The sequence below is a fragment of the Aquabacterium humicola genome, from assembly GCF_030167915.1.
Classification (GTDB): Bacteria; Pseudomonadota; Gammaproteobacteria; order Burkholderiales; family Burkholderiaceae_C; genus Pseudaquabacterium; species Pseudaquabacterium humicola.
Genome location: NZ_JARGNB010000010.1, coordinates 1 through 56651, shown reverse-complemented (window position 1 = coordinate 56651; position 56651 = coordinate 1). Strand labels below are relative to the sequence as shown.

Genomic DNA, 56651 nt, shown 5'->3' with positions numbered 1-56651 from the left:
GTCGCCACCGACGACAGGCCGGAGCCATTGAACGACAGGCCGGCGCCATCGAACGACACGCCGGAGCCTCCGCGGGCCTCCCCGGCCCGCCCTCGTCGGCTTCACCCGGCCTGGACGTCGATGTGGTACAGGCCCCAGGGGCACAGCCCGAAGCGCTGCTTCAGCGGCTTGTCCTTGAACGGCGACACGGTGTCGGCCTCGTAGACGGCCCACTGCGGCCCGAAGCCGCCCAGCGCCATCGGCCGGCCGTCGATGTGCGTCGCGACGATCATCCGGTAGCGCGTCGCGTCGGCCAGGCTCAGGCCCACGTTGTAGCCGTCGACCGCGCGCAGCCCCAGCTTCACCGGCGTGCCGCTGCCCACTCCGGCGGCGGCCAGCACGGTGGCCAGCAGCGGGCCGCGCAGCTCGTGCACCTTGGCGTCGTACTCCAGGGTCGGCTTGATGGTCACGGCCGGCAGCTGCGCCAGCGCCGCGGCATCGAAGGCGAACGCCTTGTCGAACTGGATGCCGTGCTTGCCCATCATCTGGTCGATCACCGGATCGAAGGCGCCGCGGTTGCTCTTGCCGACCGCGCCGCTGACGGTCAGCAGCGCCGGTTGCGCGGGCAGCGGCGGCGCTGCGGCGTAGGCCCGCGGCGCCAGCAGCGGCAGCAGGCCGGCGGCGCCCGTGGCGCCGGTCACGGCGAGGAAACGACGCTTGTCGGAAACGGTCACGGCAGGCTCCTGTGCGAAGGAGCCGGCATGCTAGCGCGGCAGCGTAGCGGCCGCGGCGAACGCGGCGTCAGGAGACCAGCACGTCGTCGACGGTCGCCGGATCGGCCGGCCGGTCGAGCACGAAGCCCTGCGCGCGGTCCAGCCCCAGCGACTGCAGCAGGCGCAGCGTCGCGAGGTCCTCGACCGCGGGGGCGATCACCGCCAGGTTCATCGCGTGCGCCAGCTCGGTCATCGTGCGCACCAGCGTCGTGCCGAAGGGGTCGTGCGCCAGTGTCTGCACCAGGCCCGCGTCGAGCTTGACCGCCGAGATCGGCAGCCCGCGCAGCCGGTCCAGCGGCGCGAACCCCCGGCCGAACTCGTCGAGCACGAAGCGCACGCCCAGCGCCGCCAGCGCGTGCATCGTCGGCAGCAGGCGGGTCAGCTGCGGCGCGAGATCGGACTCCTTCAGCTCGAGGTAGAGGCTGCCGGGCGCGAAGGCGCCGTGGCGCGCCAGCATCTCGAGCTTCGACACATAGCCCACGTCCAGCAGCGACGCGGCCGCCACGTTGACGTGGTAGCGGCCCCGCGCGCCGGCACCGGCCGCGATCAGCTGCGCGCCGATTCTTTCGAGCACCCAGGCATCGAGCGCCGGCAGCAGGTTGAAGCGCTCGGCATGGGCGAGGAAGGCCTTGGGCTGCAGCCGCGTGCCGAGGTCATCCAGCCGCAGGAAGACTTCCTGGCCGTGGCGCGCCGCCCGCGCGGCCCGCCGCAGCCCGGCCTCGGCGCCGGCATCGCCGCCGGTCAGCACCTCGCTCGGCAGTCCCGGCAGGTCGACGATGGCCTGGTACTGCAGCACGAAACCGTCGGAATCGAGCGCGCTGCGCAGCCGCTGCGACCAGGACTGGTGCAGCTCGGCCACGGCGCCGGTGTCCGAGCTCAGGTCGAAACGGTGGATGCGGTTGCGGCCCTGCTGCTTGGCGAGCCGGCAGGCGGCGTCGGCGCAGCTCATCGCATAGGCCGGCGATGCGGTGTGGCGATCCAGGTGGATCGCGCCGACGCTGCCGGAGACCTCGAACTCCCGCCCCGCGTGCACGAAGCGGCCGTCGTCGAGGATCGCGCGGAAGGTCTCCGCCAGCGCCAGCAGGCCGTGGTCGTCGACATTGCGCAGCAGTACCGCGAACTCGTCGCCCGACAGCCGCGCGACGGCATCGGATTCACGCGCCCGCGCGTGCAGCTTGCGGCCGATCGAGGCCAGCAGCGCATCGCCGGCGGCATGGCCGGCGCTGTCGTTGATGTGCTTGAAGCGGTCGAGGTCGATGAACAGCAGCGCCGACTGCTCGGTGCTGCGGCGCAGCCGGATCACCTCCTGCTCCAGCAGGTGCTCGAAGTGGCGGCGGTTGAACAGCCGCGTCAGGTGGTCGTGCTGCAGCTGCCACTGCAGCTCGGCCTCGAAGCGCTTGCGTTCGGTGATGTCGCGGAAGGCGACGACCACGCCGGTGCACTGGCCGGCCTGGTACTGCGGGCGCAGGTTGCATTCGACCGCCAGCGGTTCGCCGTCGGCGCGCCAGAACACCGTCTGCCAGTCGCTCAGCGAATCGCCCAGCTCATAGGCATGCTGAAGGAAGCAGGCGTCCGGCCCGACCGGCCGCCCCTGCTCGTCGGCCGGATGGATGCGCTCGTGGGCCAGCTGGCCGACCAGCGCGGCTTCGTCGGCATGGCCGAGCAGCCGCAGCGCGGCGCGGTTCGCGAAACGCACATGGCCGGCGCGGTCGACGCCGTACAGGCCGTCGCCGACCGAGTCGAGGATCAGCGCGAGGCGCTCGCGCTCCTCGTGCAGGCGCTGTTCGCGCTCGCGCAGCCGCGCCATGCCCTGCACCCGGGCGACGAACAGCGCGTTCGACTCGTCCTTGAACATGCACTCGGTGGCGCCGGACTGCAGCGCGTCGCGGATCACGTCGTCGGCGTAGGCCGCCGTCAGGATCGCCAGCGGCAGGTCGGCCGTGGCCGGCAGCGCGCGCAGCGTGCGGCACAGCGCGGCGCCGGTCATGCCGGGCATGAAGTAGTCGATGATGCCGAGGTCGAAGGCCTCGCCGCCGGCCTGCACGCGCTCGAGCGCCTGCTGCGGGTCGTCGCAGGCCGTCACCAGGTAGCCGCGTGACTGCAGCAGCCGCCGGTACTTGGTGCGGCTGGTCTTCGAATCGTCGACCAGCAGCACCTTCAGCGCCGCGCGCGGGGGCGCCGGCGGCGGCCTGCCGGCCAGCGTCAGCACGCTGCGCACGAAGCCGGGCACCTGCTCCGGGAAGATCAGCCGCTCCACGCGGGTGTGAGGGCGCGCCGCCAGCGCCGCGGGCAGCGCGTCGGGGCGCGCACTCAGCACCAGCAGCGCCAGCGCCTGCGCGTCAGGCTGCTGCAGCCGGTCGGCCAGCGCCGCCTGCACGTCCGGCGAAACGCCCTCCCAGCCGACCAGCACCGCCGATGCGCCGAGCGCCAGTTCCTCGTCCAATGCCGCCACCGCCGCGTCGTCGGCATCCACCGAACGCACGACGTAACCGCGCTCGAGCAGCAGGCGCTCGATGGCGCGGCGCAGCGTCGGCGACGGTTCGATCGACAACAGTCGGTGCATGCCTGCCTATCGGACGGGTGGGAAGAATGTTGAGTGTGCTAAAGGTTGCTACAGCGGCATACTGCCGGCCCGTCGTTTGCTGGTGATCTCAGAGGAGCCAGGAATGAAAGGAACGGTTACCAACGGCGGACCACCGGCCATGCACGGCACCGGCGTGCCGGGACTCGACGACGTGCTCGCCGGGGGCCTCACCGCCGGCTGCCTGTACCTCGTCGAAGGGCAGCCCGGGTCCGGCAAGACGACGCTCGCGCTGCAGTTCCTGATGGAAGGCGCGGCGCGCGGCGAGCCGGTGCTGTACATCACGCTGTCAGAGACGCTCGACGAACTGCTCGGCGTCGCGCAGTCGCACGGCTGGGACCTGACCAACGTGCAGGTCCGGGAAATGCTCCCGACGGCGAATGCGCTCGAGCCGGACGAGCAGTACACGATGTTCCATCCGTCGGAGGTGGAACTGGGCCAGGCGACGATGAAGATGCTGGCCGACGTGGAGCAGGTGCGGCCGTCACGCGTGGTCTTCGACTCGCTGTCCGAGATGCGGCTGCTCGCCGGCAACTCGTTGCGCTATCGACGGCAGATCCTGGCGCTGAAGCAGTTCTTCGCCGGCCGCCAGTGCACGGTGCTGCTGCTCGACGACATGACCGCGGGCGAGCGCGACCTGCAGGTGCGCAGCATCGCGCACGCGGTGATCCGGCTCGAGCAGTTGAACTCCGACTTCGGTGCCACCCGGCGCCGCCTGCTGGTCAGCAAGTTCCGCGGCCGCCAGTTCCGCGACGGCTTCCATGACTACAAGATCACGCACGGCGGCCTGCAGGTGTATCCGCGACTGGTTGCCGCCGAGCACGCGCCGCCTCGGACGCAGCAGCGCATCGCCAGCGGCATCACGGCGCTGGACGATCTGCTCGGCGGGGGCATCGAACAAGGCACCAGCACGCTGCTGGTCGGCGCACCGGGCACCGGCAAGTCCACGGTGGCGGTGCAGTTCGCGCTCGCCGCGGCCCGGCGCGGCGAGCACGCCGCGCTGTACCTGTTCGACGAGAGCATCGCGACGCTGCTGACCCGCTGCCAGGGCATGGGCATGGACCTGCGGCCGCATGTCGACGCCGGCCGGATCTCGCTGCGGCAGGTCGACCCGGCCGAGCTGTCGCCGGGCGAGCTGGTGCACGCGATCCGCGACGCGGTGACGCGCCGGCACGCCGCCGTCGTCGTCATCGACAGCCTGAACGGCTACCTCAACGCGATGCCCGACGAACGATTCCTGATCATCCAGCTGCACGAGCTGCTGACCTTCCTCGGCCAGGCCGGCGTCGCGACCATGCTCGTCGGCGCCCAGCACGGCCTGATCGGCATGCAGATGTCGACGCCGGTCGAAGCGAGCTACCTTGCCGACGCGGTGCTGATGCTGCGCTACTACGAGCTCGAGGGCGAGGTGCGCCAGGCGATCTCGATCATCAAGAAGCGCGGCGGCGCGCACGAGCGCACGATCCGGGCGTTCACGATGAGCAACACCGGCATCCACGTCGGTGAACCGCTGCGTCACTTCCGCGGCATCCTGAGCGGCTTGCCGGTGCCGATCGGCGCGGAGAGATCCGGCTGAACGCGCGGACCGGGGCGCTGCCCGTGAACCTCGAACGGCGCGTGCTGCTTCGCGTGGCGACCGGCAGGGACGCCGCGATGGCCGACGCCGTGCTGGCGCAGTCCGGCATCGCGGTGCAGGCCTTCGCCGCGATGACCGATCTGGCCGCCGAGCTGCCGCGTGGCGCCGGCGCGCTGCTGGTCGCCGAAGAGGTGCTGACGCCCCCGGCGCGGGCCCAGCTGACGACAGCACTGGCCGCGCAGCCGCCCTGGTCCGACATCCCCGTGCTGATCCTCGCGCGCCCGGGGGCCGACTCGCCGCTGATCGCCGACGTGATGGCCCAGCTGCCGAACGTGACGGTGATCGAGCGGCCGGTGCGCGTGGCGGCGCTGGTCAGCGCGCTGCGCACCGCGCTGCGCGCGCGCACGCGCCAGTACGAGCTGCGCGCCCTGCTCGACGGCCTGCACCAGGCCGACCGGCGCAAGACCGAGTTCCTGGCCACGCTGGCGCACGAGCTGCGCAACCCGCTGGCGCCGATCAGCACCGCGCTGTCGCTGCTCGCGCATCCGCTGGCCACGGCGGACGACAGCCAGCGCCAGCACGAGGTCATGCGCCGGCAGGTCGACCACATGGTGCGGCTGGTCGACGACCTGCTCGAGGTGTCGCGCATCACCCGCGGCAAGGTCGACCTGCAGCGGCTGCCGGTGCCGCTGGACGCGGCCATCCGCGATGCGGTGGAGCTGAGCCGGCCGCTGATCGATGCCGCGAAGCACACGCTGCAGGTGACGATGCCGGACGATGCGCTGATCGTCGACGGCGACCTCGTGCGCCTGACGCAGGTCTTCTCGAACCTGCTGAACAACGCCGCGAAGTACACGCCCGCCGGCGGCCGGGTGGCGATCGACGCGCGCCCCGACGGTGCCGACGCGCTGGTCGAGGTCGTCGACAGCGGTGTCGGCCTCGACGAGGACATGCTGGAACCGATCTTCGACATGTTCGTGCAGGTGGGGGGCGCGGCGCGCGCGGCGCAGGGCGGCCTCGGCATCGGGCTGACGCTGGTGAAGAGCCTCGTCGAGCTGCATGGCGGCCAGGTCAGCGCGCGCAGCGAGGGCCGCAATCGCGGCTCGACCTTCAGCGTACGGCTGCCGTTGTCGCGCCAGGCCGGACAGGTCGCCGCGGCCGAGCACGCGCCCGCCTGGGAGGCGGCCAGCGTCCCGCACAGCATCCTCGTCGTCGACGACAACCGCGACGCCGCCGACAGCCTGGCCGAGCTGCTGCGCGCCCTGGGCGCCACGGCGTTCGCGGCCTACAGCGGCGCCCAGGCCCTGCAGTTGGCCGCCGAGCGGCGCCTGGACGCCGCGGTGCTCGACATCGGCATGCCGGGCATGGACGGCTGCGATCTCGCACGCCGCCTGCGCGGCTCGCCGGCGCATTCGGCGATGCTGCTGATCGCGCTGACCGGCTGGGGCCAGGAAGCCGACAAGCAGCGCATCAACGAGGCCGGTTTCGACCACCACATGCTCAAGCCCGCCGATGCGGCCGCGCTGATCGGCGTGCTGCAGGCGCACCCGCGCAACGGCGGATAGCGGGCGCCGGACGGCGCCGGCTTCGAGGCGGCGTCAGCTCGCCAGGTCGTCCAGCAGCCGCCGCACCAGGCCGTTGAGCTCGTCGACCGAGCCGCCCTTGGAGACCACCCGGCGCACGCCGAGCTTCTCGGCGTCGGCGCGCACGCGGTCGGAGACATAGCCGGACAGGATCACCACCGGCAGGTCGGCGCGGATGCGTACCAGGTCGGCGGCCAGGTCCAGCCCGTTGCGCGCGGGCATGTTGAAGTCGGTGATCACCAGGTCGAAGCCGCCGGGCGCGGCCCGCACCGCATCGAGCGCGGCGTCCGGGTCGCGGTGGCCGGTGGCGCGCAGGCCCTGGCGCTCGAGCAGCGCGAGCATCAGCGTCATCACCGTCTCGTCATCGTCGACGTAGAGCACGTGGCGCGGCGTGCGGCCGGCCTCGGTGGTGCATCGCTCCGGCGCGGCCTGGACGCTCACCTTGTCCGTCAGCGGCAGCAGCAGGTGCACCGTCGTGCCCTGCCCCGGCAGGCTCTCCACCTGCACCAGCCCGCCGTGCGCCGAGACGATGCCGTGCACCGCCGACAGCCCCAGGCCGCTGCCGCGGCCGGCCTGACGCGTCGTGAAGAACGGTTCGAAGATGCGCTGCAGCGTCGCGCCGTCCATGCCGCGGCCGCTGTCGCGCAGCCACAGGCGCGCATACGGCCCTTCGGGCAGCGCGTCGGCGAACGCATCGAGCTTCGTGCGGCGGTCCCAGCGTTCCAGGCCCAGCTCCAGCCGGCCCGGCTCGCCGTCGAAGGCTTGCACCGCATTGCGCCACAGCTGGTCGAGCACGTGGTGCAGCTGCGCGGCATCGGCCAGTGCGGCGAAGGGTTCGTCGGCCAGCACCAGCTGCAGTCCGACGCCGGCCGGCAGCGTCGCCGACAGCCGCTCGAGCGCCTGCTCCACCAGCCCGCGCAGCGCCAGCGGCCGCAGCTCCGGCGCGAAGTTCTTGCCGAAGGCCAGCACCTGGCGCACCAGCTCGCCGGCGCGGTGCCCGGCCTGGTTGATCTGCTGCAGCCGCGCGGCCGCCGGATGGCCGGGGCCGAGGTCGTCGAGCGCCAGCGCGGCGTTGCCGAGCACGGTGGCGAGGATGTTGCTGAAGTCGTGCGCGATGCCGGCGGCCAGCGTGCCCAGCGCTTCGAGCTTCTGCGATTCGCGAAGACGTTCGGTCAGCTGGCGCTGGTGATCCTGCAGCTCGCGCTGCTGGGCCTCGGCGGCCTTCTGCGCGGTGATGTCGCGCACCACCGCGTAGATCTTCTGCTCGGCGATCACCGGGAACGCGTTCCACGACACCCAGCGCCAGCCGCCGTCCTTGCACTGCAGCCGGTTCTCGAACTGCACCGCGGCCTGGCCGGCGAACAGGCGCTTGCCGGCCTCGCGCGTCGCGCGCAGGTCATCGGGATGAACAAGCTCACGCCAGGTCACCTTCAGCAGCTCGGCCTCGCTCCAGCCGAAGGTGCGCATCCACGCCGGGTTCACCTGGTCGAAGGTGCCGGAGAAGTTCGCGACGACCAGCATGTCCACCGACAGGGCGAACAGCTTGTCGCGGTCGATCTGCTTGAGGGTGGGATCGTCGCTCACCGGGGACGGCTTCAGGTGGTGGACGGGCCATGCGGCGGACGCCGCACGCAGCGAAGGGGCAATGATCGCTCAGGCCGGGTAGCCCTTGCCGACGACGATGTAGCCGGGCTTGCCGTCGTGCGCAAGCTCGTCATTGGCGATGAAGCTCGCTGCGCCGCCGAGGTCGCTCGGCGTGTACGCCGGATCTTCCTGGAAGCGCGTGCTCCAGCCGGTGAACGCGTACTCGCCGGGCGACGTGGCAGACCAGTGCGCCGGGTTGCGCCAGCGGTCCATCATGAACTGCAGGCCGCTGCGGTCGAGGCCGAGCCATTCGCAGAACTTGTCGACATGCTGCAGCGGCTGCTGCTCATGCCGCTTGACCAGCGCGATCGCCTGCTCGCGCGTGAGGCGGCCGTGGCGGATCTCGCGGCAGGCGTGGTCGGTGACCTTCGAATAGCCGTGCTTGTAGAGCTTCAGCTGGTCGTGCAGGTCCATGAAGTTCCAGCAGTCGACGTGGTCGTAGGTATCGAAGGTGCGGGCGAAGCGGGCCGAGCGGTAGTCGAACCGCTCGACCATCTGCTCGTGCTGCGCCTTCGGGTCCCAGCGCACGAAGTTGCCGAGGTAGATGCCGCGCACGCCGATGCCGTTCAGCGCCGCGTCGTCGGGATAGCGGTACTGCCAGATGTCCTCTTCCTTCAGCGTGTCGAAGGTGGTCAGCAGGTCATCGGCCTCGTAGCCCATCAGGTCGTGGTCCTTGCGGTAGCGCCGGGTCATCTCGACCTCGTGCTCGTGCGAGAACATGCCCACCTGCTCCAGCCCCTGGTGCGCGCCCCAGATGATCAGCGGCACCTGGTAGCGCACCGCCGTCTGCACGGGAAACACGGTCTGCCCGGCCAGGCAGTGCCAATAGAGGCTGCCGAATTCGCGCAAGGTCGTGCGCACGATCTTCTTCACCGAACGCGGGTTGACGTTCTGGTAGAAGATGTCGCAGTCGAACTTGATCCGAAGATTCGCGAGGTTGCGGATGCCCAGGCTGGTATTGAAGTACTTGTTGTAGGTGACCAGCAGCGGGTTCAAGCCCAGCTTGTGCTTGACCAGGTGCACGATCCAGTACGAATCGTTGGCGCCCGACACCGGCACGATGCAGTCGTAGTTCTTCGCACCGGCGCTGCGGTACGGCGCGACCAGCTTTTCCAGCTTGTCCCAGCGCGCCGCCCAGTCGAGCGTGTCCTTCTCCTCGTGGATGCGGCAGCCCGAGCAGATGCCCTCGGCATCCAGCGTCAGCCCGAGCGCGTGGTCCGGCGTGTAGAGGCAGCGTTTGCAGCCCAGGCGCGCGTAGGTCATGGTCTCAGGCCCACGCGGGTTGCGCGTACGTCGGCGGCCGCAGCGGCAGGCCGAGCAGCTGCTGCTTGAACTGCTGCACCGCGTGCTCGCGATAGCTCAGGAAGTTGCCGACGCCGGCAGCGACGACGTTGCGGCGCTCCAGCACCGCGCGCAGCTGGTCGGCATCGCTCAGGCCGCCGAAGGCGATCAGCGGCATGCCGGCGATCGGAAAGCGGTCGAGCAGGCGGGTGTCGAAACCTTCGCGCTGGCCTTCGTGCTTCCAGTCGATCACCAGGGCTTCCGAGATCGCGCCGGCCTTCAGCACGGCGGCGGTCTCGGCGCCGATGTCGGTCGAACGGCCGACGCGGTGGTCCAGCCAGGCGATCTTGCCGTCGTTCAGCGCCAGCGGCAGCACCGCGATCAGCGCCTGCGCGCCCAGCGGCCCGGCCAGCGCGGCCGCGGTCTTCGGATCGTCGCGCAGCAGCGTATCGACACCGATGCGCTCGGCCCCGGCCTGCACCGCGGCGACACCTTCTTCGACCGTGCGGATGCCGCCGACATAGATCAGCGGCGTCGACAGGCCCTTGCGGCTGATGCGCTCCAGCAGCTTCAGATCCGGACCGAGGTCGCCGCGCGTGCGGTCGATGCACTGCACGAGGATCTCGTCGGCACCCCAGCGGTCGAGGTTCTCGATGACGACCTCGGGCTTGCCCATCGGCAGGTGGCGCTGGAAGCCCATCGACTGCACGGCCCAGCCGTCCTTGACGGTCACCACGCCCACCAATCGCTTCTTGATCACTGCACCAGTCCTTCGATGACGTTCTTGAGCAGCTCGCGCCCGGCGATCTGGCTCTTTTCCGGGTGGAACTGCAACCCGACGATGTTGCCGCGGCGCACGGCCACGGTGAAAGGAGACTCCAGTCGCGAGACGCAGACGCGGTACTCCGCGGGCGCCTCGAAGACATAGGAGTGGTTGAAGTACAGCGACTTCGCGTCGCTGGGCTTCAGCAACGGCTCGTCGCCGAGCACCTCGATGGTGTTCCAGCCGATGTGCCAGCGCGCGTCGCCGAGCGGCACCACCTGGCCGGGGATCAGGCCGAGGCCGGAGGTCAGCCGGTGTTCGCTCGACGTCTCCGCCAGCAGCTGCATGCCGAGGCAGATGCCGATCATCGGCTGGCCGCGGCGCGCCTGGTTCTGGATGAAGTCGACGAGACGGTGCTGGTGCAGCGCGGCCATCGCGGCGGGGAAGGCGCCGACACCGGGCAGGATCATCACGTCGGCCGCCGCCAGCGTTTCCATGTCGCGCGTGATGCGGCAGCGGTAGCCGAGGCCGGTGAGCGCGCGCGAGACCGACGCGATGTTGCCCGCGCCGTAGTCGACGAGGCCGGCGGTGATGCGCTTCATGCCGCCATCTCCAGCACCGGCATGCCGACGCCGACCGTGAACTTGCGCGTGATGCGGCCGTCGGGGTGGATGTCGAAGAGGCGCCGGTTGGTCGCCGCATGCACCTGCGCCCAGAAGGCGGCCACGGTGATGCCGAGGTAGTCGCAGTACTTCGCGATGTACTCGGGCGCGCAGGCATCGTCGAACTGCTCGACGAGCTTGATGCCTTCGTCGCGCGACAGCCGGCCGAGGCGGATCTCCTCGTTCACGTAGTCCGTCGTGCGGCCGAAGCCGAACTTGTAGTACTTGATCATCTGGTTGATCGGCGTGAAGTCCTCGTCCAGCGCGGTCACGCCGTAGAGGTCGCCGGTCTTGCCGACGCGGTCCGCGCGGATCTCCAGGCCGTCGCCGCAGGAGTACATCGCGTTGTTCACCAGCGACCAGTCGCCGAGGAACCAGCCCAGGTAGATGATCTGCAGCCCGGAAGCGAGGAACTCCTCGCTCTGCGGGTAGTTGTAGGGCAGCAGTTGCTGCGGCGTGTAGCCGCCGTCGAGCATCCACTGCGTGCCCGACGACAGCGTGTTCATGTGGCGCAGGTTGTTGCCGTCGTAGCCGGTCTTGCCCAACGTCTTCAGGTCGCCCAACTGCAGCGCGGGGTTCTCGCCCCACAGGATCAGGTCGATGCCGTAGCGCAGCGCGATCTGCGGCACCGCGGAAAAGAGCGCCAGCTCGGTGGAGCGGAAGGAGTTCGTGAACTTCGCGAAGCCGTCGCGCTTCAGGTCCTTCCAGGTCTTCGGCGCGGGCGCGGAGACGACCACGTCGAAGCCCAGCTCGATCAGGTTGGACAGGTTGGCCATGCCGCGCTCGGTGGCCTGCTCCGGCGGGTAGCTCAGGCAGACCAGCAGCGGGTTGATGCCGAACTTGTCGCGCACCCACATCGCCTGGCGGGTCGAGTCCTTGCCGCCGGAGACGCCGATGATGCAGTCGTGAAAGACGCCGGGCTTGCGCTTGCGGGATCCGAAGAGGTCGCCCAGGATGTCGATGCGCTCCTGCCAGTCGACATGCCGGATCGCCTCGACGTAGTCGCAGGCCGGGCAGATGCCGGCGGCGGAGAAGACTGTGTTCGGGCGCGTGTCGGGCTGGACGCAGCGGCAGCAGTATTTCATCGCGGCCCCTTCAACCCTTCAGCAGGGCCCAGTCCAGCGGCGTGCCGCGCGCAATCGACTTCACCGCGCGCATGCCCAGCACCGTGTCGAAGTACTTGGGCGCCAGGCCCATGCCGGGCCGGATCGCGCGCACGTTGTCGGCGCTGAAGGCTTCGCCCGGCTGCATGTCCTTGACGACGTACAACGAGCGCCGGTAGGCCAGCGACTTCTCTTCGGCCGCGGTGCCGCCGAAGACCACGCCGCCCATCGCCTGCCAGGCGCGTTCGCTCTCGATCCGCAGCAGCTTCAGCTCCTGCGGTTCCAGCGAGAAGGTGGAGTCGACGCCGCCGTCGGCGCGCGCCAGGGTGAAGTGCTTCTCGATCACCGTGGCGCCCAGCGCGACCGCGGCGATGGCCGCGCCGCAGCCCATCGTGTGGTCCGACAGGCCCACTTCGCAGCCGAAGGTCTGGCGCAACACGGGAATCGTGTTGAGGTTGGTGTTCTCGGGGGTCGCCGGGTAGGTGCTGGTGCACTTGAGCAGCACGATGTCCTTCGCGCCGGCAGCGCGCGCGGTTCGCAGCGTCTCGTCGATCTCGGCGACCGAGGCCATGCCGGTCGAGATGATCATCGGCTTGCCCGTGGCCGCCACCTTGCGGATCAACGGCAGGTCGGTGCACTCGAAGGACGCGATCTTGTACGCGGGCACGCCCAGCGTTTCGAGGAAGTCGACCGCCGTCTCGTCGAAGGGGGTCGAGAACGCATGCAGGCCGCGCGCCGCGGCGCGCTCGAAGATCGCCGGATGCCAGGCCCACCGCGTGTGGGCCTCGTGGTACAGATCGAACAGCTGGCGGCCGGCCCACAGGCTCTTCGGATCGTCGATCACGAAGCCGGGCGCGGTGGAGTCCAGCGTCATCGTCTCGGCGGTGTAGGTCTGCAGCTTGATCGCGTCGGCGCCGGCATCGGCCGCCGCGTCGACGATCGCCAGCGCCCGGTCGAGCGACTGGTTGTGGTTGCCCGACATCTCGGCGATCACGTAGGGGCGGTGCTCGCGGCCGATGCCGCGGTGGGCGATCTTCATGCGCGGGCTCCGGTGACGATCGGGAAACGGACGAGCTGGGCCATGGCCGAGGGGACTCCTGGGAGGTTCGCCCATCATCGGCCAGCGCGGACGCCGGCATGCGCGGAAAAAAGGGGGATTCGGGCGCCGGTTCCGGGCGCTGCGGCCGCTGCCGGGGACCGGCCCGCGCCCCGGTCAGGCGGCGCGCGGCTGGGCCGGCGCCGGCGTCTGGCCGCGGCCGCTGTGCTGCACGTCGGCCAGCATCGCCTCGGCCAGCGCCTGCTCGCCGAGGAAGACGCGGGTATTCGGTATCGCCGCCAGCAGCCGCCCTTCGGCCTCGTCGTGGCAGCGCAGCACGATGCGGATGCCCGGGTTCAGCGTGCGCGCGGTCTCGATCATCGCGGCGGCGCCGACGGTGTCGGGCGTCGCAATCACCAGCACGCGGGCTTCGGCGACGTGGGCCTGGATCAGCACCGCCGGATCGGCGGCGTCGCCGGCCACCGCGGCGAGGCCCTGCGCGCGCAGCCCCTCGACGCGCTCGCGGTTCTGCTCGGCGATGACGAAGGGCGTGCCGGCGCGCAGCAGCGCTTCGGCGATGTGGCGGCCGACCCGGCCATGGCCGACGATCACCACCTGGCGCTTCAGGAAGGCCTCGCCGGTTTCCAACGGCAGCTCGGCCAGCGGGTCGTCGCGGGCCTCGAGCCGGCGCGCCAGCGCCGAGCGGTCGCGGACCCAGCGCTGCACCGGCTCGATCAGCGTGAACACCAGCGGGTTCAGCGTGATCGAGATCAGCGCGCCGGCCAGGATCAGGCTCTGGCCCTCGACCGGCAGCAGCTTCAGCTGCACGCCCAAAGCGGCGAGGATGAACGAGAACTCGCCGATCTGCGCCAGGCTGGCCGACACGGTCAGCGCGGTGTTCAGCGGATAACGGAACAGCAGCACCAGCACGCCGGCGGCGATCGACTTGCCCAGCACGATGATCGCCACCACCGCCAGCACCTGCAGCGGCCGCTCGACCAGCACGCGCGGATCGAACAGCATGCCCACCGAGACGAAGAACAGCACCGAGAACGCATCGCGCAGCGGCAGCGACTCTTCGGCCGCGCGCTGGCTGAAGGGCGATTCGCGCAGCACCATGCCGGCGAAGAAGGCACCGAGCGCGAACGACACGCCGAAGAGCTCGGCCGAGCCGTAGGCGATGCCGACCGCCGCGGCGACCACGCACAGCGTGAAGAGCTCGCGCGAGCCAGTCTTCGCCACCAGCCACAAGAGCCACGGGAACAGGCGCCGGCCGACGATCAGCATCAGCGCGACGAAGGCGCCAACCTCGAGCAGCGTGCGGCCGAGGGCCTGCCAGAGCGGCGTGGCGGCGCCCTGCCCCGCAGCACCACCGAGCGGACCGGCCAGCGCCGGCAGCAGCACCAGGACCAGCACCATCGCGAGGTCCTCGACCACCAGCCAGCCGATCGCGATGCGCCCGTTCATCGTCTCGAGCGCACCGCGCCCCTCGAGCGCCTTCAACAGCACCACCGTGCTGGCCACCGACAGCGCCAGCCCGAACACCAGCCCGGCACCCAGGCTCCAGCCCCAGGCGGCACTGACGCCGATGCCCAGCGCCGTCGCGACGCCCATCTGCACCACCGCGCCGGGCAGCGCGATCTTGCGCACCGCCATGAGGTCGGCCAGCGAGAAGTGCAGGCCGACACCGAACATCAGCAGCATCACGCCGATCTCGGACAGCTGGCTGGCGATGCCGACGTCGGCGACGTAACCCGGCGTCGCCGGGCCGAGGACGATGCCGGCCAGCAGGTAGCCGACGAGCACCGGCAGCTTCAATCGCGCGGCGACGAAGCCCAGCACCAGCGCGAGACCGAGCGCGGCGGCGAGCGTGGTGATCAGCGGGAGGTCGTGGTGCACCTCGCGTTTATAGACGAGCGGTGAGGCCGGATCGCACGAGGCCCCACGGCCGGGGCCGCGGCGCGCCCATGCCCGTCACTTCACGGCGCCGCGAGCTGGCCCGGCTCGGGCCGCTTCATCACCCGGCGCAGCCGCGCCGCATCCGGGTCCAGCAGGTGGTTGGCGGCGAAGCTGTTCTGGCTGTCCGGCTCGAGTGCCGCGGCGATCAGCCCGGCCAGCGGCTGGTCGAGCGGCACATAGACCAGGCCGGCGTCCACCGCTTCGTCGGCGGCTTCGGTGCGCACGCGCAGCAGGCGCAGCGGCGGGCCGTCGCCATCGTCGATCGCGCCGCGCGCATCCTGGCGCTGGCCGCCGGCTTCGGCGGACACGACATACCGTTCGACCGACCAGCGGCCGGCCGCCGCGCTGCGCTGCCAATGCGCACCGAGCAGGCGCAGGCGTTCCAGCGCCGCCGGTGCCGCCGCCGCATCGAAGAGGTAGCCGCAGGGCCGCGGCCGTGCACGCTCGACCTGCAGCGGATCGGCGGCGCGCCACTCGACCTCCACCGGCACGTCGGCACCGGTGCGCACGTCGACGAGCACGAGCTGCCGGCGCGCGGGTGAATGGCGCGCGGCGATCACCAGCTCGCCGCCGCAGGCGCGCGTGGCCGTGTCGCGGCCGGCCTGCTCGATGAGCGCGAGCAGCCGCGGCCCCAGCGCCGCGGCGGTGTCGATCACGCTGCTCGCGGCCACCACGTGCGCATGCACCCGCCGCGCCAGGTGCGCGCGCCCCAGGCCGACGCCGCGCACCTCGACCAGCAGGCTCACCGCCGGCCGCAGTCCCGCGACGTTGCGGCCGGTGTCGGGCTGCACGCCGCCCATCGACACCACGCGGTCCTGCGGATCGGACGAGCCGGTCTGGTAGTCGTCGTGGCCGAGGCCGTGCGACGTCCACGCGGCCTGCACACGTTCGGCGAACTCGCGCCGCGTCGCCGCCGCGAGGCCGGGGTCGAGGTTGCCGACGGTGGCCGGCTGCAGTTGCGCGTCGACCCGCTGCAGCCCGCCGAACTTCGCGATCCAGCGCCCGGCGACAGTGAACTCGTGCAGGTCCAGCACCACCTGCGGCCGGTACTGCGCGATCACCTCGGCCACCGCGCGGCCTTCCGGCGTGCGCAGCAGCAGGTGGTCGCGGTTGACGTCGATGCCGTTGGCCGTCGCGCGCTCGAAGGCTTCGGCGCCATCGGGGTTGGCGCGCGGCATCAGCAGCAGGTTCACCCGGTCGAGCAGCGCGGCGCGCGGGCCGGCGAACAGCTGCGCCAGCGCCAGCACCGCCTCGCCGCCGGCCGGTTCGTTGCCGTGCTGCTGGCCGATCACCAGCACCGTCGGCAACGCCGGGTCGATGCGGCCCTGGCCGGTCAGCACGAGCAGCGGCACCGGCCGGCCCCGCTGCGAGACGCCGGCCTGCGTCAGCTGCAGATGCCTCGACCCGGCCGCGAGGCGATCGGCGAAGGCCAGCGCCTCGGCCAGCGACGTGAAATCGGTGCGGTCCTCGAGGAAGGCCGGCGTGTCGTAGCGCAGCGGCGGATCGGGATATCGCGCGGCGACGGCCGGGGCCTCGCGCACCACCTTCGCCGGGTCGAACTGCGCGACGGCGCCGGTGGCCGCCAGCAGCGCGGCCAGGAACGCCAGCACGCCAAGGGCGCGGCCCACGATCAATCCTCGATCTTCAGATTGCGCTCGCGCACCAGCTTGGCCCAGCGATGCTGGTCCTGCTGGATGAACTGCGCGAGCTTGGCCGACGAGGTCGGCGCCGGCTCGTTGCCCTGCTCGACCAGCAGGCGCTGCACCTCGGCGTCGGCGAGCGCGCGCTGCAGGTCGTCGCTGAGGCGGTCGACGATGGCCTGCGGCGTCTTCGCCGGCGCGAACAGGCCGTACCAGATCGTGTATTCGAAACCCGGCACGGCGGCCTCGGCGATCGTCGGCAGATCCGGCAGCGAGCGGGCGCGCTGGCTGCTGGCCACCGCCAGCGCGACCAGCTTGTTCGCCCGCACATGGGTCAGCACGCTGGGGATCGCATTGATGCCGATCTGCACCTGGCCGCCGACCAGCTCGATCACCGAGGGCGCCCCGCCCTTGTAGGGCACGTGGACCATGTCGGTGCCGGTCATCGCCTGGAACATCTCCATCGCCAGCTGGTTCGGGCTGCCGATGCCGCTGGAGCTGAAGTTCAGCTCGCCGGGCCGCTTCTTCGCCAGCGCGATCAGGTCCTTGACCGACTTCACCCCGAGCGAAGGATGCGCCAGCAGCACCGGCGGGTTGGTGACCAGGCGCCCGACCGGCACGAGGTCGCGCTGCGGGTGGTACGGCAGCTTGCTGCGCAGCAGCGGGCCGGTGACGATCTGCGACCCGGCCGCCAGCAGCAGGTGGTGGCCGTCGGCGGGCGCGGCGGCGCCGGCCTTGATCGCGTGCACGCCGGCGCTGTTCTCGACCAGCACCTGCTGCTTCCAGGTCTCGCCGAGCTTCTTCGCGACCACGCGCATCGCAGCGTCGGCCGCGCCGCCGGCCGGGAACGGCACGATCACCCGCACCGGTCGCTCCGGAAAGTCGCTGGCACGCGCGGCGCCGCCAGCGGCCATCAACGCGGCGGCGAGCATGAGGAGGTGGCGCTTGTTCATCATGATGATCCCCGCAGTGTGAACCGGCCTCGCGAGGGCGTCAGAAGACATGCTTGATGCCCGCGCCGATCGCCCGCACCCGCACGTCGGACTTCGTCGAGTCGATGCCGTCGCTGTCGGCGAAGGCCTGCAGTTCGGTGCGCTTCGACAGCGCATAGAGCCAGGCCGCCTGCCAGCGCTTGCGCTCGCCGCTGCGGTTGGCCTGCACGTCGCGCTGCAGCAGGTTCAGCACCACGCTGTGCTGGCCCCGCTTGGCGAGCGCACCGACGATCGCGAACTTCACGTCGCGCCGCGTGCTGGCGGTGGCGCGGTAGCGGTCGACGCCGAACAGCACATAGGGCTCGATGTCGCCGGCATCGAAGCGCAGGCCGGCCTGCCACTTGTCGTCGAGCTCGTTGGTCTTCAGGCCGCCCGAGCGCGCGTCCTTTGCATAGCCGAGCCCGGCGATCACCGGGCCGGCGCGGTACAGCACGCCGAGGTCGAGCGAGCGGGCATCGTCTTCCGCTTCGGCGGCAGTGCCGGCGCCCCGCCAGTAGTAGCGCGCCATCAGCTCGGCCCCGCCGAAGGCCGGGCTGCGGTAGCCGATGGAATTCGACGTGCGGTTGCGCGAATTGAGCATCGAGGTGCCGATCGCCGTCGCCCCGGCGTCGTTGGCCGCGAAGGTGGTGATCGCAGTGACCTGCGAGTACAGCGGCGAGCCGGTCGGGTTGCCGGAGTCGAGCCGGCCGAGCGCGAGGGTGCCGAACGCGCCCCCGAGCGCGACGTAGGAGTATCGGTAGGCGGGACTGGTCAGCTCGCCCGAGTCGGCGTTGAAGCCCATCTCCAGGCCGAACTGCGCGCGCAGGCCGTCGCCCAGGTCCTCGGTGCCGCGGAACGACAGCCGCGACGCGTTGTCGCGCAGTTCCTTCACGGCGCTCTGGTGGCCGGTCTGCACGCGGTTGACGGTCAGGCGGATCTGGCCGCCGACCTGCACGGCCTGGGCCTGCGCGATGGTGGGCAGCGCCAGCGCGGCGGCGGCGAGGGAACAGGCGACGGGCCAGGATCGGCAAACGGGGAACGGCTTCACGCGCGGACTCCAGTGGGTGGGTGGGAGGTGACGGGGGAGGTGGTCGAGGAACCGGGCGGGCACGTCCGCTTCAGGCGCTCGCCCAGCGCGCCGGCGAGCTCGGCCTCGAGCCCGCGCACGAAGCGGCCGAGGTCGAGCACCAGGTGCGCGAAGCCGGCATGGCGTTCGCAGCGCAGCTCGTCCATGTAGAGCGAGCGCTTGACCTCGATCTGCAGGCTGTGCCGGCCCTCGGCCGGCCGGCCATGGCGGCGCACCAGCTCGCCACCGCGGTAGGGGTCGTTGATGCCGACGCTGTAGCCCAGGCCACGCAGCGCCTTCGCCACCCAGCCGAGCAGCTCGCCATCGCAGGTGGCGCCGTCGAGGTCGCTGACCACGAGGTCGGGCCGCGGGCGGCCGTTGTCCTCGTTCATCGCGTTGCCCACGGTCTTCATCGAGTGGCAGTCGATGTGCACGCTGAAGCCCCAGCGCGCATGCGCGGCCTCGACGAGCTGGGCGAGGCGCACGTGGTAGGGGTCGTAGCAGCGCGCGATGCGGTCGCGCACCTCGTCCACCGCCAGCGGCCAGGCGGCCATCGGCACGCCCGGCAGCACGTCGCGGCGGATCAGGCCCATGCCGCGCGCCGAGGTGGCCGCCGGGTTCAGCGGCGTCGGCCACGGCGCGGCCAGCAGCGCGGGGTCGAGGTCGTCGCGGGCCCGGTTGGCATCGATGTAGGCCCGGTGGAAACGCGCCGCGAGCAGCGGCGCGCGGCGGCCGATCGCGGCGACCCAGAGCTCGTCGACCCAGGCATCCCAGCTGGTGTCCAGCTGTTCTGGCGTGGCGATGGTCGGCGTGCCGTCGGCCGGCCAGTGGCGCCAGCTGTGCGGCGAGTCGAAGACCAGCGGGCCGTGCACCGGCTCGGTCGGGCCGATGACGGTGAACGATGCGGCAGGATCGGGGGGACGATTCATGGGGTCCGGCGGTGGTCTCGCTGCTTGTCTCTGGTCGATCGTCTTGTACGGCGTTTTGTGGTGCGTTTCGTTGAGCGATACGACGTCACGATATACGAAACATTGTGCGCCAGTCCCGCGGACGGCGCAAGCGCCCGCGTGGCCCGACGCACAATCGCCGCGATGGAATACACGGTCGCTGCCGTCCACGAAGCCCTGCGTGTGCTGATGCACGTCGCCCATGCGCCGGGCCTCGGCGTCACCGAGCTCGCGCGCCGCTCGGGCAATACCAAGGCGCGCGCCTTCCGCCTGCTGTCGACGCTGGAGCAGTCCGGCTTCGTGCAGCGCGGACCGACCGACACCGACTACGTGCTGGGGCCGATGGCGCTGGTGCTGGGCCTGGCGGCGCAGGAGCAGGTCAGCCTGGCGCGGCTGGGCCGCAGGCACCTCGAGGCGCTGGGCCAGCGCTTCGACGAGAACGTGCAGATCCGCGTGCGCGACGGGCTCGAGTCGGTGACGGTGGCGAAGTGGGATTCCTCGCAGGGCGTGCGCGTGCACAGCGAGATCGGCGTGCGCCGCGCACTGCATGCCGGTGCGTCCGGCAAGCTGCTGCTGGCCTTCGCGCCCGAGGCGCTGCAGAGCCAGGTGCTCGACGGCCCGCTCGACCGCTTCACCGCGCAGACGCCGTCGCAGAAGACCAAGCTGGCACGCGAGATCGCGCAGGTGCGCGAGCAGGGCTACGCGGTGTCGAAGGGCGAGGTCTTCGGCGGTGTCGTCGCGGTTGCGGTGCCGGTGCTCGACGCGCGCGGCGAGGTCATCGCGGCGCTCGGCATGTCGATTCCCGAGGTGCGCGCGCCGGACGACCTGTCGCCGCAGATCCATGCGCTGACCGGCGCCGCGCAGGCGCTGTCGCGCGAGCTGGGGTGGCCGGGTTGAGCGCCGCGATGATCCCCGACGACCTGCAGCGCTACCTGCACGAGCACATCCCGCTGTCGCGCGCCATGGACGTCAGCGTGCTGCACGCCTCGCCCGAACGCATCCTGCTGCAGGCGCCGCTGGCGCCGAACATCAACCACCGCGAGACCGCCTTCGGCGGCAGCCTCTCGGCGCTGGCGATCCTCAGCGCGTGGTCGCTGCTGCATGTGCGGCTGGCCGCGGCCGGGCCGGTGCCGCGGCTGGTGATCCAGCGCAATGCGATGCACTACGAAGCGGCCGTGCTCGGCGACTTCACGGCCGAGGCGCTGGCACCCGATCCGGCCGCCTGGTCTTCGTTCATCCGCATGCTCGACCGCAAGGGCAAGGCGCGCATCGCCGTCGCATCGACCGTTCGCACCGGCGATGCCGTCGCCGGCCGCTTCGACGGCGAGTTCGTCGCGCTCGCATCGCACTGAATTCGATGGGCTTCACGATCCGCCGCCATCAACCCGACGACTGGGCCACCGTGTGGCCGCTGCTGCGGGACACCTTCGCGTCCGGCGACACCTACGCCTTCGCGCCCGACAGCACCGAGGCCGAGATTCATCGCGCGTGGATCGAAGCGCCGCAGTCGACGTGGGTGTCGGTGGACGAGGACGACGGCACGCTGCTCGGCACCTACATCCTGAAGCCCAACCAGCCGGGGCTCGGCGGGCACGTGTGCAATTGCGGCTACGTCGTGGCGCCGGCGGCGCGCGGCCGCGGCATCGCTTCGGCGATGTGCGCGCACTCGCAGGACGAAGCGCGGGCACGGGGCTTCCGTGCGATGCAGTTCAACCTCGTCGTGTCGACGAACGACGGCGCGGTACGGCTGTGGCAGAAGCTCGGCTTCGCCATCGTCAGCACCCTGCCCGGCGCCTTCCGGCATGCGCAGCGCGGCTACGTCGATGCCTACGTGATGTTCAAGACGCTGGTCGATTGACCGACCGGGCTCAGGCCCGGTGCTCGATCTCGATCGGCGTGTAGGTCCACTTCTCGCGCGTGGCGTCCCACTCCGATTTCAGGATGCCCATGCGCACGACGTCGAACCACTCGCCGTTCTTGCGGATGTGCTGGCGCGCGATGCCCTCGACCTTGGAGCCGAACTTCTCGTGCAGCGCGACGACGCGGTCGTTGAAGGCGAAGACCTCGCACCAGAGCTTGTTCAGGCCGAGCGTGTCGAACACGTAGGCATAGACGCTGAGCTCCAGCGACTTGGCCAGGCCGATGCCGCGTGCGCTCGTTTCGCCGAGGTAGTAGGCCCAGGCGCAGCGCTGGTTGACCGGATCGATCTCGGACAGGCTCAGCACGCCGATCGGCGCCGGCGTGCCGGCGTCGTCGACCGACTCGATGATCCACACGCGGTCTCGATCGGACACCGCGATGCGCTCGAACCACGCGCGTTGCTGCTCGGGCGTGATCTGCGGATCGGTGTACATGTACTTCGTGACCTCGGGCAGCATGCGCCACTGCCGCACGCGTTCGCAATCGTCTTCGCGCATCAGGCGCAGGCGGTAGCTCATCGGAGGCCTCCTTCAGGCGGATGGGCGAAGCGCGGCGATCGCGGCCGCGGCGCGCGCGGCGCCGTGGCCATCGACCAGCGCGATCGATGATTGATGCAGCGCGCGGCGCTCATCGGGTGCATCGAGCAGGCGGCGCACGGCGGAGCCGAGGGCGCGGGCCACGTCGGCGCCCTGCCCGATCGCATCGAGGCCGACCACCACGCCGTCCGCTGCCAGCAGCGGGACCGACAGGCGCTGGTTGTCGGCGGTGATCAGCGCGATCGTCGGCGTGCCGAGGCTGCAGCGTTCCCACAATGCGCCGCCGCCAGCGCCGATCTGCAGGCCGTGGCGGGCATGGAAGTCCGCGAGGTGGGGCTGGTCGAGCACGATGTGCAGTTGCGCGTCGGCCGCGGCCAGCGCCTGCAGCAGCGGCAGCGACGGGTTGGCCGAGGTGGTCGCGATCTCGATCGGGCCGGTCCAGCCGGCGTCCTGGCGGCAGGCGTTCACGGCGAAGGCCGAGAAGTTGCCGGGGTCGGTGCCGCCCATGAAGACGCCGATGCTGGTCACCTGCGGTGTGACCACGCAGCGGGCATGGTCGCGGTACACCGCGTCGAGCAGCGCGTACGACGGCCCGCCGCAGATCCCTGCCGGATAGCGCAGCACCCCGCGGTACTTGGCCGCATGGTCGGCGGCGGGGTTGTGGTCGATCACCAGTTCGGTGGCCAGCGGCCGGTCGGCCAGGTCGTCGATCACCGCGATCGTGGCGCCGGTCGCAGCGCCTAACGCGCTATGCCAGCGGGCATCGATGCCGTAGTGGTCGACCAGCACCACGTCGGGCCCCCAGGCATGCACCGCGCAGGTGGTGTCGGTGGCGTCGCGGTCCCAGCGGCGTTCCAGCCAGGCGCCGTGCGGCGGCGGTGTCTCGTCGGGGTCGTCGCCGGCGCCATCGTCGATGCGCGGCATCGGCAGCGCGGCGAAGCCCGCCTGCGCGAGCAGCGAGGCCACGTCGACGTCCGCCGGCCGCGCGACGAAGGCCACCTCGTCACCGCGCTCGCGCAAGGCCTGCGCCAGCGACAGGCAACGCTTCAGGTGGCCCCAGCCGATGCGACGCGACGCGTCGGTGCGGACCGCGACCTTCATCGGCCGTCCTGTGGCCTCTGCGTCGACTGCGCCGCCGCGAACAGCGCCTCGGCGCGTGCCCAGTCGTCCGGCGTGTCGATGTCCACCGCCGCCCAGTGCGGCAGGACGAGCGTCTTGGCACCCAGGTGCGGGCTGGTGCCGCGTCGCCACGCGTCGGCGCGGCCCCAGTAGAACTGGCCGGCATCGTGGTACGCCGGCGCAAGGTCCTGCGAGCGGGTGTCCGCATGCTCGGGGTACATCGCGCGGGTCGTTCCATCGGGCGCGCGCAGCAGCGCGCGCTGCACCGCCGACGGGAACTCGAGCACCGGGAACACGTAGTCGCAGCCGCCCTGGTCCAGCAAGGCCAGCGCATCGCGCAGCGCCCGCGCCTGCAGCAGAGGCACCGCCGGGTAGATGCAGCAGACCGCGTCGGCCTGCCAGCCCTCGGCGGCCAGCGCGGCGATGGCATGCTGGATCACCGGCATCGTGCCGGCGGTGTCGTCGGACAGCTCGGGCGGCCGCTGGAACGGCACCTCGGCGCCCTGCTCGCGCGCGATCGCAGCGATCTGTGCATCGTCGGTGGAAACGACGATGCGGTCGAACACCGCCGCCTCGCGTGCCGCGGCGATCGCGTAGCCGATCATCGGCCGGCCGGCGAAGGCGCGGATGTTCTTGCGCGGGATGCGCTTGCTGCCGCCGCGCGCGGGGATGACGGCCAGGCGCATCGTCCGCTCGCTAGCCGAGCGCCGCGCGCAGCACCGCGACCACGCGGTCCTGCTCGGCGTCCGTCATCTCGGGGAACAGCGGCAGGCTGATGGCCCGCGCGTAATAGGCCTCGGCCGCGGGAAAGTCGCCGCGCTGGAAGCCCAGGCGCCGGTAATGCGGCTGCGTGTGGATCGGGATGTAGTGCACGTTGACGCCGATGTCGGCCGCGCGCAGCGCGTCGAACACGGCGCGGCGGTCATGGCCGGCGTCGAGCTCGATCGCGTAAAGGTGCCAGGCCGACACCCGGTCCGGCAGTCGCGCCGGCCGCTTCACCGGCAGCTCCGCCAGCAGCAGGTCGTAGCGTTCGGCACGGGCCGCGCGCCTGGCGTGCATGCCGTCCAGGCGCTTCAGCTGCGACAGCCCGAGCGCGGCCTGCAGGTCGGTCATGCGGAAATTGAAACCCAGGCGCTGCTGCTCGTAGTACCAGGGGCCTTCGGGCGTGCCGTCCATCAGCGCGGCATCGCGCGTCATGCCGTGCGAGCGCAGCAGCTGCAGTTCCTGCGCCAGCGCGTCGTCGTTCGTCGTCACCAGGCCGCCTTCGCCGGTGGTGACGATCTTCACCGCATGGAAGCTGAAGACCGTGGCATCGGCCCACGCGCTGCCCACCGGGGCGCCGAGGTAACGCGCGCCGGTGGCATGCGAGGCATCCTGCAGGATGCGGAAGCCGTAGTGGTCGGCCAGCGCGCGGATCTCGCGCAGATCGGTCGGCAGGCCGGCGAAGTCGACCGGGATCACCACCTGCGGCAGGGTGCCGGTGGCCTGCGCGGCTTCGAGCTTCGCGCCCAGCGCCGCCACCGACAGGTTGCGCGTGGCCGGGTCGATGTCGACGAAGTCGATGATCGCCCCGCAGTACAGCGCGCAGTTGGCCGACGCGAGAAAACTGTTCGGGCTGGTCCAGACCCGCGAGCCGGGCCCGACGCCGAGCGCCAGGCAGGCCATGTGCAGGCCTTCGGTGGCATTGCCGACCGCGACCGCGTGCTTCACCTGGTGCAGGTCGGCGAACGCGCGCTCGAAGGCCGGTACCGCCGGGCCCTGCGTCAGGAACTCGGACCGCAGCACCGCGGCGACGGCGGCGATGTCCTCGTCGGTGATGTGCTGGCGGCTGTACGGGATGAAGGCCATCGTGCGGTGCTCCGACAGTCCCGGTGGCCGCCGGAACGCCGGTGCACGAGGCGGGTGCACGCGCGGCTGCGGCAGGCGCAGGACTTTCGCTGTGCATGATCCCGCAATCCAGGCGCCGCGAAGCGCCGAATTGGCGCGGAAATCCGGCGTGGCTCAGTTCATGGCGCCGCGCGACAGGTCCATCACCAGCCGCGTCGCGAGGTACAGCCGCGGCACGATCGAGTCGAGCTTCACGTACTCGGCCATGTTGGAGTGCGAGCCCGCGCCGCTCAGGCCGAGCCCCTCGATCACCGGGCCGCGGGCCTTCAGCGCGGCGAAGGCCGCATCGGTGCCACCGCCGGTGGGCACGTCCAGCACCTTCAGCGGCAGGCCGAGCTCCCCGTAGACCGCCACGGCGCGCGCACCGAGCGCGCGCGACGCCGGCGTGGCCTCCAGCGGCGGACGGCGGGTCTCGAAGCGCAGCTGCACCTTCGCGTCGGGCACGCGCTGCTGCTTCACCCGCTGCTGCAGCGTGGCCTGCAGCTCGTCGAAGTCGGCCAGGCGCAGCGCACGCGCATCGGCCTGCGCACTGGCCTGCGCCGGGATCACGTTGCGGTTGGTGCCGGCCTGCGCGACGGTCCAGTTCAGGCTCAGGCCCTTGGCGGGCTGCGTCAGGTCGGACAGCTGCAGCAGCTGGTGCGACAGCTCGGTCAGCGCATTGACACCCTGGGACCAGGCCGAGCCGGCATGCGAGGCGCGGCCCTCGACGTGCAGGTAGGCCGAGCCGATGCCGCTGGTGGCCAGACGCAGATGGCCCTGCTCGCCGCCGCCCTCGAACGAGAACACCGCGTCCTGGTCCGCGGCCAGGCGGGTGATGGTGGCGCGCGAAGCCGGCGAGCTGATCTCCTCGTCGCCGTTGACCAGCACGGTCAGGGTGCCGTAGTCGCGGAAGTCCAGCTTGTTCAGCATCGCGACGGTGTGCAGGATCAGCGCGACGCCCTGCTTGTCGTCGAGGATGCCCAGCCCGTAGGCGCGCTCGCCGTCGATGCGAAAGGGCTGGTCCTTCAGCATGCCGCGCAGGTACACCGTGTCCATGTGCGCGATCAGCATCAGCTTGCTGCGGCCCTGGCCCTTGAAGACCGCGTGCACCATCGCGCCCGTCTGCTCGGGCGTGTCTTCCATGCGGTAGACCTCGTCGGCGCGGATCAGCTGCGCCTGGCCGCCCAGCTGCGCCAGGCGGTCGCGGATCAGCGCGGCCAGCTGCGCCAGGCCTTGCGGGTCCTTGCTGCCGGACTCGATGTTCACCAGGTCGCGCAGCGTGTCCAGCAGCGGCGCCTGCTCGGCCTGGGCCAGCGCCTGCACACGTGCGGCGGGTTGCGCCTGCAGCGGGCTCGATGCGGCGGCGAGCACCAGGGTGGCGCCGAGCCAGACGCTCAGGCAAGACGTGCGGAAACGCATGCGGCAGCTCTCCTTCGAGGGACCCGGTGGATCGGAAGACGGGGTGTGCGGCGGGACTCTAAGCGCTTGGCCAGATGCTGAAAAGATGTCAGCATCTTGAGCGCGATCAGACTTCCTGATCACCCACCCCGGTCACCCCAACGGCATGAAGCTGCAGCAACTGGAGGTCTTCGTCAGCGTCGCGCGCGAGGGCAGCCTGCGCGCCGCCGCGCGCGGGCAGGCGCTGACGCAACCCGCGATCACCCGCACGATCCAGGAGCTGGAAGCCGACCTCGGCGCGGTGCTGCTCAGGCGCAGCGCGCGCGGCGTGGAGCTGACGCCCGCCGGCCAGGCGCTGCAGGTGCGCGCGAGCCAGCTGCTGGAGGACGCGCGCCGGGCACGCGAGGAGATCGCGCAGTTGCAGGGCGACCTGCGCGGCACGATCACCTTCGGCACCACGTCGTCGATCGCGCTGACCCTGCTGCCGCAGGCGGTGCTGCAGTTCCGGCAGGCGGCGCCGCAGGCAGAGCTGGCAATCGTCGAGCTGAAGTACCCGCACGGGCTGCAGCGGCTGCGCGACGGCCAGGCCGACTTCGTCGCGATGCACCTGCTGCCGGACATGCTGGACGACGACCTGCGCAGCATCCCGCTGCTGGATACCGATTTCGTCGCGGTGGCGCGGGCCGGCCATCCGCTGATCAAGGCGCGCACGCTGGCCGAGCTGGCCGATGCGCAATGGCTGCAATCGCTGGCCGGGGGGCAGGCGGGCTCGGTCGTCGCCACCGCGTTCCGCGAGGCCGGGCTGCCACCGCCGCAGGGGCGCGTGCGCTACGCGTCCTTCGCGGTGATGCTGGGCCTGGTGTCGTCGACCGACCTGCTGGGCGCGGCCTCGCGGCCGCTGGCCGAACGCCTGGCCGCCTTCGGGCTGCAGCCGGTGAAGCTGCGCCGGCCGCTGGCGCGGGTGCAGATGGCCGTGGTGATGCGCAAGTCCTACCGGCCGACGCCGGTGGCCACGCAGTTCCTGGCCTGCCTGCAGACGGCCGCACGCGGGCTCGCCGCGCGCCGGCCGTGATGCGGGTTCAGTGGCTCTGTTGCGGACCGAGCTCGGCCTGGATCATCGTCTGCAGCTGCGGCACTGACAGGAAATCGGTGTTGCTGCCACTGTCGTACGAGAAGCCCGGCGCGACGCGCTTGGCGTTCATGCGCGCGCAGTAGTCGTCGATCGAGTACTCCGCGCCCGACGGCAGGATCGCGTAGTAGCCGCCCAGGTCCACCGTGTTCGGGCTGTCGCTGGCGGTGATCATCTCCTCGTGGATCTTCTCGCCCGGGCGGATGCCGACGATCTTCTGCTCCGCTTCCGGCGCCACGGCCGAGGCCACGTCGGTGATGCGGTAGGACGGGATCTTCGGCACCAGGATCTCGCCGCCCCAGGCATGCTCGATCGACCACAGCACCATGTCGACGCCTTCCTGCAGCGAGATGTTGAAGCGCGTCATCTGCGGGTCGGTGATCGGCAGCACGCCGGTGGCGCGCTTCTCGGCGAAGAACGGGATCACCGAGCCGCGGCTGCCCATCACGTTGCCGTAGCGCACGACGGAAAAGCGCAGGTCGCGCGAGCCCTTGATGTTGTTGCCGGCGACGAACAGCTTGTCCGAGCACAGCTTGGTGGCGCCGTACAGGTTGATCGGCGCGGCGGCCTTGTCGGTCGAGAGGGCCACGACGCGCTGCACCTTGGTGTCCAGGCAGGCCTCGATCAGGTTCTGCGCACCCAGCACATTGGTCTTGATGCACTCGAACGGGTTGTACTCGGCGGTGGGCACCTGCTTCAGCGCGGCGGCGTGCACGACGATGTCGATGCCTTCGAGCGCACGCGTCAGGCGGGCCTGGTCGCGGATGTCGCCGATGAAGTAGCGCAGCTGCGGGTACTTGCTGGGCGGCAGCAGCTGCTGCATCTCGAACTGCTTCAGCTCGTCGCGCGAGTAGATCACCAGGCGCTTGACGTCGGGGTAGCGCGACAGCACCGTGTGCACGAAGGCCTTGCCGAACGAGCCGGTGCCGCCGGTGATGAGGATGGACTTGTTGCTCAGCATGGCGTCAGGCTCCTGGGGTTGCGGTTGAGCTGGCAGAAGGGAAAACGGTGGGAACGGGAAACAGCGTGTCGTGCGTGGCACGGCAGCGCGCGGCGTAGGCGGTGGCCTGCGCGGCTTGCGATTCGAGGTAGCGCTCGCTGGACGTGAACAGCGCGTCGAGCGCCTGCAGCGCGGCGGCGCCGCCGTACGACGGCACCAGGCCGTCGCTGACGTAGGGCGGCGTGATCACGTAGTCGGCAGCCCAGTGCTGGTCGCCGACATGCATCACGTAGCTGCCGGCATCGAGGAAGGTCACGGTGCCGCTCGTGGGCTCGCCGTAGGCCACGCAGACATCCGCTTCCGCGGCCAGCTGGTCCAGCGGCTGCGCCATCGTGCGCTGGAAGAAGCCCGCCGGCTCGCCGAGTGCGCCCGAGACGACGTTCAGCGCCGGCGTGCTGGGCTTCAGCCGCACGACGAGGTCGCGGTCATGGTGTGCGCACAGCGCGCGCAGGGCCTTGTAGAAGCCGATCAGGCCGAAGAAGTCGATGTACGACAGGCCTTCGCTCTGCATCGTGTTCAGCAGCAGGCATACGCGACGGGCGGCCGGCCGCGCCTGCGCTTGCGGGCGTGCGCGGAACGCGACCGCGCGGCGCGCGACAGGCTGGCCCAGCACGGTGCGCACCGGCGGCGAGAAGCCGGGCAGCTCGACCGCCTCGACGTTGTCGGCATGCGGCAGCGGCGAGGTCGGATAGGCCGAATGCGGCAGCACGGTGACCGGCGAGCGCAGCGCATGCGCCAGCGAGAACAGCGGGCCGTTGTTGCCGGTGTCGTGGTCGGCGACGATCACGCGCGGCTGGCGGCCTTCGAGGGCCGCGTACAACCCGTGGTAGTTGATCGCCTGCATCAGGCAGCGGCGCGCCAGCGTCGCGGCCTGCAGCTCGAGCGCGGCGCGGTCGGGCACCAGGCCCTGCAGCTCGTCGATGAAGAGGCGGCGCGCGCGTTCGGCGTACAGCTCGCAGGCCAGCGGCCGCTGCGCCGGCGTCAGCTCGTCCAGGCGCTTCAGCAGCAGCGTGTCGCCGCGGCGCACCGGCACGTCGCAATAGAGGCCCGGCAGGTCGACCGAACGCGGAAACGTCGCCTCGATGGACTGCGCGAACCAGCGCGCGTCGTAGAAGCAGGTCGGGATGTGGGTCAGCGCGTCCAGGCCGTCCGCCGCCGCGGCGCGCACGCCCTCGGCATCGAAGCACCACTCCAGCATCGCCGGGTTCCAGAAGCGGCCGGCGTCGTAGCGGTCGATCACCTGCCAGCGCGCGCTGTTGCCGGCGACGATCTCGGTCGACAGCATCGAGTCGAAGTTGAACAGTTGCGGGTTCGACGGCCGCAGCAGCCCCAGGCGCGCTTCCGGGAACTGCGCTTCGGCCGCCTGGCCGAGCCGTTCGATGGTCAGCGCGCGCTGGAAGAAGAGGTACAGGTGGGCCTGATCCCAGCCCGACCATTGGCCGCGGCCGAACAGTCGCACGCGCTCGCGCGTCAGCAGCTGGTCGATGCGGCTCGCGCGGGCCTGCGCTTCGGCGTACACCGCGGTGGCGATGTCGGCGCCGACGTCGAGGCGGCGGAACTCGTAGTGGCGGAAGCCTGCGGCGACGGCGGCATCGAGAATGCCGGGGTCGACGAAGAGCATGCGGGTGTCGGCGTAACGCTCCTGGTGAGCGGCCAGGTGGATCACGTCGCTGCGCTGCAGGACGAAGAGCGCGTCGATCATTGGAGCCCCCTACGGCGCTGCGCGCCGGTCCCCCCGAGGGGGAGCGAGCGCCTCCGGAACGGCCGCGCGGCGCTCATTGCAGCCACCCCTGCAGCCCCTGCCCCAAGGACAGCAGGATCGCGTTCATCTGCTGCCCGTCGTGCTGGGCATTGACCAGCGAGATGCGCAGGCCGTAGTGGTCGCTCTCGGCGGCCATCACGTCGAACAGGGACCGGCGGCCGAGCTGCTGCCACTGCTGCAGCGTGAAGTCGCGCAGGCGCTCGCTGTCGCGCAGCACGGCGCCGACACGTTCGGCACGGTCGAAGGACGAGGTGGTCTGCTCGTGCACCTCGGCGATGCGGGCGCGGCGCGCCTGCAGCGCTTCGTCGCGCTGCAGCTGCGCGGCCTGCGCGCGCTTCTTCGCGGCGGCCGAGGCGGCGGCGATGCCCTGGTCGATCAGCGGGATGCTGATCGCGAGGCCGAAGGACAGGCCCTTCGAATGGTTGGTGCCGATCGTGCCGCCGAAGCCGGACGCCGCATTGGCGCCGCCGGTCCACGAGACGCGCGGCTGGTGGCTGGCTTCGACCGAGCGCGCGAGCTGCTGCGCGGCTTCGGCGCTGGCCTCGAGCTGCGCGATCTCGGCCGAGCGCAGCGCGTCGGCCTGCAGGCCCCGCACGTCGGGCACGGCGCTCAGCAGCGCGGACCAGTCATGCTCGGTGGCCGGCAGCGTGTCGCCGACCAGCCGGCGCAGGCGCACTTCCACCTGGCGCAGCTGCGATTCGGTCTGCGTGCGCGACAGCTCGGCCTGCTGCAGCGACTTGCGCACCTGCACCAGCTCGGACAGGCGTCCGCGGTCGGCGGCGACGATCTGCTCGAGCGCCCTCGCCAGGCACTGCATCTTGCGCACGTACTGGCCATAGACCTGCACCTGCTGGCGGAAGCGGCTGCGCTCCAGCGCCAGCGACACGGTGGACAGCGCCAGCGCCTCGCGGCTGCTCAGGTCGCCGAAGCGGGCGGCGTCGGCGAGGCGCTCGCGCCAGTTCACCAGGCGGTCGGTGCGGCCGCCATCCCAGATCAGCTGGCTGATGGCCACGGAGACGCCGCCCTGCGCGGCATTGGTTTCGTTCTTGCTGCGCACGCGCTCGACGCTGGGGCCGATGCTGGCGTTCAGCGAGGCCTGCGGCGACTTCGCGGCGCGGGCCTCGGCGGTGTCGTCGAGCGCGGCTTCGGCCAGCAGGCGGGTGGCGCCGGCCTGCGGGCTCTGCTCGATGGCCTGGCGCACCAGCGTGCGCAGCGCCGTGCGGGCCTGCTCGGGCGGTACGCTGCCCGACGGCAGCGGGGCGTCGTCGGGGCAGGTGGACTGGGCCGCCGCCCCGACCGCCGCCGCCAGCAACACCACGGCCGCCACGGCGCCGCGCTGCAGCGGTGCGAGGAGTCGGCGGAGGCGGGGCATGGGTGGGGCGACGGATCAGGTGTTCGACACCTGGAAGTAGACCCGGGGGGGCTTGGTCGCAATCGGCTGAAAAGCTGCCGCTTTTCAGGCTCAATTTGCGTCGGGCGGTGCCGACGGGCATCCGGCGGACGACGGGTGTCGGCCCGTTGCGGTCGTTTGTGCTCGGATCTTGCGTGCCGGCACCGAGCGCGCCAAGGCCACTGGGTGCCCGGCTCCGCTCATGTCCCCCGGGCCGTGCGCCGCTGATACACCTCAGGCTCAATCCCGGCCGGCCCTCCTCCTTGACTTCGCTACGCCGGGCACCCAGCGGCCTTGGCTCCATCACCATCGCGGCATGCGATGGCCTGCCAGGGCGGTGCGGATCAGGACGGCGGGGCGCTCTGTGGAGCGAAGTCAAGGAGGAGGGCCGGCCGAGCACGACCCGGGGCATATCGACGCAGCCCGGCCCGGGGGACATGAGCGGAACAGAGCGCCCCGCCGGCCTGATCTTGTGCAGACCGAAGCACGCCGCGGCGAATGTCCGCAACCGTGCCGAGAACGGCCACTTGCCAATCAGGCCGGCGTGACCTTGAAGAGGTACTGGAACGCGTTCGCGTCGCGTTCGGCCTGGTCGGGGTCGGTGCCGCCGGTCTCGGCGATTGCGCGGATGCCGGCCATCAGCGTGCCGGGCGCCTGCGTCGGCAGCTGGCGGCTGAAGGCGGTTTCGATCTTCCAGCCGGCCTGCAGGAACATTTCCATCATCGTGATGCGGGTGAACCAGCGCACGTGGGTGCGGTCCATCAGCCCCGAATCCTCGTAGCGGAAGAGCCCGGTCGCCAGGCGCATCTGCACGCTCCAATGCTGGGCGTTCGGGATGCAGGCCAGCAGGCAGCCGTCGGCGTCGATGCCGGCGCGGATGGTCTTGACGATGCGCCAGGGGTCGCGCAGGTGCTCGAGGCAGTCGCCGAAGATCCACACGTCGCTCGGGAACAGCTTGTCGAAGGCCGCGGGCGTGAAGGTCTCGATGTCGCCGGCCAGGGCCTGCGTGCACTGGCTCGCGGCGACGGCGGCGTAATCGGGGTCGATGTCGATGCCGACGTACTCGGCCGTCGGGTTCTTTGCGCGGTAGGCCTGGGCCATCGCGCCATGCATGCAGCCGACCTCGACGACGCGGCGTGCGTTCGGCGGAATCAGGCCCAGCAGGTCCTGGTTGACGATGCTGTGGGCGGGGGTCTGTTTCATCAACATGCGCGTCGGGCTCCGGCGTGAGGCCTTGGGGACGTGCGCAACGAGCGCAGCCCAGGCAGCCTGCCGATTGGACGCCAGCGGGCCCGCGCGCGATCGGCCGAAAGCCGGCCTGAATGCCCCCCAGTTCCGAGTCGCGACCGTGCCGGTGGCCTGTGACGGACTTCACAACCCGTGACGGCAAGAGTGCATGCCGCAGCACGGGGCCTGCTGCCTACAGTGGCGCCACTCCCTCCCCGCAGTTCCGAAGGACTCCCCATGGCGATCAGGCAATTCCTCGGCGAGCTCGCGCTGCCGCTGGCGGCGATCCTGCTCGGCATCGGCGCGCCGGCGTTGTTCCTGGTCGCGCTGTACGGCTGGTGGTGACAGCGAACGCCGGCGTCTCAATGCCGGCGTGCCCTGCGCGGGCGTGGCATTCGTCATGAATCGCCCCGGACGCTGCCGCACGAACCTATAATCCGCCACCCTGCCGCGCATTGCTCACTGGCGCGGCAACCTTGTTGAACGTCCTCCGGCCCATTTCGCACCGCTGCCAAGCCGCCAGACCGGCTTCGCCGGTCGTGCTTGCGCCGGTCTCCTTGCGGCGAGCCCTACTCCGGTCCTTTCTTCCTCTCGACCGGCTTTACGGCGTCGGAACGCCGCCACCACCGACAAACCACACTCCAGGGATGGCGCACGCCGCGCCTCCCTTGTTTCCATACACGGTCCAGCAACGCGCGGCGCTCTGCGCAACGCGTTTCCCGTCGCGCGGGTTCACCCGAAGCCGCTCCATGCAACGCAGGTCACGCTGGAAACCTGCAGCCACCTCTCTCAAAGGCAACTCCAGTGGGCAACAAGCTCTACGTCGGCAATCTCTCCTACGCGATGCGCGACGACACCCTCCAACAGCAGTTCTCCGGCTTCGGCACGGTCACCTCGGCCAAGGTCATGATGGACCGTGACACCGGCCGCTCCAAGGGCTTCGGGTTCGTGGAAATGGGGTCCGACGCGGAAGCGCAGGCGGCCATCCGCGGCATGAACGGCCAGATGGTCGACGGCCGCGCGCTGGTCGTGAACGAGGCGCGTCCCAAGGAAGACCGGCCGGGCGGTTTCGGTGGCGGCGGCGGCGGCGGTCAACGTCGCGGCGGTGGCGGCGGCTACGGCGGTGGCGGCGGCTACGGCGGCGGCCGCGGCTACTGATCAGGCCTTCCGGCACAGTCGAGGGCGCGCCTGCGAAGGCTTGCCCGCTTTTTCCCTTCGCAGAACCCTCGCACCGTGGCCAAGAAGTCCAGTCAAGCTCTCAAGACGCCCCCGGCCACCGACGTGGCCGTTGCCGACGCCCCTTCGGGAAAGCCCTTGCGCGTCAAGGTCCCGAAGTCGAAGGTGCGGGCGCTGATCCGCGAATTCGGACTGGACGAGACGACGCTCAGCCCCGACGAGGAGAACCGGCGCCGCAGCGAGCTCAGGGACCTCGTGAAGATGGGCAAGACGCGGGGCTTCCTGACCCAGCAGGAGATCCACGATCACCTGCCCGAGAGGCTCGTCGACGCCGAGGTGCTCGAAGCGACGGTAAAGATGCTCAACGACATGGGCATCGCGGTCTACGAACGCGCACCGGATGCAGCGACGCTGCTGGTCGCCGGCGGCACCGTCGCGGCGGCCAGCGACGAGGAAGCCGAGGAGGCCGCCGAAGCCGCGCTGTCGACCGTCGACTCGGAGTTCGGCCGCACGACGGACCCGGTGCGCATGTACATGCGCGAGATGGGCTCGTTCGAACTGCTCACGCGCGAGGGCGAGGTCGAGATCGCCAAGCGCATCGAGGCCGGCCTGCAGGCGATGATGCTGGCGATCTCCGGCTCGCCGTCGATCATGGCCGAGATCCTGGCCTGCGGCGAGCGCATCGCCGCCGGGCAGATGAGCATCTCGGAGGTCGTCGACGGCATCGTCGTGGCTGGCGAGGCCGATGACTACGTCGCCGAGGAAGACATCGATGCCTTCGACGACGTCGACGATGACGACGCGAACGGCCAGCTCACGAGCAGGCGCCTGGAGGAACTGAAGGCCGCGGCGCTCGACCGCTTCGCGTCGCTGCGGACCGGGTTCGACAAGCTGCGCAAGGCGCACGCCAAGACCGGCTGCGGCTCGTCGGCCTACGAGAAGGCGCAGCAGATGCTCAGCGAGGAGCTGATGGGCATCCGGTTCACGGTCAAGACGATCGACCGGCTGTGCGGCATCGCGCGCGCGCAGGTCGAGGACGTGCGCCGCTGCGAGCGCGAGATCCGCAGGATCGCGGTGGACCGCTGCGGCATGCCGCAGGAGCGCTTCGTCGAACGCTTTCCGCCCAACGCGCTGAACCTCGACTGGAGCGAACGCGAGTCGGCGGCCGCCCTGTCCTGCAGCGCGGCGCTGGGCCGCCACCGGCACGCGATCCAGGAACTGCAGCAGCGGCTGATCGACCTGCAGTCCCGGACGCTGGTTCCGCTCGACACGTTGAAGGCCATCCACAAGGCGATGAACGACGCCGAGCGCACGTCGCTGGCGGCCAAGGAGGAGCTGGTCGAAGCGAACCTGCGCCTCGTGATCTCCATCGCCAAGAAGTACACCAATCGCGGCCTGATGTTCCTGGACCTGATCCAGGAAGGCAATGTCGGCCTGATGAAGGCGGTGGACAAGTTCGAATACCGCCGCGGCTTCAAGTTCTCGACCTATGCGACCTGGTGGATCCGGCAGGCCATCACCCGGGCGATCGCCGACCAGGCGCGGACCATCCGCGTTCCGGTGCACATGATCGAAGCGGTCAACAAGCTCAACCGCATGAGTCGCGCGCACCTGCAGGAGTTCGGCTTCGAGCCGGACGTCGCGACCATCGCCGGCAAGCTCGAGCTGCCCGAGGACAAGGTGCGGCAGATCATGAAGATCGCCAAGGAGCCGATCTCGCTGGAGGTGTCGGTCGGCGACGACGGTGACACCACGCTGGGTGACTTCATCGAGGACACCGACACCGTCGCGCCGCTGGATGCGGTGATGCAGATGGATCTGCGGGCGGTGGTCGCCGAACTGCTCGACGGCCTCTCGCCCCGCGAAGCCAAGGTGCTGCGCATGCGCTTCGGCATCGACATGAGCACCGACCACACGCTCGAGGAAGTCGGCCGGCAGTTCGACGTGACGCGCGAACGCATTCGCCAGATCGAGGCCAAGGCCCTGCGCAAGCTGAAGCACCCGAAGCTGTCGGAACGGCTTCGGGCCTACGTCAACGGGTAGGTCCGGCTGGCGTCGCGGAAGGGCTGGGCCCCGCCCATTGCGGCGGTGCGGCCACGTCGCTCTCGAGTACCGGTCGAGATCAGGTGCCGGTCGAAAGGCCGAGGTGCGTGTGGTGCGGCAGGACGAATCCCTCCGTCCCCTCCCCCACGGCCACCGCACGGACCATCGGCCCGGTGATGGGCGTCACGCCGCCGAAGATGGTGGCGAACGCGGCGTCGGCCGCGTCGCGACCGGTCCCGATGCGCACGAATCCCATCGGGATGCCGGTGCCGGAAGGGTCGAAGATGTACCAGCGGTCGCCGAGGAAGACCTCGACATAGGCATGAAAGTCCGGCGGCCCGAGAGCCGGATCGGCCCCGTAGTCGGTTCCCGTGGTGAAACGCGCCGGGATGTTCACCGCCCGGCACAACGCGATCATCAGGTGGGCGAAATCGCGGCACACGCCCACCTGGTCGAGCAGCGTCTCGACGGCCGAGGTGCTTGAGCTCGAGGTGTTCGACGTGAAGGCGACCTGCTGCTGCACCCAGGCCATGATGGCCTCCACGCGCCGGTAGCCCGGGGCCATGCCGCCGAACTGCTTGGTGGCCATGCGCATCAGCTTGTCGGACTCGCAGTAGCGGCTCGGGTAGATGTAGCCCAGCGCATCCAGCGGCAGGCGATGGATCGGCACCTCCGGCAACCGGGCCGGGTCCTCCCGGTGGTGCCGCAGGTCGACGGTGGCCTGGTACGACACCCGCAACTCGCCGGGCCCGGCCACCAGGCGCATGCATCGGTTGCCCGTGCGGGCATCGGTCTCGACATCGACGCCGATCGGCTGGTTCAGCGACAGCCGCTCGGTCGAGATGGTCTGGCAGTCCGTGTGTGCCGGATGGATGTTGAAGACGAAGTCGGCCCCCGGCGCCTCGACGCGATAGGCCAGCTCGAGCTGCAGCTCGATGCGCACGACGCCTGCCGCGACGGGCGTGTCGCAGCGCGGGGGTGTGCTGAGGGGGTTCAAGGCGGCTCCTGTCGACTTGCCAGGACACGAGCAACGCTGCTACTGGTGCCGCATCAAGCGGTGTGATGGGGCGGGGGTGTCACGGCCAGCGCCCCGCTCGCTGCAGCATACACGCATCCCGGAGCGCGGTTCCCCGGCCGCCGCCGGGGCGCCCCGCGGCCCGGCGACGGGACCGACGCTCAGAGCGGAATGCGCGACGTGTTCTTGATCTCGTCGATCACCGCGTAGGTACGCACCTCGCGCACGCCCGGCAGCTTCCACACGACCGACGTCACGAAATCGCGGTAGGCGTAGATGTCCGGCACGCGGGTCTTCAGCAGGTAGTCGAAGCGGCCGCCGTCGACCTCGTGGCATTCGATGACCTCGTGGCGCACCTGCACCGCAGCCTTGATCGCGCGGCCGATGCCGGGCGCGGGGTCGTTGATGCTGATCTCGGCGAAGACCAGCAGGCCGGTGGTGAGCTTCTCGGTGTTCAGCACCGCCTCGTAGCCCAGGATGTAGCCCTCGCGCTTCAGGCGGGCCACCCGGTCGTGCGTCGCCGCCGGCGACAGGCCGACCAGCTCCGCCAGCCGCGTGATCGTGATGCGGCCGTCGTCCTGCAGCTGGCGCAGCAACTGCGCATCGATCGCATCGACCGGCGGCAGCAGGCGCTGGGCCGGCTCGGCGTCGGGCGGGGGCGGCAGCGGGCGGCTGGTCGTGGACAGCGGGGGCCGGACGGTGGTGTTCATCATCGGAAGCTCCAGGGCGGGCGTGTGACGTGGCAGCCGCCAATGCAGCCGCCGTGCCAGCACAGAAGCCCCGGCCGGCTGCATCGCGTGTGTCACAGGTAAAACCGGCGCGCGCGGCCGGACCGCCCGCCGATGCGATGTGTGGACTTCCGCACAGGGCCGCCGGACGCCCGTCACGCCCCGGTTACGCGGGTTTGCCAGTAGATTGACCCGCCCTGCGCCATGGCCCAAGATGCGCCGCCCGTGCGGCCGCCGCCGCCATCGTTCTCCCCCCTGGCGATCGCCTGCGATCGCCATTCCTGCCAAGACGGTTTGAATCCCTCGCGCTCCCGGCTCGCCCGCCGCGCCGTCCCGCTGATCGGCGCCCTGCTGATGCTGGCCCTGGTGGCGCTGGCCGCCACCCTCGCCTACGCCTGGGGCGAGCGGCGCGAGTTCGCGCGGCTGGACGACGCGGCCGCGCACCAGCTCGACCTCTATGCCGCGGTGCTCGACATCGAGCTCGGCAAGCAGGCCGACCTGCCGTGGCTGATCGATGCCGACGGCGAGATCGAGTCGCTGCTGCGCACGCCCGAGCCGAACGCCATCCGCGGCGCGGTCAACCGCCGGCTCACGCGCTTCGCGACCCGCTCCGGCGCGCTGTGGGCGGCGGTGATCGACGGCCGCGGCCGCGTCGTCGCCACCAGCGACTGGTACCGGCCCGATTCGCAGCTCGACCATATCGCCGCCAGCGAGCCCTGCGTCGCCGAGGCGCTGGCCGGGCAGGACGCGCGCCGCTTCGCGGTCGACCCGACCAGCGGCGCGCCCGAGGTCTGCCTGGCTCGGCCGCTGGTGCGCGACGGCCGCACGCTGGGGGCGCTGCTGGTGCGCATCAGCCTGGAGCCGATCGAGGCGACGTGGGTCGATGCCGCGTTCCGCGCCGAGAGCGAGAAGCCGCTGGTCGTCGACCAGCAGGGCATGGTGATCATGTCCTCGGTGCCGGGCTGGAAGTACCGTCCGCTCGGCTCGCTGACGGTGCCCTCGCGCATGCTGCCCGGGGGCGTGCAGCTGGTGCGGCTGCAGGCGCCGGGCAGCCCCGGCACGGGCCTGCACGTGCTGCACGAGCGGCCGCTGGCGCGCTTCGGCTGGCGCCTGCTGATCCTGTCTTCGGCCGCCAGCGTGCAGCGCGACGCGCGCACCGCCGCCTGGGGCGCGGGCACGCTGGTCACCTGCATCGCCCTCCTGCTGATGCTGGTGGTGCAGCGCAGGCGCGTCGTGGCGCAGAAGCTCGCCACGCGCGCGGCGCTGCAGCGCGCCAACGACGAGCTCGAGGCCAAGGTGCGCCAGCGCACCGCCGAGCTCGAAGCCTCGAACCGCGAGCTGCGCCACGAGATCGACGAGCGCCACCATGCCGAGCAGGTGCTGCGGCAGGCGCAGGAAGAGCTGGTGCAGTCCGGCAAGCTCGCGCTGCTGGGGCAGCTGTCGGCCGGCATCTCGCACGAGCTCGGGCAGCCGCTGACCGCGCTGCGCGCGCTGGCCGCCAACGGCCGGCTGCTGCTCGACCGCGGCCGCGGCGACCAGGTGCGCGAGAACCTGTCGTCGATCGCCTCGCTGGTCGAGCGCATGGGCCGCATCACCTCGCAGCTGAAGGCCTTCACACGCAAGTCGCCGTCGTCGGTGCGGCCGGTGGCGCTGGCCGATGCGGTGGCCAATGCCTGCCAGCTGCTCGCGACGCGGTTGCAGGACGAGGACATCACGCTGCGCATCGAGCTGCCCGACGCGCTCGAGGTGCAGTGCGACGGCTACCGCCTGGAGCAGGTGCTGGTCAACCTGATGGGCAATGCCGCCGATGCGCTGCGCGGCACGGCCGAGCGCCGGCTGACGGTGCAGGCCGAGGTCACCGGTGGCCGCGCCCGCGTGCGCGTGATCGACAGCGGGCCGGGCATCTCGGCGGCATTGAACGAGCGCCTCTTCGAACCCTTCTTCACCACCAAGCCGCCGGGCGAAGGCCTGGGCCTGGGCCTGGTGATCTCGTCGCACATCGTGCGCGAGTTCGGCGGCCAGCTGCGCTCGGTGCCCGCGGCCAGCGGCGCGGTGTTCGAATTCGACCTGGCGCTGGCCGACGCCGGCACCGACGCCGGCCCGCCGGCCTTGCCCACCCCTTCCGAGGAACGCCATGTTTGACGGCTTCACCGTCGTGCTGATCGAGGACGACCCGCCGGTGCGCCACAGCCTGGTGCAGACGCTGGAGCTGGCCGGCTTCACGGTCTCCGCGCACGGCTCGGCCGAAGACGCGCTGGCCACGCTGACACCGGGCTTCCGCGGCATCGTGATCACCGACGTGCGCCTGCCGCGCATGGACGGCCTCGCGCTGCTGGCGCAAGCGCTGCGCATCGAGCCGACGCTGCCGGTGATCCTGATCACCGCTCACGGCGATGTCGGCATGGCGGTCGAGGCGATGCGCATCGGCGCCTACGACTTCATCGAGAAGCCGTTCGCGCCCGAGCGGCTGGTCGACGTCGCGACGCGGGCGCTCGAGAAGCGATCGCTGAGCGTGGAGGTGCAGTCGCTGCGCCAGGAGCTCGCAGGGCGGCGCGGCGTCGAGGCCATGCTGCTCGGCCGTTCGGCCGCCATGCAGGCCCTGCAGCGCGAGGTGCAGGCGCTGGCCGCCACGTCGGCCGACGTGATGATCATCGGCGAGACCGGCACCGGCAAGGAGCTGGTCGCGCGCTGCCTGCACGAGCAGAGCAGCCGGCGCGCGAAGCACTTCGTCGCCATCAATTGCGGCGGCCTGCCCGAGACGCTGCTGGAAAGCGAGCTCTTCGGCCACGAGGCCGGCGCCTTCACCAGCGCGCAGAAGCGCCGCGTCGGCAAGATCGAGCATGCCGACGGCGGCACGCTGCTGCTCGACGAGATCGAGAGCATGCCGCTGACGTTCCAGGTCAAGCTGCTGCGCGTGCTGCAGGAACGCCGGCTCGAGCGCCTGGGCTCGAACGACGAGCTGCCGGTGGACATCCGCGTGATCGCCGCGACCAAGGCGGATCTCAAGGTCCTGAGCGACCAGCAGAAGTTCCGCAGCGACCTCTACTACCGGCTCAACGTCGCGGTGCTGGCGCTGCCGCCGCTGCGCGAGCGGCGCGAGGACATCCCGCTGCTGTTCGACCACTTCGTGATGCAGGCCGCGGCGCGGCATGGCCGCGAGCCGAAGGCCGCGGACGGCGCGCTCAACCGCCGCCTGATGGCACACGACTGGCCGGGCAACGTGCGCGAGCTGCGCAACGCCGCCGAACGCTTCGTGCTCGGCCTGGGCAGCGACAGCCTGCCGGCCGTCGGGCCGCCGCCGCGCATCGCGCTGCCGGAGCAGATGGACCAGGTCGAGAAGGCGCTGATCGAGCAGGCGCTGAAGGCCCACCGCGGCGTCGTCAGCGCCACCTGCGAAGCGCTCGGCATCGCGCGCAAGACGCTGTACGACAAGCTGGCCCGGCACGGCATCGTCGCCGACGAGTTCCGTGGCGGACCGGGCGGCGAGTGACGCGCTGACCACGGCACGGCAGTGCCGCTTGAGCGGATTCCACGAGACAGAGGGCCTGGAGCAAGCTCCGGCCCTCGGTCCCTGGGATGGTGACGGTTAGCGTGCGGTGCCGCGGCGCACCAGATTCACGATCGCCAGCAGGATGATCGCGCCCAGCAGCGACACCCCGAGCGAGGCGACGCTGAAGTCGTTGCTGTTGATCGTGCCGGTCCCGAGCATCGGTGCCAGCAGGAAACCGCCGAGCAGCGCGCCGATGATGCCGACCACGACGTTCAGGATCATGCCCTGCTGCGCGTCGGTTCGCATGATCAGGCTGGCGACCCAGCCGATCAGACCACCGACAACCAACCACAGGATGATGTTCATGGCATGCCTCGCGAAAGAAGTTTTGGATGCTGCAACGCTAGGGCATGCGGCAGGCCCGCACTATCGGAGCACGGCCTGCCGTCGAGTCGTCCGAGGCCTACAAGCGCCGCGCGGCGCGTAGGACTGACGGCAACTCAGGCACCGACGAACTGGCGTGCGCCTTCGTAGACCAGCAGCAGCGCGCCACTGCCCATCAGGTTGGCCAGCAGGTGCGCGCGGCCCATTCCGATGCGGATGCCCAGCCGCGCCGAAACGCAGGCCCAGGCCGACACCAGCAAAAGGGCGCCGGCATCCGCCTTGCTCACGTCGGCATGGAGCAGTCGCAGCAGCCCGAGCGCGGCCAGCCACAGCCCGGTGGCCATGACGGCGGCGGCGGTCAGTTCGCCGAAGCTCGGCTTGCGAAGAGAGATTCCGATGAGTTTCATGGGACGAGGCGGCAACAGACGACGACACGAGGCAAACGGCACGAGCTTAAGGGGGCCTTGCCGGCACGCGACTGTGGGAAGTCACACGACCGCCCGCGGCGATTGCCACTTTTGCAAGCGGCGGTGCGAAAGTTTGCGCCGCGTATCGGAAACCACTGTCTTCAGGCCGCCGTCGATGCCCGTTCGATGATGCGGAAGCCGACATCGACGACGTGCTGCGCCACCGGTTCGCCGCGGCAGCGCGCCAGCAGCAGCTGCGCGGCGTGGCGGCCGATGGCGGCGCCGTCGATCTGCACGGTGCTCAGCGCGGGTTCCAGGTAGGCGGCGAAGTCGGCATCGCCGAAGCCGATCACCGCCAGGTCTTCGGGCACGCGCAGGCCCTGCGCACGGGCCTCGGTCAGCACACCGCTGGCGAGGCCGTCGGAGCTGCAGAAAACCGCGCGCAGGCCACGGTCGTGGGTGAGCAGCTCGCGCAGCGCGGAGCGGCCGAGCGCGAGGTTGCTCGGCGCCTTGACGAAGGCGGTCGGGACGTCGCGGCCGAAGGCGGCGAGAAAGCCGTCGCGCCGCGTGCGCGCGCGTTCGTCGTCGCCCGACGCGATGCCCACCCGCTGCCAGCCGCGCGACAGGAAGAAGCCGGCCACCGCGCTGCCCACCTTCACATGCGAGAAGCCGACCAGCATGTCCAGCGGCCGCTCGTTCGCATCCCAGGTCTCGACCACGGGAATGCCAAGCCGTCGCAGCCGATCGACCGCCGGCGAGTGCTGCAGCAGGCCGGCGACGACGATGCCGTCGACGCGGCGGCCGATGAAGGTGTCGAGCAGCGCTGCCTCGCGCCCGTGGTCGTAGCCGGTCTGCCCGAGCAGCAGCTGGTAGCCCGCGGCGTCCAGCGACTGCGTCAGGGTCTGCACCGTCGGCAGGAACTGCGGCACCGAGATCACCGGCACCAGCGCGCCGACGGTCAGGCTGCGCCTGGACTTCAGGCCGCCGGCCATGCGGTTCGGGATGTAGCCGGTGGCCTCGACGGCCTTCAGCACGCGCTCGATCGTCGGCTTCGACACCCGCTCGGGATTGCTCAGCGCGCGCGACGCGGTGATCAGCGAGACGCCGGCGGCTTGGGCGACGTCGTGCAGGGTGGCGGTCTTGGGAGGAAGGGCGCTCATGGCGGGCATCGGTGGCGGCCGGCCATTGTCCGACCCCGGCATCGGGGCTTTGATGACCAGCGAAATGACAACGTTATCATTCGCGCCACGCCGAAGCAAACCCTGGCGCCGCTCAGGGTGAGTATCAAAGCTGTTCGCACTACTCCAATCCCCCGAAATGACAACGTTAGCCACAACCTCGCCTGCCGGCTCCGACACCATCGCCTGGCTGCGCCTGTCGGCCTGCGCGCTGCCGCTGGCCACGCCGATCAGTGACGCCAAGGTGCTGACCGGCCGCCAGAAGCCGATGACCGAGGTCGCGCTGCTGTTCGTCGAGCTGCGCACCGCCGACGGCCACGAGGGCCTGGGCTTCAGCTACTCGAAGCGCGCCGGCGGACCGGGCCAGTTCGCGCATGCGCAGGAGATCGCGCCGGCGCTGATCGGCGAAGACCCGAGCGACATCGGCCGGCTGTGGACCAAGCTCTGCTGGGCCGGCGCATCGGTCGGCCGCAGCGGGCTGGCGACGCAGGCCATCGGCGCCTTCGACGTCGCGCTGTGGGACCTGAAGGCCAGGCGCGCGGGGCTGTCGCTGGCCAAGCTGCTGGGCGCGTACCGTGACTCGGTCGCCTGCTACAACACCTCGGGCGGCTTCCTGCACACGCCGCTGGACCAGTTGCTGGTCAATGCCGCGGCGTCGATCGAGCGCGGCATCGGCGGCATCAAGCTCAAAGTCGGCCAGCCCGACCGCGCCGAGGACATCCGCCGCGTGGCCGCGGTGCGCCAGCACCTGGGCGACCACGTGCCGCTGATGGTCGACGCCAACCAGCAGTGGGACCGGCCGACCGCGCAACGCATGTGCCGCACCTTCGAGGACTGCGACCTGGTGTGGATCGAGGAGCCGCTCGACGCCTACGACCACGAGGGCCATGCCGCGCTGGCCGCCGCCTTCGACACGCCGATCGCCACCGGCGAGATGCTGACCAGCCCGGCCGAGCATGGCGACCTGATCCGGCATCGTGCGGCGGACTACCTGATGCCCGATGCACCGCGCGTGGGCGGCGTCACGCCCTTCCTGAAGATTGTTGCGCAGGCCGAGGCCGCCGGGCTGATGCTGGCGCCGCATTTCGCGATGGAGCTGCATGTGCACCTCGCCGCCGCCTATCCCACCGAGCCCTGGGTCGAGCACTTCGACTGGCTGGAGCCGCTGTTCAACGAGCGGCTGCAGATCGGCGGCGGCCGCATCCAGGTGCCGACCCGGCCGGGCCTGGGCTTCTCGTTGAGCGAGCAGGCCCGCCGCTGGACTCGCGCGCAGGCCGAGTTCGGCCGCCGGCCCTGATGTCATGCCACGCCCTTAAAACGTTAGGAGACAGTCGAATGAGACAGTTGCTCGCCCCCTTCGCGATCGCATTCACCCTGGCCCTCGCCGCAGCCGGCGGCGCCCAGGCCCAGGCCTGGCCGTCGAAGCCCGTCACGCTGCTGGTGCCCTTCCCGCCCGGCGGCTCGACCGACCTGATCGCACGCACCGTCGGCGCCAAGCTGCAGGAGAAGTTCGCCGGCAGCACCTTCGTGATCGAGAACAAGGCCGGTGCCGGCGGCACGGTCGGCGCGGCGCAGGCCAAGCGCGCGCCGCCCGACGGCACGCTGGTCTTCGTCTCGTCGCTGGGCCCCTTCGTGATCGGCCCGCACCTGGTGAAGAGCGCCGGCTACGACCCGCTGAAGGATTTCGACTACATCACCGTCGCGGTACAGGCGCCGAACGTGCTGACGGTGCCGGCCACGTCGCCGCACAAGACCTTCGCCGACCTGATGAAGTTCATCAAGGCCAACCCGGAGAAGATGACCTTCGCGTCGGCGGGCAACGGCACCTCGGACCACCTGACCGCCGAGCTGTTCTGGCAGGAGACCGGCACGAAGGCGATCCACGTGCCCTACAAGGGCGGCGCGCCGGCGATGTCCGACCTGATCGGCGGCCAGGTCGACGCGACCTTCATGAACATCAACACCGGCATGCCGAACTTCAAGGCCGGCAAGCTGCGGCCGCTGGCGATCACCAGCACGAAGCGCTCGCCGCTGCTGCCCGACGTGCCGACGATGGAGGAACTGGGCATCAAGGGCGTCACCGTCTATTCGTGGCAGGCCTTCGCGGCGCCGAAGGGGCTGCCGGCGGACATCAAGGCCAGGCTGCACGAGGGCATCGTCGCCGCGCTGAACGACGCCAGCGTCAAGCCCAAGCTGCTGGAGCTCGGCTTCGAGATCGTCGGCAATACGCCCGAGCAGTTCACCGCCTTCCAGGCCGCCGAGTTCGCACGCTGGAAGAAGGTCATCGAAGTCGGCAAGATCACCGCAGACTGATCCCGCACGTGGAGCACGCGCCATGGAGCCGCTGACCATTCGCATGGACGAGCGCGACAACGTCGCGATCGTCGCCAACGACGGCGGCCTGCCCGCCGGCACCGTGTTCGCCGACGGGCTGACACTGGTCGAGCGCGTGCCGCAGGGGCACAAGGTCGCGCTGGTCGACCTCGCCGCCGGCGACGCCGTGCGGCGCTACAACGTCGTGATCGGCCGCGCCGCGAAGGCGATACCGAAGGGCAGCTGGGTGCACGAGCGGCTGCTCGAGATGCCGGCCGCGCGGTCGCTCGACGGCCTGCCGATCGGCACCGTGAAAGCACCGCCGCTGCCGCCGCTGGAAGGCCACAGCTTCGAGGGCTACCGCAATGCCGACGGCTCGGTCGGCACGCGCAACATCCTGGCGATCACCGAGACGGTGCAGTGTGTCGCCGGCGTCGTCGAGTTCGCGGTCGAGCGCATCAAGCGCGAGCTGCTGCCGAAGTACCCGAACGTCGACGACGTGGTCGGCCTTGCGCACGGCTACGGCTGCGGCGTGGCGATCGACGCACCCGACGCGGTGGTGCCGATCCGCACGCTGCGCAACATCACGAAGAACCCGAACTTCGGCAACGAGGTGATGGTGGTGAGCCTGGGCTGCGAGAAGCTGCAGCCGGAGCGCCTGCTTCCGCCGGGCACGTTCGCGATCGTCGACGAGCGCAACGTCGCGGATGTCGGGGCGACGGCCGAAGCCGCGCTCGACGTCGTCTGCCTGCAGGACGACGCGCACGTCGGCTTCCTGTCGATGATCCAGTCGATCATGACCACCGCCGAGGAGCACCTCGAGCGCCTGAACGCACGCCGTCGCGAGACGGTGCCGGCCAGCGCGCTGGTCGTCGGCGTGCAGTGCGGCGGCAGCGATGCCTTCAGCGGCGTGACGGCGAACCCGGCGGTCGGCTTCTGCACCGACCTGCTGGTGCGCGCCGGCGCGACGGTGATGTTCAGCGAGGTCACCGAGGTGCGCGACGGCATCGACCAGCTCACGTCGCGCGCCGCGACGCCGGAGATCGCCGACGCGATGATCCGCGAGATGGCCTGGTACGACGCCTACCTGCAGCGCGGCAGCGCCGACCGCAGCGCCAACACCACGCCGGGCAACAAGAAGGGCGGGCTGTCGAACATCGTCGAGAAGGCGATGGGCTCGATCGTCAAGAGCGGCAGCGCGCCGATCGCCGGCGTGCTGTCGCCCGGCGAAAGCCTGAAGGACCGCGGCATCGAGCGCGGCCTGGTCTACGCGGCCACGCCCGCGTCGGACTTCATCTGCGGCACCTTGCAGGTGGCCGCCGGCATGAACCTGCATGTCTTCACCACCGGCCGCGGCACGCCCTACGGCCTGGCCGAGGTGCCGGTGATCAAGGTCGCCACGCGCAGCGACCTCGCGCGCCGCTGGCACGACCTGATGGACATCAACGCCGGCCGCATCGCCGATGGCGACGCGACGATCGAGGACGTCGGCTGGGAGCTCTTTCGCTGCATGCTCGACGTCGCCAGCGGCCGCCGCCGGACCTGGGCCGAACAGTGGAAGCTGCACAACGCGCTGGTGCTGTTCAACCCGGCGCCGGTGACCTGAGCGCCGCCGCCGCGGGGACCGGCGCGCGCTCGATGCGATAGTCGGCCGCATGCATTCCACGCCGGCCGAGCTGCTGCCGCCCCGTTCCGTGCCGCGCATCGGCGGCGTCGCCTGCATCGTGCTGGCGCTGCTGTGCTTCGGCGCGCTGGACACCACGTCGAAGTTCGTCGCCACCGCGGCCGCGCCGGTGCTGATGGCGCTGTGGGTGCGCTACGTCGTGCAGACCGTGGCCACCGCGGCGATGCTGCTGCCGCAGCAGGGCCTGCGGCTGCTGAAGAGCGAGCGGCCCGGCCTGCAGGCGCTGCGTGCGCTGCTGCTGGTCACCTGCAATGGCATCGGCTTCATCGCGCTCGGGCGCATGCACGTCGGCGAGTTCACCGCCATCGTGATGCTGACGCCGCTGCTGCTGACGGTGATCGCGGCTTTCGGCATGGGCGAGCGCGTCTCGTGGCTGCGCTGGGCCTGCATCGCCGGCGGCTTCGTCGGCACGCTGGTCGTGCTGCGGCCGGGCCGCGAGATGTTCACGCCGGTGCTGCTGCTGCCGCTGCTGCTGGTCGCTGCGAACCTCGGGTTCCAGGTGCTGACCAGCCAGCTCGCGCGTGTCGACCAGCCGGGCACCATCCACCTCTACTCGGGCCTCGGCGGGCTGGCGGTCACCAGCGTCTCGCTGCCCTTCGTCTGGCAGGCGGTGCCGCCGACGATCTGGTGGGGCATGGGGCTGATGGGCGTGTTCGGCGCGGCCGGCCACTTCCTGCTGATCATGGCCTACGCGCGCGCGCCGGTCGCGGTGCTGACGCCCTACCTCTACCTGCAGATCTTCTTCGGCGCCATCGGCGGCTGGCTGGTCTTCGCGCACGTGCCGGACGAGTGGTCGATGCTGGGCATCGCCATCATCGTCTTCTGCGGCGTCTGCGGCACCTGGCTCACCGGCCGCGAGATCCTGCGCGGCGAGCGCACGCCGGATGCGCAGTCCAGCCTCGTCGCCCAGGCCGCTGCCGACGAGCACTGAATGGACCCCCACGTCGCTTCGCTCCTGCCCCCCGAGGGGACCTCAGCCGCCTTGGGGCGGCCCGGCGGCGGCTGACGCCCGAGGGTCCGCGCCGCTGCGCGAGCGGTCGCGCGCCCTTCAGCTGGCGCTCGATGCCGTCGTTCAGCGCGTCGCGCAGCGCGTTCACGGCGTCGACATGGCCGTAGACGCCGGGGAAGCGCAGGTCGAGCCACAGCCACAGCGAACAGGCGCGCAGGGCCTGCTCGATACGGTCGAGCCGGCTGTGGCCGTCCACCGCGTCGAGGAACCACGGCCGGCCCGCGCGCCCCGCCGCGGCATGGTTCGCGGCCCAGTCGAGGAACTCCATCAGCTGGCCCTCGCTGCGGGAGTCCACCGGCGCCTGCGCATAGGTGAAGCGGTCGCCCAGGCGCAGCGACGGCGCACTGCGGTCCAGCGCTTCGGCCAGCGCGAGCATCTCGTCGAGGTCGGCCACCGCGAAGTGCGCGTCGTCGAGCTTCAGCCGCTCGACGAACACCCCCAGCACATCGCGCAGCCGCACCAGGTGCAGCCGCGCGGCGATGGTCTCGACATGCCAGCGGTTCGGCGCCACCGGCGCCTTGAAGTGGCGCGGCGCCTTCGGCGTCTTGTGGTGCAGGTCGCGCAGGTGGCGCAGCGCGGTCGGCTCGGCTGTTTCAAGCACGCCGGCAAAGCCCTCCTCGTGGATGCCGAAGCGGCCGGCGCGGCCCGCGATCTGGTGCACCTCGGCTTCGGTCAGCAGGCGGTCGTCGAGGCCGTCGAACTTGACCAGCGTGCTGAACAGCACGCGCCGGATCGGCAGGTTCAGGCCCATGCCGATGGCGTCGGTGGCGACCAGGATGTGCGACTCGCCGCTGGCGAAGCGCTCGGCCTCGCGCCGTCGCACTTCGGGCGGCAGCGCGCCATAGACCACCGACACCGGGTGCCCGTTCGCGGCGATGCCGTCGCGCAGCGTCAACACCTCGCGGCGGCTGAAGGCCACCACCGCGTCGCCGTGGCGCAGGCTCTTCAGCGCCTGCGGCCGCGGCAGCAGCTCGACATGCTGCTTGCGCTCGAAGACGCGCACGCGGCAGCGCTCGCCGCACAGGCCCAGCAGGTTCTGCAACGCGGGCACGGCGTACTCGGAGCAGATGATGACCAGCTCGTTCGCCGGCACGCCGACGATGGCCTGCGTCCAGGCCCAGCCACGCGAGGCGTCGAAGACCATCTGCGCCTCGTCGATCACCGCGACGTCGATCGGCCGGTTCGTATCGACCATCTCGATCGTGCTCGACACCACGCGCGCGCCCGGCGCCGGCACGTTCTCCTCGCCGGTCAGCAGCGAGCACGGCACGCCGCGCGCGACGAGCCGGTCGCGCCCTTCCAGCGCCAGCAGCCGCAGCGGCGCGAGGTAGGCGCCGTCATGCGCCTGCGCCAAGCGCTCGAACGCTGCATGCGTCTTTCCGCTGTTGGGTGGGCCGACGTACAAGGTGACGCTGCGCTGCAGCGCACGCGCGTGGACGAAGCTGTCCGGATAGCCCTGGAACGCGAGCTCGCTGTTCAGGCCCTGCAGCGCGTTCAGCTCGTTGATCCGCTGCTCCCAGCGGTCCTGGGCGCGGCTGCAGGCGGCCTTCAGCTCCGCCAGGCCCTGCGGGGTCAGTCCGGCCGGGCCGTCCGAAGGGACAGGGCCGAGTGCGCTGGGGGGTGCATTCACCTCGGCCTGCAGGCGCGGCAGCAGCGAATCGAGCTCGTCCGGTGCCCAGGCATGGCTGCGCGCGACCAGGGCCGCCAGGTGCCGGCCGATCTCGTCGGCCTGGGGATGCGGCGGCACCGGCCCCAGCGCGTCGCGCAGCGCGGCCTTGTCGCCGCTGCGGTAGAAGGTCCAGACCGGCTCGTCCGGCACGGGCAGACGCCAGGGCAGCAGCAGGCGCCACGGCGCGCCATCGGGCACCGGCACCTCGAGCGTGTGCTGCAGCGCGCGCGTGAAGGCACCGGCATGGCGCGTGAGGCCCATCGCGTCGAGCACCGACTGCCGCTCGAGCATCAGCTGCCGAGCGGGCGGTCCGCTGCCGACCGCGTCCAGGTGCGCGAGTGCGGCGTCGATCAACGCCGGGTCGATCCAGCGGCTCGGCCGCGTGCCGGCGGCCTTCTGCAGCAGCACGAAGCCAAGCTGGTCGAGGTGGGCTTCGAAGCCGGGGCTGTGCGGAGCCAGGTAATCGGCCGGCTTCACGACCTGCGGCAGCACGTAGGCGGCCTGCCGCACACGCTCCAGCTGCTCGGGGCGGATGTGGGAGGGGACGCGACGGGCGTGCCGCGGGTCCGGCAGGTGCGGCGCGGTCGTGGGCACGCTCTCGTTGTGGGCACGCATGAAGAAGTTGAAAGGCGAAGGGGATGGTTGGTTCGAGCGGCGCGTCACTCTACCTGCCTCGCGCCGGCGGACCAGCGCGACGCGACGAGACGGACGCCGGGCCGGGCGGACCTTCCGGAGGTGATCGGGCTGCGCCGCACTTCAAACCCGCAAAACCGGCGAAATCAATCACGGACGTCACAATTCACGCCGCAGGTCCCTGCGGCATGCTTTGGCGCATGGATTTCGCCGCCCTCGCCCAGACCCTGGTCAACGGCCAGCCGCCCGACGATTACCGCGGCCGCCGCCGGCACCGCTTCATGGAAGCGGCCGACGTCAACGCGGCGTTCCGCGAGTTCTTCACGCCGCTGCGCAGCTACATCCGCCGCGGCATGCAGACCGACGGGCAGGTCTACTCGATCGAGATGGACATCTGCATCCCGGGCGAGCTGCTGGCCACCGACTGGATTCCGCTGCCCTCGCGCGGCATCCTCGACGCCGAGAGCCTGCGCGACCCGGGACGGCGCCGCGCGCTGTTCGAGCAGCTGCTGGCCGAGGACCGGCCCGACACGATGTTCGCCTACGTGGCGGAACGCATCGAACGCGAGGACGCACCGGTGCTGTACCTGGAGATCGTCTCGGCCGACGGCTGCTACGCGGCCGAGTACCCGATCCGGCCCGGCGAGGGCTGGCACCGCCGCGACCTGAGCGAGGCCGCGCACCGTCGCGTCGACCCGCTGGCGCTGGCCTGATCACCCGCGGCACGGCGCCGCGGATCGCCGTTCATTCCTGCGCGTTCGCGCGAGACGCCAGCGCCGCCAGCGTGCCGGCGCGCGCCGGCATGAACGGCGGCCGCGCATCGTTCACCGTCCAGCCCTGCAGCCGCGCCGCCGCGGCGCCGCACAGCCGGCCCTGGCAGTGGCCCATGCCGCAGCGGGTCATCAAGCGCGCCTCGCGCCAGCTGCCGCAGGCCTGCACCGCGCGCCACGGCACGTCCTCGCAGCGGCAGATCAGCGTCGTCGCATCCGGCCGCGGGCATTCGTCGAGGCGGGGCTCGAAGGCCTCGTGCAGCCGGTCCGCGAAGTCACGCTCGCGGCGCAGCGCGGGGCCGAGCGCGCGGGCCGCCGCGTCGTCGCCCGCGGCCGCCAGGCCCGCGATGCGCCCTTCCAGCGCCGCCTTGATCGCGCCGCCGATGCCGGTGCTTTCACCCGCGGCGTAGATGCCCGGCACCGAGCTCGCGCCCAGCGCGTCGACTTTCACGCCGCGCGCCGTGAGCGCGCAGCCGAGCAGCGCCGGCAGCTGCAGTTCCGGCACCAGGCCGTGGCCGACCGCGAGCAGGTCGCAGTTGATCGACTGCTGCCGGCCGTCGCGCTGCACCAGCCGAACTGCGGCGAGCGCGCCGTCGGCCGCAGCGGTCGCACCGGCGGCAGCCGTCGCGCCCGCATCCGCCGCGGCGATGCGCCAGCCGGCGAGGTAGGGCGTGCGCCACAGCGCCGCGCGCAGGCGCATCGCCTGCACCAGGCGCGCAGGGCTGTGCACCAGCCCCGCCGCGAAGCGCCACACACGCGCCGGCGCGGCCTGGTCGGCGATCGCGAGCACCTCGGCCCCCGCGGCGCGCGCGCTCTCGGCGACCGCCAGCAGCAGCGGACCGCTGCCGGCCACCACGACGCGCCGCCCGTGCAGGTCGAGGCCGCTCTTGACCATCAGCTGCAGGCCGCCGGCGGCGATCACGCCGGGCAGCGTCCAGCCGGGAAACGGCAGCTGCAGCTCGCGCGCACCGGTGGCGACGACGATGCGGTCCGCGGCCAGCCAGCGCGCATCGGTGGGCATCTCGACCAGCAGCCGCAACCCGTCGGCCGCGATCACGCGCGCGCCCTGCAGCCGGTTCACGCCGAGCGCCGCGGCGCGCGCGCACAACGCGTCGAGTGCCGGTGGCGCCGAACTGCCGGCCCAGATGCGGCCGCCCGCCGCCGGCATCTGGTCGAGCAGCGTGACGTGCGCGCCGCACCCGGCGGCGGCGACCGCCGCGTTCAAGCCGGCCGGACCGGCGCCCACCACCACCAGCTTCATCGCCGCGCGCCCCGCTGCGTCTGCACCTGCTGGCCGTCGCGGCAGGGCGTCAGGCAGGCCAGCACGCCATCGCGGCCGTCCACCGCGACACGACACTCGCCGCAGATGCCCATGCCGCACCAGGGCAACCGGGGCTCGCCCGATACGCTGCGCCGCGCCGGCAGCTTCAGCGCCCACAGCAGCGCCGCGAGACTCTGGCCGTCGTGCGCCTCGCAGCGCCGGCCGTCGATCACCACCGTCAGCTTCATGCCGCGGCCTCGGTCGCCACCATGCGCGCGGGATCGAATGGCGTGGCATCGATCGGCGTCGCCTGGCCGGCCATCTGCGCGACGATCAGCTGCGCGGTGGCCGGCGCCGTCGTGATGCCCAGGCCCTCGTGACCCGCGGCGATCCACACATCGCGCAGCAGCGGCCAGCGGCCGATGCACGGCCGGCCATCGGCGCTGCCGGGGCGCACGCCGGTCCAGGCGCGCAGCACCGGCACGTCGGCCAGCGCCGGCACGAACGCCACCGCGCGGCCCACCATGCGGCCCAGCATCGCCGGATCGATGGTGCGGTCGTCGCGGCCGACCTGGCGGCACGAGCCAATCAGCAGCTGGCCCGTCGGCCTGGGCTGCAGGTTGAAGGCCAGCGAATCGGCGCCGCCATGCGCGCTGGCGCCGTAGCCCACCTCGACCACCTGGTGGCGCAGCGGCAGCGCGCAGCGGTCGGTGATCGCCAGGTGACCTTTTCGGGGGAGGAAGCGCAGCTCCGGCAGCAGCCGCGCACTGTCGAGGCCGGCCGCGAGCACGACCGCGCCGGCATCCAGGCGCCGGCCATCGTCGAGCTGCACGCCGCCGGGCAGCAGCGCACGCACCGTGGCGCCGCTCTCCCAGGTGATGCGGCCGCGTCCTTCGTCGTGCAACAGCGCCCACGCCACGCGAGGCGCGTAGAGCACGCCGTCGCCCGCGACGCGCAGGCCGGCGACCAGCCCGCGCCGCAGCGACGGCTCGGCCACCGCCAGCGCCTGCGGGTCGATCCACTCGCAGCCGATGCCGGCCGCCTGCAGGCGCTGCTGCTTGTCGCGCAGCGCCGCCAGCTCGTGGTCGGCGGTGGCCAGCCACAAGGTGCCGCAGTCGCGGTACTCGCCGGTCGCGAGGTGCGGGCTGTCGCGCCAGAGCTCGAGCGACCAGCGGCTCAGGTCCAGCTCCGCCGGATCGTCGTCGAGCACCACGAGGTGACCCATACCGGCCGCCGTCGCGCCGTCGCCGGGCGCCAGCGTGCTCAGCACATGCACCTGCCGGCCCTCCGCCGCCAGCGCGGAGGCGATCGACGCCCCGACGATGCCGGCGCCGATCACCAGCACGTCCGCACGCGTCACGCGTCCACGCTCCGCACGCCGAAACCCCAGCCGAAGGCGTCGCGCTCGTCGATCAGCAGCCGGCCTTCGGCGGTGACGAAGGCCTGGCCGGTGATCTCCGGCAGGATCGCCCCGTCCGGCCCGCCGTCGGCGCGCCCGTAGCGCGCCTCGAAGACGCTGCCGACCACGCTTTGCTGGCGCCACACGGCCCCGGGTGCCAGCTTGCCGTCGGCCGCGAGGCATGCCAGCTTGGCGCTGGTGCCGGTGCCGCAGGGCGAGCGGTCGTAGGCCCGGCCGGGGCACAGCACGAAGCTGCGGCTGTCGGCGTCGTCGCTGGCGCCGAACAGCTCGATGTGGTCGATCTCCGCACCGTCACGGCCGGTGATTCCGGCCGCCCCCAGCGCCTGGCGGATGCGCCAAGCGGCATCGGTCAGCGCCTCGACATGCGCGTGCGCGATCGGCGTCGACGGCCAGTCGACCAGGAAGAACCAGTTGCCGCCCCAGGCCACGTCGCCGCGCACGGGGCCGAGACCCGGCACCTCGACCGCGACCTGTGCGTGCAGTCGGTACGACGGCACGTTCTGCACAGTCACCCGGCCGTCCCCGTGCAGCAGGCAGCGCACGCTACCGACCGGCGTGTCGAGCACATGCAGGCCCGGCGCGATGCGGCCCAGGTGCTGCAGCGTCGCGATGACGCCGATCGCGCCATGCCCGCACATGCCGAGCGTGCCGACGTTGTTGAAGAAGATCACCGACGCCGCGGCGCCCGGCGTGACCGCCGCCAGCAGCAGCGCGCCGACCAGCACGTCCGAGCCACGCGGCTCGTTCACCACAGCGCGCCGCCAGGCATCGTGCTCGCGCTGCATCAGCCCGCGCCGCTCGGCCAGCGACAGGGCCGGATCGAGCGGCGGGAAGCCGTCGAGCACCACGCGGGTGGGTTCGCCGCCGGTGTGGGAATCGATGAACGAGAGGTGCTTCATGCGCCGATTCTTCGATGCGAGGGGCCGTCGCGTCTTGCATCGGCGCCGCGAAGCCGATGCGGAAATCTGCACAATGCAATCATGAGCCCCCAGCTCACTCCGTTCGCGGCCCCCGAGGGGCGCAGTGCCCTTCGGGCGGCCGGGCAGGCACTGACGCTGTCCCTGGCCACCGCCCGCACGCTGTTCGACGCCTGCCCGGACGTCGTCTTCTTCGCGAAGGACCGCGCCGGCCGCTACCGCTGCGCCAACCGCACGCTGCTGCAGCGCCTGGGCCTGGCCGACGAAGCGGCGCTGCTCGGCCGCACGCCCGAGGACGTCTTTCCCGAGCCGCTGGGCGCGAGCTACCACGCCCAGGACCTCGCGGTGATCGAATCCGGCCGGCCGCTGCTCGACGAGCTGGAGCGCCACCTGTTCCCGAACCACCAGCACGGCTGGTGCCTGACCCGCAAGCTGCCGCTCGAAGTGGATGGCCGCGTCACCGGCGTCGTCGGCATCTCGCGCGACCTGCAGCTGTCCGCGCAGAGCGCGCAGGTGCTGGGCCGCTTGCGCCAGGTGATCGATCAGGTGCAGGCCCGCCCCGCGAACGACTGGCGCATCGGCGCGCTGGCCGCGATGGCCCACCTGTCGGTCGCGCAGTTCGAGCGGCAGTTCGCCCGCGTGATGCAGATCCCGCCGCGACGCTGGTTGATCTCGGTGCGGCTGGAAGCCGCGATGCGCGCGCTGGAGGCCGGCGGCCAGCCGGTCGCGGCCATCGCGCAAGCCGCCGGTTTCGCCGACCACAGCGCGTTCACGCGCAGCTTTCGCAAGCATGTCGGCGTGACGCCGAGCGAATACCAACGCGCGGTCGCCGGCGGCTGAGCCACCGGCGGCTGCGGGTTCTTCCAAGACCCGCGACGGCCGCGCCGCTATCGTCGCGGCATGGCTGATTCCACACCCTGTTCCGTGCACTGCGCCGTCGAGCCGGCGCTGCCCGTCGACGAGTTCCAACGCGTGCTGGTCGAGTCCGGCCTCGGCGCGATCCGCCCGATCGACGACCGGCCGCGGCTGCAGAAGATGCTCGATGCCGCCGACCTCGTGCTGGTTGCACGCCGCGGCGGCCCGGATGGCGAGATCGTGGGCGTCGCGCGCGCGATCACCGACTTCAGCTGGTGTGCCTACCTCTCGGACCTGGCCGTATGCGGCTCGGCGCAGGGCCTGGGCGTCGGCCACGCGCTGCTCGACGAAGCGCGCCGGCAGCTGGGTCCACAGGTCAGCCTGGTGCTGCTGTCGGTACCCGAGGCCGTGGGTTTCTACGAGCGCGCCGGCATGGCGCACGTCGCCGACGCGTTCTGGTACCGCCGCACGCGGTGAAGGCCCGCCGATGTCCACCGCCACGCTGCCCGTGATGCCTGCTGAAGTGCTCGGCAGACTGCGCTCCAGGGCCTGTTGATCGACAGCCGGCGACCTGACGCGACACAAGTGCATTGAAGAAGGCCTGTTGCTCGCTGGCCTCTGGCAGCCCGTTGCGGGCATTCGCGTGGGTGGTCGAAGGACTGCGATGTTCAGAGCGACAAAGGCGCGGGCGGGCAGGCCGCATCGCGCGAGTCCGGCGGTCGGCCCCTGGGGGGCCGACTTCCCGGGCTTGAGCGGCTCGGGGGCGCGCCGTCCATTTAGCTTCGCTC

General features: G+C 71.3%; 48 protein-coding genes and 1 pseudogene. 17 read left to right on the top strand and 32 right to left on the bottom strand.

Translation table 11 applies throughout. The features are described 5' to 3' along the window. Positions 1–101 precede the first annotated feature (101 nt). Together P1K89_RS29635 and P1K89_RS29630 are read right to left on the bottom strand one after the other, a co-directional pair. Complete coding sequence (locus P1K89_RS29635) at positions 102–713, bottom strand: putative pterin-binding protein (RefSeq protein ID WP_439898054.1); 612 nt, start codon at positions 711–713, stop codon at positions 102–104. Between the two features lie 67 nt (positions 714–780). Then, entirely contained in the window at positions 781–3315 is a 2535-nt protein-coding gene (locus P1K89_RS29630) for an EAL domain-containing protein (protein WP_284620152.1), read from the bottom strand. 103 nt (positions 3316–3418) lie between these two features. Between P1K89_RS29630 and P1K89_RS29625 the strand changes: the two genes are divergently transcribed. Both P1K89_RS29625 and P1K89_RS29620 read left to right on the top strand, forming a co-directional pair. Further along, positions 3419–4909, top strand: coding sequence for an ATPase domain-containing protein (locus P1K89_RS29625; protein WP_284620151.1), 1491 nt, complete (start codon positions 3419–3421; stop codon positions 4907–4909). Positions 4910–4986: 77 nt separating this feature from the next. Then, positions 4987–6474 (top strand): hybrid sensor histidine kinase/response regulator, encoded by a 1488-nt coding sequence (locus P1K89_RS29620; protein WP_284620150.1) that lies wholly within the window; start codon positions 4987–4989, stop codon positions 6472–6474. A 33-nt stretch (positions 6475–6507) separates the two neighbouring features. Here P1K89_RS29620 and P1K89_RS29615 read toward each other — a convergent pair whose 3' ends face one another. The 11 genes from P1K89_RS29615 to P1K89_RS29565 all read right to left on the bottom strand — a co-directional run bounded on the left by P1K89_RS29615 (position 6508) and on the right by P1K89_RS29565 (position 19546). Further along, positions 6508–8076: a hybrid sensor histidine kinase/response regulator gene (locus tag P1K89_RS29615; protein WP_284620149.1), complete on the bottom strand. Its 1569-nt coding sequence runs from the start codon at positions 8074–8076 to the stop codon at positions 6508–6510. A gap of 69 nt (positions 8077–8145) precedes the next feature. Further along, entirely contained in the window at positions 8146–9399 is a 1254-nt protein-coding gene (locus P1K89_RS29610; RefSeq protein ID WP_284620148.1) for an N-acetyl sugar amidotransferase, read from the bottom strand. Positions 9400–9403: 4 nt separating this feature from the next. Continuing rightward, the gene (locus P1K89_RS29605) at positions 9404–10177 is read right to left on the bottom strand and encodes a HisA/HisF-related TIM barrel protein (RefSeq protein WP_284620147.1); all 774 of its coding nucleotides are present in this window, start codon (positions 10175–10177) and stop codon (positions 9404–9406) included. Beyond that, positions 10174–10782, bottom strand: coding sequence for an imidazole glycerol phosphate synthase subunit HisH (gene hisH, locus P1K89_RS29600; RefSeq protein WP_284620146.1), 609 nt, complete (start codon positions 10780–10782; stop codon positions 10174–10176). Before hisH ends, P1K89_RS29605 begins: the two co-directional genes overlap by 4 nt. Beyond that, the gene (locus tag P1K89_RS29595; RefSeq protein WP_284620145.1) at positions 10779–11927 is read right to left on the bottom strand and encodes an N-acetyl sugar amidotransferase; all 1149 of its coding nucleotides are present in this window, start codon (positions 11925–11927) and stop codon (positions 10779–10781) included. Before P1K89_RS29595 ends, hisH begins: the two co-directional genes overlap by 4 nt. A 10-nt stretch (positions 11928–11937) precedes the next feature. Continuing rightward, positions 11938–12984, bottom strand: a complete 1047-nt coding sequence (pseI, locus tag P1K89_RS29590) for a pseudaminic acid synthase (protein ID WP_284620144.1) — start codon at positions 12982–12984, stop codon at positions 11938–11940. Between the two features lie 174 nt (positions 12985–13158). Then, positions 13159–14880 (bottom strand): cation:proton antiporter domain-containing protein, encoded by a 1722-nt coding sequence (locus P1K89_RS29585; RefSeq protein WP_284620143.1) that lies wholly within the window; start codon positions 14878–14880, stop codon positions 13159–13161. 80 nt (positions 14881–14960) lie between these two features. Further along, positions 14961–16568, bottom strand: coding sequence for a M14 family metallopeptidase (locus P1K89_RS29580; RefSeq protein WP_284620142.1), 1608 nt, complete (start codon positions 16566–16568; stop codon positions 14961–14963). Between the two features lie 2 nt (positions 16569–16570). Beyond that, positions 16571–17533 carry a Bug family tripartite tricarboxylate transporter substrate binding protein gene (locus tag P1K89_RS29575; protein WP_284620141.1) on the bottom strand — a complete coding sequence of 321 codons (963 nt, stop codon included), beginning with the start codon at positions 17531–17533 and terminating at the stop codon, positions 16571–16573. A gap of 40 nt (positions 17534–17573) precedes the next feature. Beyond that, entirely contained in the window at positions 17574–18599 is a 1026-nt protein-coding gene (locus tag P1K89_RS29570) for a porin (RefSeq protein ID WP_284620140.1), read from the bottom strand. Further along, complete coding sequence (locus tag P1K89_RS29565; RefSeq protein ID WP_284620139.1) at positions 18596–19546, bottom strand: N-formylglutamate amidohydrolase; 951 nt, start codon at positions 19544–19546, stop codon at positions 18596–18598. The genes P1K89_RS29570 and P1K89_RS29565 overlap by 4 nt, the downstream gene beginning before the upstream one ends. 162 nt (positions 19547–19708) lie before the next feature. Here P1K89_RS29565 and P1K89_RS29560 point away from each other — a divergent pair, with 162 nt between their 5' ends. Genes P1K89_RS29560 through P1K89_RS29550 form a run of 3 tightly spaced genes read left to right on the top strand, consistent with a single transcriptional unit; the run spans position 19709 to position 21422 of the window. Next, a complete protein-coding gene (locus P1K89_RS29560) occupies positions 19709–20461 on the top strand; it encodes an IclR family transcriptional regulator (protein WP_284620138.1) in 753 nt (250 codons plus the stop codon). Between the two features lie 8 nt (positions 20462–20469). Next, positions 20470–20916: a YiiD C-terminal domain-containing protein gene (locus P1K89_RS29555; RefSeq protein WP_284620137.1), complete on the top strand. Its 447-nt coding sequence runs from the start codon at positions 20470–20472 to the stop codon at positions 20914–20916. A 5-nt stretch (positions 20917–20921) separates the two neighbouring features. Next, positions 20922–21422 carry a GNAT family N-acetyltransferase gene (locus P1K89_RS29550; RefSeq protein ID WP_284620136.1) on the top strand — a complete coding sequence of 167 codons (501 nt, stop codon included), beginning with the start codon at positions 20922–20924 and terminating at the stop codon, positions 21420–21422. A 10-nt stretch (positions 21423–21432) separates the two neighbouring features. Here P1K89_RS29550 and pseH read toward each other — a convergent pair whose 3' ends face one another. From pseH to P1K89_RS29525, 5 genes are all read right to left on the bottom strand, one after another. Further along, positions 21433–22002 (bottom strand): UDP-4-amino-4,6-dideoxy-N-acetyl-beta-L-altrosamine N-acetyltransferase, encoded by a 570-nt coding sequence (gene pseH / locus P1K89_RS29545; protein WP_284620135.1) that lies wholly within the window; start codon positions 22000–22002, stop codon positions 21433–21435. A gap of 12 nt (positions 22003–22014) precedes the next feature. Continuing rightward, on the bottom strand, positions 22015–23121 hold the full coding sequence (gene pseG / locus P1K89_RS29540; protein ID WP_284620134.1) for a UDP-2,4-diacetamido-2,4,6-trideoxy-beta-L-altropyranose hydrolase: 1107 nt from the start codon (positions 23119–23121) through the stop codon (positions 22015–22017). Further along, positions 23118–23825 carry a pseudaminic acid cytidylyltransferase gene (gene pseF, locus P1K89_RS29535; protein WP_284620133.1) on the bottom strand — a complete coding sequence of 236 codons (708 nt, stop codon included), beginning with the start codon at positions 23823–23825 and terminating at the stop codon, positions 23118–23120. The genes pseG and pseF overlap by 4 nt, the downstream gene beginning before the upstream one ends. 10 nt (positions 23826–23835) lie before the next feature. Then, positions 23836–24987, bottom strand: a complete 1152-nt coding sequence (gene pseC / locus P1K89_RS29530; RefSeq protein ID WP_284620132.1) for a UDP-4-amino-4,6-dideoxy-N-acetyl-beta-L-altrosamine transaminase — start codon at positions 24985–24987, stop codon at positions 23836–23838. Positions 24988–25140: 153 nt separating this feature from the next. Continuing rightward, positions 25141–26424, bottom strand: a complete 1284-nt coding sequence (locus P1K89_RS29525; protein WP_284620131.1) for a M20/M25/M40 family metallo-hydrolase — start codon at positions 26422–26424, stop codon at positions 25141–25143. Positions 26425–26569: 145 nt separating this feature from the next. Here P1K89_RS29525 and P1K89_RS29520 point away from each other — a divergent pair, with 145 nt between their 5' ends. Next, positions 26570–27475, top strand: coding sequence for a LysR substrate-binding domain-containing protein (locus P1K89_RS29520; protein ID WP_284620130.1), 906 nt, complete (start codon positions 26570–26572; stop codon positions 27473–27475). Positions 27476–27482: 7 nt separating this feature from the next. Here the strand turns inward: P1K89_RS29520 and pseB are convergent, their stop codons facing one another. The 4 genes from pseB to P1K89_RS29500 all read right to left on the bottom strand — a co-directional run bounded on the left by pseB (position 27483) and on the right by P1K89_RS29500 (position 32887). Continuing rightward, the gene (gene pseB / locus P1K89_RS29515) at positions 27483–28493 is read right to left on the bottom strand and encodes a UDP-N-acetylglucosamine 4,6-dehydratase (inverting) (RefSeq protein ID WP_284620129.1); all 1011 of its coding nucleotides are present in this window, start codon (positions 28491–28493) and stop codon (positions 27483–27485) included. Between the two features lie 4 nt (positions 28494–28497). Beyond that, positions 28498–30234 carry a hypothetical protein gene (locus P1K89_RS29510; protein ID WP_284620128.1) on the bottom strand — a complete coding sequence of 579 codons (1737 nt, stop codon included), beginning with the start codon at positions 30232–30234 and terminating at the stop codon, positions 28498–28500. 73 nt (positions 30235–30307) lie between these two features. Then, on the bottom strand, positions 30308–31666 hold the full coding sequence (locus tag P1K89_RS29505) for a TolC family protein (RefSeq protein WP_284620127.1): 1359 nt from the start codon (positions 31664–31666) through the stop codon (positions 30308–30310). A gap of 552 nt (positions 31667–32218) precedes the next feature. Further along, positions 32219–32887 carry a class I SAM-dependent methyltransferase gene (locus tag P1K89_RS29500; RefSeq protein ID WP_284620126.1) on the bottom strand — a complete coding sequence of 223 codons (669 nt, stop codon included), beginning with the start codon at positions 32885–32887 and terminating at the stop codon, positions 32219–32221. 828 nt (positions 32888–33715) lie between these two features. On the opposite strand from P1K89_RS29500, the pseudogene rbp reads away from it, so the two are divergent. Continuing rightward, a pseudogene (rbp, locus tag P1K89_RS29495) lies at positions 33716–34063 on the top strand (RNA-binding regulator); the annotation flags it as partial. 162 nt (positions 34064–34225) lie between these two features. Next, positions 34226–36130, top strand: coding sequence for an RNA polymerase sigma factor RpoD (gene rpoD, locus P1K89_RS29490; RefSeq protein WP_439898053.1), 1905 nt, complete (start codon positions 34226–34228; stop codon positions 36128–36130). A gap of 79 nt (positions 36131–36209) precedes the next feature. On the opposite strand, the gene P1K89_RS29485 is transcribed toward rpoD, so the two are convergent. Beyond that, a complete protein-coding gene (locus P1K89_RS29485; protein ID WP_284620124.1) occupies positions 36210–37073 on the bottom strand; it encodes a transglutaminase-like domain-containing protein in 864 nt (287 codons plus the stop codon). 233 nt (positions 37074–37306) lie between these two features. Further along, positions 37307–37855 carry an Lrp/AsnC ligand binding domain-containing protein gene (locus P1K89_RS29480; protein WP_284620123.1) on the bottom strand — a complete coding sequence of 183 codons (549 nt, stop codon included), beginning with the start codon at positions 37853–37855 and terminating at the stop codon, positions 37307–37309. A 312-nt stretch (positions 37856–38167) separates the two neighbouring features. Between P1K89_RS29480 and P1K89_RS29475 the strand changes: the two genes are divergently transcribed. Both P1K89_RS29475 and P1K89_RS29470 read left to right on the top strand, forming a co-directional pair. After that, complete coding sequence (locus P1K89_RS29475) at positions 38168–40015, top strand: sensor histidine kinase (RefSeq protein WP_284620122.1); 1848 nt, start codon at positions 38168–38170, stop codon at positions 40013–40015. Continuing rightward, positions 40008–41363 (top strand): sigma-54-dependent transcriptional regulator, encoded by a 1356-nt coding sequence (locus tag P1K89_RS29470; protein ID WP_284620121.1) that lies wholly within the window; start codon positions 40008–40010, stop codon positions 41361–41363. Before P1K89_RS29475 ends, P1K89_RS29470 begins: the two co-directional genes overlap by 8 nt. A 96-nt stretch (positions 41364–41459) precedes the next feature. Here P1K89_RS29470 and P1K89_RS29465 read toward each other — a convergent pair whose 3' ends face one another. The 3 genes from P1K89_RS29465 to P1K89_RS29455 form a co-directional block, all read right to left on the bottom strand. Then, positions 41460–41729 carry a GlsB/YeaQ/YmgE family stress response membrane protein gene (locus P1K89_RS29465; RefSeq protein ID WP_284620120.1) on the bottom strand — a complete coding sequence of 90 codons (270 nt, stop codon included), beginning with the start codon at positions 41727–41729 and terminating at the stop codon, positions 41460–41462. Positions 41730–41863: 134 nt separating this feature from the next. Next, positions 41864–42154, bottom strand: a complete 291-nt coding sequence (locus tag P1K89_RS29460; RefSeq protein ID WP_284620119.1) for a hypothetical protein — start codon at positions 42152–42154, stop codon at positions 41864–41866. A gap of 161 nt (positions 42155–42315) precedes the next feature. Then, on the bottom strand, positions 42316–43314 hold the full coding sequence (locus tag P1K89_RS29455; protein ID WP_284620118.1) for a LacI family DNA-binding transcriptional regulator: 999 nt from the start codon (positions 43312–43314) through the stop codon (positions 42316–42318). Between the two features lie 157 nt (positions 43315–43471). Here P1K89_RS29455 and P1K89_RS29450 point away from each other — a divergent pair, with 157 nt between their 5' ends. The 4 genes from P1K89_RS29450 to P1K89_RS29435 are packed head-to-tail and all read left to right on the top strand — an operon-like array spanning position 43472 to position 48260. Further along, complete coding sequence (locus P1K89_RS29450) at positions 43472–44629, top strand: L-talarate/galactarate dehydratase (RefSeq protein WP_284620117.1); 1158 nt, start codon at positions 43472–43474, stop codon at positions 44627–44629. Positions 44630–44667: 38 nt separating this feature from the next. After that, the gene (locus tag P1K89_RS29445; protein ID WP_284620116.1) at positions 44668–45645 is read left to right on the top strand and encodes a Bug family tripartite tricarboxylate transporter substrate binding protein; all 978 of its coding nucleotides are present in this window, start codon (positions 44668–44670) and stop codon (positions 45643–45645) included. A 22-nt stretch (positions 45646–45667) separates the two neighbouring features. Beyond that, positions 45668–47251 carry a galactarate dehydratase gene (gene garD, locus P1K89_RS29440; protein ID WP_284620115.1) on the top strand — a complete coding sequence of 528 codons (1584 nt, stop codon included), beginning with the start codon at positions 45668–45670 and terminating at the stop codon, positions 47249–47251. A 49-nt stretch (positions 47252–47300) separates the two neighbouring features. Beyond that, entirely contained in the window at positions 47301–48260 is a 960-nt protein-coding gene (locus P1K89_RS29435) for a DMT family transporter (protein ID WP_284620114.1), read from the top strand. Here P1K89_RS29435 and P1K89_RS29430 read toward each other — a convergent pair. Further along, positions 48175–50622 (bottom strand): helicase-related protein, encoded by a 2448-nt coding sequence (locus P1K89_RS29430; RefSeq protein WP_284620113.1) that lies wholly within the window; start codon positions 50620–50622, stop codon positions 48175–48177. The genes P1K89_RS29435 and P1K89_RS29430 overlap by 86 nt on opposite strands. Positions 50623–50840: 218 nt before the next feature. On the opposite strand from P1K89_RS29430, the gene P1K89_RS29425 reads away from it, so the two are divergent. Further along, positions 50841–51353: a hypothetical protein gene (locus P1K89_RS29425; protein ID WP_284620112.1), complete on the top strand. Its 513-nt coding sequence runs from the start codon at positions 50841–50843 to the stop codon at positions 51351–51353. 31 nt (positions 51354–51384) lie between these two features. Here P1K89_RS29425 and P1K89_RS29420 read toward each other — a convergent pair whose 3' ends face one another. The 4 genes from P1K89_RS29420 to P1K89_RS29405 are packed head-to-tail and all read right to left on the bottom strand — an operon-like array spanning position 51385 to position 54990. Next, positions 51385–52671 (bottom strand): NAD(P)/FAD-dependent oxidoreductase, encoded by a 1287-nt coding sequence (locus P1K89_RS29420; RefSeq protein ID WP_284620111.1) that lies wholly within the window; start codon positions 52669–52671, stop codon positions 51385–51387. Beyond that, complete coding sequence (locus tag P1K89_RS29415) at positions 52668–52919, bottom strand: 2Fe-2S iron-sulfur cluster-binding protein (protein ID WP_284620110.1); 252 nt, start codon at positions 52917–52919, stop codon at positions 52668–52670. Before P1K89_RS29415 ends, P1K89_RS29420 begins: the two co-directional genes overlap by 4 nt. Then, entirely contained in the window at positions 52916–54031 is a 1116-nt protein-coding gene (locus P1K89_RS29410; RefSeq protein WP_284620109.1) for an NAD(P)/FAD-dependent oxidoreductase, read from the bottom strand. Before P1K89_RS29410 ends, P1K89_RS29415 begins: the two co-directional genes overlap by 4 nt. Then, positions 54028–54990, bottom strand: a complete 963-nt coding sequence (locus P1K89_RS29405; protein ID WP_284620108.1) for a 4-hydroxyproline epimerase — start codon at positions 54988–54990, stop codon at positions 54028–54030. The genes P1K89_RS29410 and P1K89_RS29405 overlap by 4 nt, the downstream gene beginning before the upstream one ends. A gap of 81 nt (positions 54991–55071) precedes the next feature. Here P1K89_RS29405 and P1K89_RS29400 point away from each other — a divergent pair, with 81 nt between their 5' ends. Together P1K89_RS29400 and P1K89_RS29395 are read left to right on the top strand one after the other, a co-directional pair. Next, positions 55072–55848: an AraC family transcriptional regulator gene (locus P1K89_RS29400; protein WP_284620107.1), complete on the top strand. Its 777-nt coding sequence runs from the start codon at positions 55072–55074 to the stop codon at positions 55846–55848. Between the two features lie 60 nt (positions 55849–55908). After that, positions 55909–56340 (top strand): GNAT family N-acetyltransferase, encoded by a 432-nt coding sequence (locus P1K89_RS29395; protein WP_284620106.1) that lies wholly within the window; start codon positions 55909–55911, stop codon positions 56338–56340. The last annotated feature ends 311 nt before the right edge of the window (positions 56341–56651 follow it).

Bases quoted from the DNA above. Each gene is read 5' to 3' on its own strand.
- P1K89_RS29630 (WP_284620152.1), bottom strand. From the start codon at position 3,315: ATGCACCGACTGTTGTCGATCGAACCGTCGCCGACGCTGCGCCGCGCC.
- P1K89_RS29625 (WP_284620151.1), top strand. From the start codon at position 3,419: ATGAAAGGAACGGTTACCAACGGCGGACCACCGGCCATGCACGGCACC.
- P1K89_RS29620 (WP_284620150.1), top strand. From the start codon at position 4,987: ATGGCCGACGCCGTGCTGGCGCAGTCCGGCATCGCGGTGCAGGCCTTC.
- P1K89_RS29610 (WP_284620148.1), bottom strand. From the start codon at position 9,399: ATGACCTACGCGCGCCTGGGCTGCAAACGCTGCCTCTACACGCCGGAC.
- hisH (WP_284620146.1), bottom strand. From the start codon at position 10,782: ATGAAGCGCATCACCGCCGGCCTCGTCGACTACGGCGCGGGCAACATC.
- P1K89_RS29595 (WP_284620145.1), bottom strand. From the start codon at position 11,927: ATGAAATACTGCTGCCGCTGCGTCCAGCCCGACACGCGCCCGAACACA.
- pseI (WP_284620144.1), bottom strand. From the start codon at position 12,984: ATGAAGATCGCCCACCGCGGCATCGGCCGCGAGCACCGCCCCTACGTG.
- P1K89_RS29575 (WP_284620141.1), bottom strand. From the start codon at position 17,533: ATGAACAAGCGCCACCTCCTCATGCTCGCCGCCGCGTTGATGGCCGCT.
- P1K89_RS29565 (WP_284620139.1), bottom strand. From the start codon at position 19,546: ATGAATCGTCCCCCCGATCCTGCCGCATCGTTCACCGTCATCGGCCCG.
- P1K89_RS29560 (WP_284620138.1), top strand. From the start codon at position 19,709: ATGGAATACACGGTCGCTGCCGTCCACGAAGCCCTGCGTGTGCTGATG.
- P1K89_RS29555 (WP_284620137.1), top strand. From the start codon at position 20,470: ATGATCCCCGACGACCTGCAGCGCTACCTGCACGAGCACATCCCGCTG.
- P1K89_RS29550 (WP_284620136.1), top strand. From the start codon at position 20,922: ATGGGCTTCACGATCCGCCGCCATCAACCCGACGACTGGGCCACCGTG.
- pseH (WP_284620135.1), bottom strand. From the start codon at position 22,002: ATGAGCTACCGCCTGCGCCTGATGCGCGAAGACGATTGCGAACGCGTG.
- pseG (WP_284620134.1), bottom strand. From the start codon at position 23,121: ATGAAGGTCGCGGTCCGCACCGACGCGTCGCGTCGCATCGGCTGGGGC.
- pseF (WP_284620133.1), bottom strand. From the start codon at position 23,825: ATGCGCCTGGCCGTCATCCCCGCGCGCGGCGGCAGCAAGCGCATCCCG.
- pseC (WP_284620132.1), bottom strand. From the start codon at position 24,987: ATGGCCTTCATCCCGTACAGCCGCCAGCACATCACCGACGAGGACATC.
- P1K89_RS29525 (WP_284620131.1), bottom strand. From the start codon at position 26,424: ATGCGTTTCCGCACGTCTTGCCTGAGCGTCTGGCTCGGCGCCACCCTG.
- P1K89_RS29520 (WP_284620130.1), top strand. From the start codon at position 26,570: ATGAAGCTGCAGCAACTGGAGGTCTTCGTCAGCGTCGCGCGCGAGGGC.
- pseB (WP_284620129.1), bottom strand. From the start codon at position 28,493: ATGCTGAGCAACAAGTCCATCCTCATCACCGGCGGCACCGGCTCGTTC.
- P1K89_RS29510 (WP_284620128.1), bottom strand. From the start codon at position 30,234: ATGATCGACGCGCTCTTCGTCCTGCAGCGCAGCGACGTGATCCACCTG.
- P1K89_RS29505 (WP_284620127.1), bottom strand. From the start codon at position 31,666: ATGCCCCGCCTCCGCCGACTCCTCGCACCGCTGCAGCGCGGCGCCGTG.
- P1K89_RS29500 (WP_284620126.1), bottom strand. From the start codon at position 32,887: ATGAAACAGACCCCCGCCCACAGCATCGTCAACCAGGACCTGCTGGGC.
- P1K89_RS29480 (WP_284620123.1), bottom strand. From the start codon at position 37,855: ATGAACACCACCGTCCGGCCCCCGCTGTCCACGACCAGCCGCCCGCTG.
- P1K89_RS29470 (WP_284620121.1), top strand. From the start codon at position 40,008: ATGTTTGACGGCTTCACCGTCGTGCTGATCGAGGACGACCCGCCGGTG.
- P1K89_RS29465 (WP_284620120.1), bottom strand. From the start codon at position 41,729: ATGAACATCATCCTGTGGTTGGTTGTCGGTGGTCTGATCGGCTGGGTC.
- P1K89_RS29460 (WP_284620119.1), bottom strand. From the start codon at position 42,154: ATGAAACTCATCGGAATCTCTCTTCGCAAGCCGAGCTTCGGCGAACTG.
- P1K89_RS29455 (WP_284620118.1), bottom strand. From the start codon at position 43,314: ATGAGCGCCCTTCCTCCCAAGACCGCCACCCTGCACGACGTCGCCCAA.
- P1K89_RS29450 (WP_284620117.1), top strand. From the start codon at position 43,472: ATGACAACGTTAGCCACAACCTCGCCTGCCGGCTCCGACACCATCGCC.
- P1K89_RS29445 (WP_284620116.1), top strand. From the start codon at position 44,668: ATGAGACAGTTGCTCGCCCCCTTCGCGATCGCATTCACCCTGGCCCTC.
- garD (WP_284620115.1), top strand. From the start codon at position 45,668: ATGGAGCCGCTGACCATTCGCATGGACGAGCGCGACAACGTCGCGATC.
- P1K89_RS29435 (WP_284620114.1), top strand. From the start codon at position 47,301: ATGCATTCCACGCCGGCCGAGCTGCTGCCGCCCCGTTCCGTGCCGCGC.
- P1K89_RS29430 (WP_284620113.1), bottom strand. From the start codon at position 50,622: ATGCGTGCCCACAACGAGAGCGTGCCCACGACCGCGCCGCACCTGCCG.
- P1K89_RS29425 (WP_284620112.1), top strand. From the start codon at position 50,841: ATGGATTTCGCCGCCCTCGCCCAGACCCTGGTCAACGGCCAGCCGCCC.
- P1K89_RS29420 (WP_284620111.1), bottom strand. From the start codon at position 52,671: ATGAAGCTGGTGGTGGTGGGCGCCGGTCCGGCCGGCTTGAACGCGGCG.
- P1K89_RS29415 (WP_284620110.1), bottom strand. From the start codon at position 52,919: ATGAAGCTGACGGTGGTGATCGACGGCCGGCGCTGCGAGGCGCACGAC.
- P1K89_RS29405 (WP_284620108.1), bottom strand. From the start codon at position 54,990: ATGAAGCACCTCTCGTTCATCGATTCCCACACCGGCGGCGAACCCACC.
- P1K89_RS29400 (WP_284620107.1), top strand. From the start codon at position 55,072: ATGAGCCCCCAGCTCACTCCGTTCGCGGCCCCCGAGGGGCGCAGTGCC.
- P1K89_RS29395 (WP_284620106.1), top strand. From the start codon at position 55,909: ATGGCTGATTCCACACCCTGTTCCGTGCACTGCGCCGTCGAGCCGGCG.